The organism is Belliella marina, from assembly GCF_042682445.1.
Taxonomy (GTDB): Bacteria; Bacteroidota; Bacteroidia; order Cytophagales; family Cyclobacteriaceae; genus Belliella; species Belliella marina.
The window spans coordinates 157,279-214,949 of record NZ_JBHUHR010000012.1 but is presented as its reverse complement, the minus strand read 5'-3'; the positions used below and the strand labels follow the sequence as shown (position 1 = coordinate 214,949).

The 57,671-nt window shown below is 39.8% G+C and carries 41 protein-coding genes (2 of these 41 only partly in view); 13 read left to right on the top strand and 28 right to left on the bottom strand.

All coding sequences use genetic code 11. From position 1 onward, the window contains the following. The 8 genes from ACFSKL_RS04095 to ACFSKL_RS04060 form a co-directional block, all read right to left on the bottom strand. Positions 1 to 68, bottom strand: partial view of a sensor histidine kinase gene (locus ACFSKL_RS04095; RefSeq protein WP_376883731.1) — the start only. The gene continues 2,248 nt to the left of window position 1, outside the view; 68 of the gene's 2,316 nt are visible here — the first part of the coding sequence; it begins with the start codon at positions 66 to 68; its stop codon lies beyond the left edge, outside the window. Between the two features lie 11 nt (positions 69 to 79). After that, entirely contained in the window at positions 80 to 2,599 is a 2,520-nt protein-coding gene (gene priA, locus ACFSKL_RS04090) for a replication restart helicase PriA (RefSeq protein WP_376883729.1), read from the bottom strand. A gap of 651 nt (positions 2,600 to 3,250) precedes the next feature. Then, positions 3,251 to 4,234 carry a GSCFA domain-containing protein gene (locus tag ACFSKL_RS04085; protein WP_376883727.1) on the bottom strand — a complete coding sequence of 328 codons (984 nt, stop codon included), beginning with the start codon at positions 4,232 to 4,234 and terminating at the stop codon, positions 3,251 to 3,253. 580 nt (positions 4,235 to 4,814) lie between these two features. After that, the gene (gene tnpA, locus ACFSKL_RS04080; protein WP_376883725.1) at positions 4,815 to 5,261 is read right to left on the bottom strand and encodes an IS200/IS605 family transposase; all 447 of its coding nucleotides are present in this window, start codon (positions 5,259 to 5,261) and stop codon (positions 4,815 to 4,817) included. Positions 5,262 to 6,026: 765 nt separating this feature from the next. Then, entirely contained in the window at positions 6,027 to 9,710 is a 3,684-nt protein-coding gene (gene purL / locus ACFSKL_RS04075) for a phosphoribosylformylglycinamidine synthase (protein ID WP_376883723.1), read from the bottom strand. Between the two features lie 611 nt (positions 9,711 to 10,321). Next, positions 10,322 to 12,244 carry a DUF3857 domain-containing protein gene (locus ACFSKL_RS04070; RefSeq protein WP_376883721.1) on the bottom strand — a complete coding sequence of 641 codons (1,923 nt, stop codon included), beginning with the start codon at positions 12,242 to 12,244 and terminating at the stop codon, positions 10,322 to 10,324. Continuing rightward, a complete protein-coding gene (locus ACFSKL_RS04065; protein WP_376883719.1) occupies positions 12,244 to 14,289 on the bottom strand; it encodes a DUF3857 domain-containing protein in 2,046 nt (681 codons plus the stop codon). Before ACFSKL_RS04065 ends, ACFSKL_RS04070 begins: the two co-directional genes overlap by 1 nt. Positions 14,290 to 14,583: 294 nt before the next feature. Then, positions 14,584 to 17,001, bottom strand: a complete 2,418-nt coding sequence (locus ACFSKL_RS04060; protein ID WP_376883717.1) for an alpha-ketoacid dehydrogenase subunit alpha/beta — start codon at positions 16,999 to 17,001, stop codon at positions 14,584 to 14,586. Between the two features lie 440 nt (positions 17,002 to 17,441). Between ACFSKL_RS04060 and ald the strand changes: the two genes are divergently transcribed. Further along, entirely contained in the window at positions 17,442 to 18,560 is a 1,119-nt protein-coding gene (gene ald / locus ACFSKL_RS04055; RefSeq protein WP_376883715.1) for an alanine dehydrogenase, read from the top strand. A gap of 697 nt (positions 18,561 to 19,257) precedes the next feature. Here the strand turns inward: ald and ACFSKL_RS04050 are convergent. Beyond that, positions 19,258 to 19,902 (bottom strand): LysE family translocator, encoded by a 645-nt coding sequence (locus tag ACFSKL_RS04050; protein WP_376883713.1) that lies wholly within the window; start codon positions 19,900 to 19,902, stop codon positions 19,258 to 19,260. Further along, positions 19,899 to 21,449: a GH3 family acyl-acid amido synthetase gene (locus ACFSKL_RS04045; protein ID WP_376883711.1), complete on the bottom strand. Its 1,551-nt coding sequence runs from the start codon at positions 21,447 to 21,449 to the stop codon at positions 19,899 to 19,901. The genes ACFSKL_RS04050 and ACFSKL_RS04045 overlap by 4 nt, the downstream gene beginning before the upstream one ends. Positions 21,450 to 21,552: 103 nt before the next feature. On the opposite strand from ACFSKL_RS04045, the gene ACFSKL_RS04040 reads away from it, so the two are divergent. The 5 genes from ACFSKL_RS04040 to ACFSKL_RS04020 all read left to right on the top strand — a co-directional run bounded on the left by ACFSKL_RS04040 (position 21,553) and on the right by ACFSKL_RS04020 (position 26,135). Further along, complete coding sequence (locus ACFSKL_RS04040; RefSeq protein WP_376883710.1) at positions 21,553 to 22,221, top strand: YggS family pyridoxal phosphate-dependent enzyme; 669 nt, start codon at positions 21,553 to 21,555, stop codon at positions 22,219 to 22,221. 278 nt (positions 22,222 to 22,499) lie between these two features. Further along, positions 22,500 to 22,883 (top strand): DUF423 domain-containing protein, encoded by a 384-nt coding sequence (locus tag ACFSKL_RS04035; protein WP_376883708.1) that lies wholly within the window; start codon positions 22,500 to 22,502, stop codon positions 22,881 to 22,883. Between the two features lie 6 nt (positions 22,884 to 22,889). Continuing rightward, positions 22,890 to 24,203, top strand: a complete 1,314-nt coding sequence (locus ACFSKL_RS04030; protein ID WP_376883706.1) for a D-alanyl-D-alanine carboxypeptidase — start codon at positions 22,890 to 22,892, stop codon at positions 24,201 to 24,203. 179 nt (positions 24,204 to 24,382) lie between these two features. Next, positions 24,383 to 25,426, top strand: a complete 1,044-nt coding sequence (locus tag ACFSKL_RS04025; RefSeq protein ID WP_376883705.1) for a S66 peptidase family protein — start codon at positions 24,383 to 24,385, stop codon at positions 25,424 to 25,426. A 1-nt stretch (position 25,427) separates the two neighbouring features. Then, positions 25,428 to 26,135 carry an SGNH/GDSL hydrolase family protein gene (locus tag ACFSKL_RS04020; protein ID WP_376883703.1) on the top strand — a complete coding sequence of 236 codons (708 nt, stop codon included), beginning with the start codon at positions 25,428 to 25,430 and terminating at the stop codon, positions 26,133 to 26,135. A 330-nt stretch (positions 26,136 to 26,465) separates the two neighbouring features. On the opposite strand, the gene ACFSKL_RS04015 is transcribed toward ACFSKL_RS04020, so the two are convergent. The 4 genes from ACFSKL_RS04015 to ACFSKL_RS04000 form a co-directional block, all read right to left on the bottom strand. Beyond that, complete coding sequence (locus ACFSKL_RS04015) at positions 26,466 to 27,116, bottom strand: TPM domain-containing protein (protein ID WP_376883702.1); 651 nt, start codon at positions 27,114 to 27,116, stop codon at positions 26,466 to 26,468. A 182-nt stretch (positions 27,117 to 27,298) separates the two neighbouring features. Next, entirely contained in the window at positions 27,299 to 27,769 is a 471-nt protein-coding gene (locus tag ACFSKL_RS04010; protein WP_376883700.1) for a hypothetical protein, read from the bottom strand. A gap of 176 nt (positions 27,770 to 27,945) precedes the next feature. Further along, positions 27,946 to 28,335, bottom strand: a complete 390-nt coding sequence (locus tag ACFSKL_RS04005) for a DUF1573 domain-containing protein (protein WP_376883698.1) — start codon at positions 28,333 to 28,335, stop codon at positions 27,946 to 27,948. A 290-nt stretch (positions 28,336 to 28,625) separates the two neighbouring features. Beyond that, positions 28,626 to 30,074 (bottom strand): ATP-dependent DNA helicase, encoded by a 1,449-nt coding sequence (locus tag ACFSKL_RS04000; RefSeq protein ID WP_376883696.1) that lies wholly within the window; start codon positions 30,072 to 30,074, stop codon positions 28,626 to 28,628. A gap of 22 nt (positions 30,075 to 30,096) precedes the next feature. Here ACFSKL_RS04000 and ACFSKL_RS03995 point away from each other — a divergent pair, with 22 nt between their 5' ends. Genes ACFSKL_RS03995 through coaD form a run of 4 tightly spaced genes read left to right on the top strand, consistent with a single transcriptional unit; the run spans position 30,097 to position 32,538 of the window. Beyond that, complete coding sequence (locus ACFSKL_RS03995; protein ID WP_376883695.1) at positions 30,097 to 30,600, top strand: NUDIX domain-containing protein; 504 nt, start codon at positions 30,097 to 30,099, stop codon at positions 30,598 to 30,600. A gap of 56 nt (positions 30,601 to 30,656) precedes the next feature. Then, positions 30,657 to 31,238 (top strand): hypothetical protein, encoded by a 582-nt coding sequence (locus ACFSKL_RS03990; RefSeq protein WP_376883694.1) that lies wholly within the window; start codon positions 30,657 to 30,659, stop codon positions 31,236 to 31,238. Positions 31,239 to 31,240: 2 nt separating this feature from the next. Then, on the top strand, positions 31,241 to 32,071 hold the full coding sequence (locus ACFSKL_RS03985; RefSeq protein ID WP_376883693.1) for a DUF3822 family protein: 831 nt from the start codon (positions 31,241 to 31,243) through the stop codon (positions 32,069 to 32,071). An 11-nt stretch (positions 32,072 to 32,082) separates the two neighbouring features. Continuing rightward, complete coding sequence (coaD, locus tag ACFSKL_RS03980; protein ID WP_376883691.1) at positions 32,083 to 32,538, top strand: pantetheine-phosphate adenylyltransferase; 456 nt, start codon at positions 32,083 to 32,085, stop codon at positions 32,536 to 32,538. Here the strand turns inward: coaD and ACFSKL_RS03975 are convergent. Further along, positions 32,526 to 33,212, bottom strand: a complete 687-nt coding sequence (locus ACFSKL_RS03975; RefSeq protein WP_376883689.1) for an NUDIX hydrolase — start codon at positions 33,210 to 33,212, stop codon at positions 32,526 to 32,528. The genes coaD and ACFSKL_RS03975 overlap by 13 nt on opposite strands. A gap of 106 nt (positions 33,213 to 33,318) precedes the next feature. Between ACFSKL_RS03975 and pyrE the strand changes: the two genes are divergently transcribed. After that, positions 33,319 to 33,966: an orotate phosphoribosyltransferase gene (gene pyrE / locus ACFSKL_RS03970; protein ID WP_376883687.1), complete on the top strand. Its 648-nt coding sequence runs from the start codon at positions 33,319 to 33,321 to the stop codon at positions 33,964 to 33,966. Between the two features lie 1,041 nt (positions 33,967 to 35,007). On the opposite strand, the gene ACFSKL_RS03965 is transcribed toward pyrE, so the two are convergent. The 12 genes from ACFSKL_RS03965 to ACFSKL_RS03910 form a co-directional block, all read right to left on the bottom strand. Then, on the bottom strand, positions 35,008 to 35,805 hold the full coding sequence (locus tag ACFSKL_RS03965) for an endonuclease/exonuclease/phosphatase family protein (RefSeq protein WP_376883686.1): 798 nt from the start codon (positions 35,803 to 35,805) through the stop codon (positions 35,008 to 35,010). A gap of 62 nt (positions 35,806 to 35,867) precedes the next feature. Further along, positions 35,868 to 37,157, bottom strand: coding sequence for a glycoside hydrolase family 88 protein (locus ACFSKL_RS03960; protein WP_376883685.1), 1,290 nt, complete (start codon positions 37,155 to 37,157; stop codon positions 35,868 to 35,870). A gap of 36 nt (positions 37,158 to 37,193) precedes the next feature. Further along, positions 37,194 to 39,161, bottom strand: a complete 1,968-nt coding sequence (locus ACFSKL_RS03955) for a ligand-binding sensor domain-containing protein (RefSeq protein WP_376883683.1) — start codon at positions 39,159 to 39,161, stop codon at positions 37,194 to 37,196. Positions 39,162 to 39,165: 4 nt separating this feature from the next. Then, positions 39,166 to 40,230: a dihydrodipicolinate synthase family protein gene (locus tag ACFSKL_RS03950; protein ID WP_376883681.1), complete on the bottom strand. Its 1,065-nt coding sequence runs from the start codon at positions 40,228 to 40,230 to the stop codon at positions 39,166 to 39,168. Further along, positions 40,230 to 41,246: an NAD-dependent epimerase/dehydratase family protein gene (locus tag ACFSKL_RS03945; protein WP_376883679.1), complete on the bottom strand. Its 1,017-nt coding sequence runs from the start codon at positions 41,244 to 41,246 to the stop codon at positions 40,230 to 40,232. The genes ACFSKL_RS03950 and ACFSKL_RS03945 overlap by 1 nt, the downstream gene beginning before the upstream one ends. Before the next feature lie 148 nt (positions 41,247 to 41,394). After that, complete coding sequence (locus ACFSKL_RS03940) at positions 41,395 to 42,606, bottom strand: Nramp family divalent metal transporter (RefSeq protein ID WP_376883678.1); 1,212 nt, start codon at positions 42,604 to 42,606, stop codon at positions 41,395 to 41,397. Positions 42,607 to 42,608: 2 nt separating this feature from the next. Continuing rightward, the gene (locus tag ACFSKL_RS03935) at positions 42,609 to 44,096 is read right to left on the bottom strand and encodes a PQQ-dependent sugar dehydrogenase (protein ID WP_376883676.1); all 1,488 of its coding nucleotides are present in this window, start codon (positions 44,094 to 44,096) and stop codon (positions 42,609 to 42,611) included. A gap of 128 nt (positions 44,097 to 44,224) precedes the next feature. Next, a complete protein-coding gene (locus tag ACFSKL_RS03930; RefSeq protein ID WP_376883674.1) occupies positions 44,225 to 45,694 on the bottom strand; it encodes a BNR-4 repeat-containing protein in 1,470 nt (489 codons plus the stop codon). Positions 45,695 to 45,834: 140 nt separating this feature from the next. Next, a complete protein-coding gene (locus ACFSKL_RS03925; RefSeq protein ID WP_376883672.1) occupies positions 45,835 to 47,298 on the bottom strand; it encodes a RagB/SusD family nutrient uptake outer membrane protein in 1,464 nt (487 codons plus the stop codon). Positions 47,299 to 47,310: 12 nt separating this feature from the next. Beyond that, positions 47,311 to 50,802 (bottom strand): SusC/RagA family TonB-linked outer membrane protein, encoded by a 3,492-nt coding sequence (locus ACFSKL_RS03920; RefSeq protein ID WP_376883671.1) that lies wholly within the window; start codon positions 50,800 to 50,802, stop codon positions 47,311 to 47,313. Between the two features lie 152 nt (positions 50,803 to 50,954). After that, on the bottom strand, positions 50,955 to 51,974 hold the full coding sequence (locus tag ACFSKL_RS03915) for a FecR family protein (protein ID WP_376883669.1): 1,020 nt from the start codon (positions 51,972 to 51,974) through the stop codon (positions 50,955 to 50,957). 378 nt (positions 51,975 to 52,352) lie between these two features. Next, the gene (locus tag ACFSKL_RS03910; protein ID WP_376883667.1) at positions 52,353 to 52,955 is read right to left on the bottom strand and encodes an RNA polymerase sigma factor; all 603 of its coding nucleotides are present in this window, start codon (positions 52,953 to 52,955) and stop codon (positions 52,353 to 52,355) included. 186 nt (positions 52,956 to 53,141) lie between these two features. Between ACFSKL_RS03910 and ACFSKL_RS03905 the strand changes: the two genes are divergently transcribed. Next, a complete protein-coding gene (locus ACFSKL_RS03905; protein ID WP_376883666.1) occupies positions 53,142 to 54,341 on the top strand; it encodes a DUF6807 domain-containing protein in 1,200 nt (399 codons plus the stop codon). Between the two features lie 1,363 nt (positions 54,342 to 55,704). Here the strand turns inward: ACFSKL_RS03905 and ACFSKL_RS03900 are convergent. Further along, positions 55,705 to 56,421, bottom strand: coding sequence for an SIMPL domain-containing protein (locus ACFSKL_RS03900; RefSeq protein ID WP_376883664.1), 717 nt, complete (start codon positions 56,419 to 56,421; stop codon positions 55,705 to 55,707). A gap of 187 nt (positions 56,422 to 56,608) precedes the next feature. Here ACFSKL_RS03900 and ACFSKL_RS03895 point away from each other — a divergent pair, with 187 nt between their 5' ends. After that, a protein-coding gene (locus ACFSKL_RS03895) for a serine hydrolase domain-containing protein (protein WP_376883662.1) crosses the window boundary here: on the top strand, positions 56,609 to 57,671 show its 5' portion. 239 nt of this gene lie beyond the right edge of the window; 1,063 of the gene's 1,302 nt are visible here — the first part of the coding sequence; the start codon lies at positions 56,609 to 56,611; its stop codon lies off the right edge, out of view.

Below are 57,671 nucleotides of genomic sequence, written 5' to 3'. Positions count from 1 at the left end.
AGATTGCCTGTATCCATGTCAAAAATATAATCTTCATTCTTTATCGAACTAACAATTCCAGCATCCATTTCTTTTGGTTTTAATATGGGTCTACATCCACTACTACCCTTACACTCCTGAATTCTTTATTGGCATACATCTCTTCCAAAATCAACTGCAAACCATGTTTGAAAACTGCCTGTGCATTTCCAGACTTATCCAACTTCACAAGGCTTTCAAAGATAAACTGATTCTTGATTTTACCAATCAGACCTTTCTCCGGTCCCAACATTATTTTTTTGACATTGATATCATTTAGCAGGTTATGCAAATGCCTTGCAGCTTTTTCGGCAGTTTTGTAATCTTTGTGTCGGGAAGAAATCTTTATCAATTTGACAAATGGAGGATAGAAAAACTTCTGCCGTTCGGTCATGTCCTGCACATAGAAGTTCTTGTAATCTCCCTGAATCACTTTATCGAATATATAATGATCCGGTTTTCTGCTTTGGATCACTACTGTTCCCCTTTTCTCCCTTCTTCCTGCTCTTCCCGCTACTTGGGTGATCTGTTGAAAAGCCCTTTCACCAGCCCTAAAATCAGGGAAATACAAAATCCTATCAGCATCCAATATCCCAACCACTGTTACTTTTTCAAAATCCAAACCCTTGGTAATCATTTGGGTACCAACCAAAATATCAATATTCCCTGCACCAAAATCTTCCAATAAACGCTGATACCCGTATTTGCTTTTTGTAGTATCCATATCCATCCTTGCAACCCTGGCTTCGGGGAATAGCAAGGAAATACTTTCCTCAATCCGCTCTGTCCCCAGCCCCACGGCAGCCAATTTCCCACTGCCACAAGCCGGACAGGTTTTCGGGACTTTTTCCTTGAATCCACAGTAATGGCAGCGCATCTCCTCACCAAACTGGTGGTAGGTCAAACTCACATCACAATGCTCACACTCCGGAATCCAGCCGCAGTCCTCGCAGGAAATATAAGGTGCATATCCCCTCCTATTCTGGAAAATCAAAACCTGTTCTTGCTTGTTCAATGCCTCCTGGATCTTTTCCCGCATCAGTCTGGTGAAATCCAGTTTGAGAAGGTTTTTCTTTTTGTCCACCAAAATATCCGAAAGGAAATATTCGGGCAATTGCGCTTCCCCGTATCGGCGATCCAGCTGTACGTAGCCATATTTCTTCGTTCTGGCATTGTAATAACTCTCAAAAGAAGGCGTCGCTGAACCCAATATTGTTTTGGCCTGATGCAACCAAGCCAGCATGATGGCAGCATCTCTCGCCTGAAATCTCGGGGCAGGATCATATTGCTTGAATGATGCTTCGTGCTCCTCATCCACAATCACTAATCCCAAGCTATCAAATGGAAGAAAAATCGACGAACGCACACCTACAACAAAGGAAAACTTGCCACTGATGACTCCATTCCAAACCTCCACCCGTTCGTTGTCGGAATACTTGGAATGATACACACCCATTTTGCTCCCGAAGACCTTCCTCAACCTCCCTACCATGTGGGTAGTCAGGGCGATTTCTGGAAGGAGCAAAAGGATCTGGCTGCCGCTTTCAAGGGCTTCTTTGATCAGTTGGATGTATATCTCGGTCTTTCCACTTCCGGTGATTCCGTGAAGTAATGTCACCTGCTTTTCTTCAAATCCCTCCTTGATCTGCCCCATGGCAACACCTTGCTCTTCTGACAAAACGATCTCCTCATCGCTTTCAGCAATCTCTTCAAACCGACTGATTATCAACTTATATTCCTCCAAAACATTGTTTTTGATCAATGTTTTGATAGAACTCATGGATAATCCGGCATCTGAGAATACTTTTTTGTCCAAGCCTTTCACATTCAATTCCGGATTCTGATAGACTGGAATTTCCTGTAAATATTTGAGCAATATTTCCTCCTGCTTAGGTTTGGAATCAAGCTCTTGGAATAGGTTTTCCAATGCTTTTTTATCCTCGGCATATTCTTTTCTCAGACGGATTCTGGTCTCGACTTTTGGAGTATATTTATCTTTTACCTTTTCGAAAACGATAATTGCCTCTTTGATGACCAGACTTTTGATGATCCCATGGATGGTTTTGATACCGAGCAACTGCTCGCAGTCTTCATAACTCAACTCCTCCCTACTAGCCAAAGCCTGTAAGATTACCTCTTCCCTATCATCCAAAGGATACATGGATGTTTCAGAATCATAGGTTGGATTAAGTTGGATTTTACTCTCGCTGCTCAGCTTCAGTCCCGAAGGCAATGCTGAATTCATCACCTCACCAATATGGCAGCAGTAATACTCTGCCATCCAAGCCCAGAATTTGATTTGCAGTGGGTTGACCACGGCATAGGTATCCATAACATCCAAGATTGGTTTGGCGTCATATTCTTTGGGAGGCTTTTGATGTACTTTCCCAATGATGCCTGTGAGGACTTTTTTGGCACCAAATTGCACCATCACCCGGTATCCAATCCCAATCTCCCCAGCCAGACTCCTTGGAATCTTGTAAGTGAACATCTTGGGAATAGGAACAGGCAAAATCACATCAGCAAAAAGCCGTGACTTCTCATCTTGAGGTTCGTAAGCATCTCCAAATAAACTTTCCAAAAATATAGTCTTTAATCAAGTTTTCATTTTGGGCCAAAAGAAAAAGACCCTAAGGCAAATATAGGGAAATGGAGTTGGTGATTTTAGATTTTAGAGGGGAGATTTTTAGATTCAAGATCTAAGACACAAGAGGCAAGACAAAGTCTCGCTGAGAGCTCAAAGTTGCAAAGATACGCTAGGGATGGTAAATGTGGGATTACAATTTAGAGCATAGTGGGTTTTTGATTCATTATTCGGAGTTCAAAATTCATAATTTAAAATTGTCGAATTTTGAAATTTAAATCCCACTGTTTCAGTCCTCTGACTAACATTTTCCCTTACGAGAAAACAAAAAGCAACTTAACTTAGAATGTAACCTAATATATCTAGAATATATTCTATTTATCTCAACACCTAAAACAGCCATTTCCACCAAACGTACCTATTCCCAAAACAACAAAAAAATCCATCTGCCACGTCCTGAAAATACTTGACACTTTTTTTTCAATTGAAGAGATTCAACCACTTCGTGGTTGTTGGCATCATCATCGACTTTGATCCCCGGATAGTAATCCGGGGCTAATCGAAGTTTAACCCCATTCGGGGTTTAAATTCTTTTTTTTCTCTGACACTTTTCCTATTTCATCCTTCCTACTTCATCCTTTTCCTCTCCTACTTCCTATGATCCACCTGCTTTCTAAGCTGATCCATTTCTTTGGAAAAGTCGAAAGATCGGCTGAGGCGTTCGAGTTTCTTTTGGAGGTTTTCGAGGAACTTCATGTGGGCTGGGCTGTCCGGATTGAAGGGTCGGTGGGCTAGTTCCCTTCGGATGTTTTCTACTTCCATGATAGTCGGGTAGGTTTTGGGATCTATCCATGAGCTTTTGAAGCGCTCCCAGATATAATCCTCAGCCTGTTCTGTGGGGTGAATCATATCGGACTTGTAAAAACGATAATCGCGCAGCTCGTCCATCATAATTTCGTAACTAGGAAAATAATGTACACAGTCAAAGGACTCTGCTATGTCATTGCAAGCCAATCTCAAGAGGCTTTTGCTCAACTGATTCTCAGGAACACCATCTTTGGTATGACGTACTGGACTGACAGTCAATACAATGTTGACATTTGGATTAAACTCCCGGTACATATTGATAAAACCTATATACGTTTTGTGGATTTCGTCTAAGTTGAGGAGTCTTTTTTCAAACAAGCCCGAAGGTTGCTTATGGCAATTGGCGACAATCTGACCAGAGGAACCATATTCATAAACCCAAGCTGTACCAAAAGTGATGATCAAGTGACTGGCTTTTTCCAGTTGTGCTTTTGTCTGTTGCTGCTTTTTGTGGATCAATCTCGAAAGTGAATCCTGACTATATCCTGACACATCGGAATGCATTCCAAAATGGAGATAAACTCCATCCCGAACCAATACCATATCTGTATTGACTGGCATTTCGAGCAAAGCATCTTCCAAAACTTGGGTAATGGAGATCGGGTTGAAAAGTGTCCCGAAAGGATTGTTTAGCACATTGAACTTCCTCTCGTGAAGTTTATCACCAATCATGGTCGAAAAACACGAACCTACAGCGAACAGTGAAGATTGGTGGTTAATCTTTGGCTGAGCATCGGGGATATCAAAAGTAGTAGTCCATTGCATGTCCTAAAATTAAGGAGAATCATTTGATATAGACAATGGTTGGGGGAATTTTATGGAGTAAGGAGAGAAGATGTTGATTGGTTTTTTAGGGTTTGAAGGTTGAAAGGTTTTAAAGTTATAAGGTTATAAGGTTGAGGTTTAGTCAGTGAATTTTTGGATAAATTTAATTGTACAAACACCGACCACAAAGTGGTCAAAGTTCAAAATACTGTGGCCGTGACGGAACCGCAGGGGAAATCTGTGGAAAATTATATTCCGAACGGGTGGTAAGAGATTATTCAACTCCATTCGGAGTTGGTTGGGACGACTCAATTCATTCTTTTCACCCCGCATGGCAATGTGGGGCTAATCGAGGTTTAACTCCTTCGGAGTTGACTGGGACGAACCATTTGATTCCTTTTTCCCCGCATTGCAATGCGGGGCTAATCAAAATTTATTTCCTTCGGAAAAGGAAATTAACCTCGTAATTCACTCCTCACAAACGTTCCCGAATGGGAACGAATCTCGATTAGCCCCGAGTCGCCACTCGGGGTTAAAATGGGAGAAAATAGATATTCCCCAACTCCGAAGGGAGTTGAATTTAGAGAAGATATTTTTCATCATACGGGATTCCATTTTCAGTCAAAAGAAGTTTGAATTCATCTAAGGAATTAGTAGTCTTGTGATGTTCTTCTTGGTTTTTGATGTATTCAATCAAAGAGTTTTTTCGAGAATATTCCACTGTAAATGCTCCATAGCCCTCTTGCCAGCCCTCCCAACCCTCAAAAAGTTTTTCCTTCTTGATTAAAGTATTCGCAGAAAGTTTAATATCCTTCACTAAAGAGGCTATTGAGAGTGATTGATGTATGTGTGTGAAAATATGTACATGATCCTCGACAGCATTTATTCTATATAAATGACAACTTTTGTTTTTCAATAAGCTATTGATATATGAGAATAGGATTGTCTTTCTGTCTTTATGTATTGTTCTTTTTCTCCTATTGGTTGAAAAAACAATATGATATAATAAGTTCGTGTGTGTCCCCATAATACATTCAGTTTGTTCCAACCGAAAATAATATTTGTAATTGATGTTAATCGTTGTTTAAACGTATAAAACGAAAAATTTAACTCCATTCGGAGTTGGTTTGGACGATTCCCTTGATTCTTTTCACCCCGCATGGCAATGCGGGGCTAATCGAGGTTTAACTCCTTCGGAGTTCACGGGGGCATTTCCGTGATCGTTTTTGCCCCCGCATGGCAATGTGGGGCTAATTGAGATTCAACTTCCCGATAATCTCGAGACAGGCTCTTCGGAGTTGGTAATACCTCTTAGAATTCTATATTTTGATCTTCATATAGCAATATGGGGCTAATCGAGATTTATTTTCCCGCAATCCTGCGGGACAGGCTCTTTCGGAAATGGGAAAATAACTTTATATTCAATGTCAACAATTTGGTGTTCCTCACAAACGTTCCCGAATGGGAACGAATTTCGATTAACCCCAAGTCGCTACTCGGGGAAAGAATGAAAGAAAATAGATATCCCCCAACTCCTTCGGAGTTGAATTTAGACCAATATTAGCCAAGATTTGTCCCCTTGGATTATGCCTCCGTGGACTGTGTCCTCATAATCTACCCGTGAACTGTGTCCTCACAGTCCACATATTTAATGAAATACTTCAAGAAAAAACAAAGGTCTGTGAGGACACAAACCTTGGAAGAAAAAAAGGTCTGTGGGGACACAGACCTTGGGAATAAATCCTAATAACTATTTAACTATCACTAATCTACTGATCGCTCAATCGACTGATCAACCATTCTCTTTCGCCCAGTTAAATGCATTGACAAACGCCTCTACCCATGGAGTGATTTCGTCGTCCATTCTTTCTGTGGCATAATGTGGCCAGTTCCAAGGCTTTAGGGATCGTTCGATATGTGGCATGATCGCCAAATGTCTTCCATCCGCTGAAGCTATACCTGCTACCGCATGGTCGGATCCGTTTGGATTCCCCGGATAAGCCTCATATGAGTATTCCATACCTATATGGTAAGCTGACTTTTCTTTTGGCAATGAGAATTTACCTTCTCCATGTGCTACCCATACCCCCAGTCTTTGACCTGCTAAACTCTTGAACATCACCGTTTCGTTTTGTGGAATGGTCACATTCACAAATGATGACTCAAATTTATGGGATTCATTGTGAAGCATTTTTGGCTTGACATCATGCTCTGGCGTCACCAAGCCCAACTCTACCATTAGCTGGCAACCGTTACAAACACCCAAACTCAATGTATCTTTTCTGGCATAGAATTTATCCAATGCCTGCTTTGCTTTTTCATTATAAAGGAATGCACCTGCCCAGCCTTTGGCAGAACCCAACACATCGGAATTGGAGAATCCACCTACAAAGACGATCATCTGTACATCTTCCAAGGTCTCTCTTCCTGAGATCAAATCTGTCATGTGTACATCTTTGACATCAAATCCTGACAACCACAACGCATAAGCCATTTCCCTGTCTCCATTCACTCCTTTTTCACGAATAATTGCTGCTGTTTTCCCAGATTTTTCTTTTCTATAAGGGTTCAGGCTGAATGAATCAAATGTACCCTCACAATTGGAATTGAAATTATAAGAAAGAGTTTGCGATTTATAGTTTTCAAACCTCGCCAAGGCAAGCTTGTCCCCTGACTGCTTTTTGTCCAACAAATATGAAGACTTGAACCATGTATCCCGCATTTCTGAAACATCCAACTCCAAGTCCAATCCCGTGAGCTCTACTTTTCCTGTCATATTTACAGTCGCTAAAGCAACGTAATCTATGCCATGATTTGCCAAGACTGCTCTCGTTCTTTCTGGGTTTGCTACTTGAATCAAAACTCCAGGGTTTTCTGCAAACAAGGACTTTACAATATCATTTCCTGAAAGTCTATCAGTTTTTACTGTTAGCCCAACTTTCGAAGACGGGAAAGTCATTTCCAACAAAGCTGTAATCAAACCTCCCGAAGAAATGTCATGGCCAGCTAGAACCTCACCTTTTTCGATCAGCTTCTGCAAAGTCATAAAGGCTTGCCCAAAATAATGGTTATCCACTACATCAGGTGTCTCCGAACCTACTTTATTCAGTATTTGATGGAAACTGGAGCCTCCAAGCTTAGGTGTGTCTTTTGAGAAATCTATGTAAAACACCTTGCTGCCATCTATTGGCTTCAAGTCTGGGGACACTGTTTTGTTGATATCTGAGCATTCTCCAATGGAAGAAATAATGACCGTCCCAGGAGAATAAACAACTTTCCCATCAGGATATTTCTGTGTCATTGAAAGGGAATCTTTTCCAGTAGGAATGTTCACGCCCAAATCTATAGCAAACTCACTGACAGCTTCCACTGCTCTGTAAAGCCTGTCATTCTCGCCTTTGTTTTTGGCTGGCCACATCCAGTTGGCACTTAGGGAAATCCCTGCCAAACCATCCTCAATCGGCGCCCAAACCAAATTGGTCAATGCCTCGGCAATTGCCAATCTTGATCCTGCTTCCGGATTTGCCAAAGCAGCCACAGGAGCGTGTCCGATGGATGTTGCGATGCCTTTATGTCCAGTGAAATCAATCGCCATCACTGCGACATTGTTCAAAGGAACTTGAATCTCCCCTACTGTCTGCTGCTTGGCAACTCTACCAGTCACAGAACGATCGACCTTATTGGTCAACCAATCTTTACAAGCTACAGCTTCGAGTTGCAGTACTTCGGAAATATATTGTTTTAGATTTTGGACTTCATATTCGGACTCGGCAAATTTCGCATTGCCTGAATTGTCTTCCAGTATTGTCTTAGGTGAGCTGCCAAACATGTATGAAAGATTCCAATCCACTGGCTTCTCTCCTGTATTTTGATTCTCAAACTTGAAGTGCATATCTCCTGTCGTCTCACCGACAACATAAAACGGTGCTCTTTCTCTAGCGGAGATTTTCTGTAGCAGTTCCAAGTTTTTCTCTCCCACGACCAATCCCATTCTTTCTTGGGATTCGTTACCTATGATTTCTTTGGAAGAAAGTGTCGGATCACCCACTGGCAATTGGTCTATATGGATCGTTCCCCCTGTGGTCTCTACCAACTCGGAAAGACAATTTAAATGCCCTCCAGCTCCGTGGTCATGGATGGACACTATTGGATTGTCGTCAGACTCAGCCATGGCACGAATCACATTCATAACACGCTTCTGCATCTCAGGATTGGACCTTTGGATAGCGTTCAATTCGATGGCATTGGAAAACTCCCCAGTTGCCACAGAGGAAACAGCACTTCCGCCCATCCCAATTCTATAATTATCACCACCCATGATGACAATTTTATCTCCTTTTTCAGGATCATTTTTCTTGCTGTACTGACTTCTTGTGAAACCTACGCCACCAGCAAGCATGATTACTTTATCAAAACCATGCGCCTTGCCATCCTCTTCATGTTCAAATGTCAATACTGAACCCGAAATCAACGGCTGACCAAACTTGTTTCCAAAATCACTCGCTCCATTGGAAGCTTTGATAAGGATATCCATTGGGGTTTGATAAAGCCATTTTCTTTCAGACAAGTCCTTTTCCCAACTTCTACCTTTCTCAGATCGCGGATAAGAGGTCATGTAAACGGCCGTACCGGCCAATGGAATGGAAGCGGTACCTCCTGCCATCCTATCCCTGATTTCACCACCTGCTCCTGTAGCTGCGCCGTTGAATGGCTCGACTGTGGTTGGAAAATTATGTGTTTCAGCTTTGAGGGAAATGACTGTTTCTATCGTCTCAGGCTCAAAAAAATCTGGTTTGTCCTGTGTTTTTGGAGCAAACTGCTGGGCTTTTGGCCCTTGTACAAATGCCACATTGTCTTTATAAGCAGATACGATCCTATTTGGATGTCTCTTGGAAGTCTCTTTGATCATCTGAAAAAGTGTCCTCTCCTTTTCCTCACCATCAATGACAAAAGTACCATTGAAAATCTTGTGTCTACAATGTTCGGAGTTCACTTGGCTAAATCCAAAAACCTCGGAATCAGTCAATGCCCGCCCTAGTTGCTTGGCTACATTTTCAAGATAATCCACCTCTTCTTGGCTCAATGCCAAACCTTCAGATAGGTTATAAGCTTTGATATCTTTTACTTCAACTACTTTTTCAGGTTCAATATGAATATCAAAAATATCCTGATCCAATCCTTCATAAACTGCCTGCAACATTGGATCAATGCATTCATTCTCAGTCAGTGGAAAATATTCTTCGATCCTGACAATGCCTCGAATCCCCATATTGATGGTGATTTCCACGGCATTGGTTGACCATGGTGTGATCATTTCTTTTCGAGGTCCAGCAAATTTACCGGCAACTTTCTCTGACTTTATTTCTGAGGCATCTCCAAAGAGCCAGAGAAGCTTATCGATATCAGACTTTAAAATGGGATGTTTTGATTGTACTGCGTAAATAACCGCTTGTGGGGATTGGAAAAAGAGAATCATGTCCTGAGTTTTGGATGTCTTTTTTTAAGAAGTCCCAAAGGTACACAATTGCCTGAAAAGTATAAAGAAGAAATGAGGATTGGAAAATTGAAAGATTATAAAATTTTAAGATTTTTGAGAAAGACTGGCAGCCTATTGATTTAGGTTGATGCAATTGAATGTTTTTTATCTGGATTTGATTTTAAAACTGGAGGAATAGAAAGTCGATAGAGAAGAAAGTTTTAAAGTTGGAAGGTTTCAAGGTTTTAAGGTTGACTTGGACTGATAGATCAGTAAATTATGCAAATTGAGGTTGCATTAAAGAGGGGTCAAAAGTGAAGAACTTGTCCCGATTTATCTGGATTGGAATCTGGAAGGTTAGGAAAGCTTTGGAATCTGGAAGGTTAGGAAAGCTGTAAAATTTTGGAATTACTTGCTCCATGGATTTTAAATCAAAGTGGATTATCACTTTCCCACTTTCACCTAGTGACCTTTGTGTAAACCTTTGTGATCTCCTTTGTGGTGAAAAAACTTAACCACAAGGAACACTATGAATACACAAAGGACACAAAAATCTTCATCTAAAGGTAAGCCCCCCAGGGTTATACATGTGTCCATCTGTGGTAATGCCCCTATTTCTTCACCAAAACCACCTTGATTCTATCCGCTTTTTCTACTTGATCCAAAAAAGCCACATAATCGTTGAAAAGGGCCGCAGGAAATACCCCGTCTTTCAGCATGAGTTTTCTTTTGTACACAAACCTATTCTCTACATACTCAAAATCAACTTGATACATCCCAAATTGATTTTCTAGCTGTGCGCTTTCCGGGATGGTTTCAAGCTGGTATCCATCAGGAATCTGATATTCATATTCATCTACATCGATGAAACCCATTTTTCTTTCAAAATCAAATTTCCTCTCCTTTCGAGCTGATCTCAATCCTGATTTATAAGCATTCAGTTGGTTCACTTCCAAGAAGATCCTGCTTCCAGAGGCATTTGCAAAATTTCTGGAAGTTACTGTCGCCTGCGTTTCTATTTGGGGCAGATAACCGTTGGTTTTATAATCAAAATTCAAATCCCCAACCTCCATCGATGGAAGGGAAATGTTTTGGTTGAACCACTTTTTTTTCTGCTCATTTGATTGATTATAGATGGATAGTAAATTTGAATTTTCAGATTGAAGCCCTTCATTTGACATAAAAAGATTCAAATTTGCAGATCCATTTTCATGCAACAATACCTTGGCTTTGATGGTTTGTATATTTTCCTCAACCCCATATTTTGGTGTTTTTGCAAGCACTCCCCCCTCTTCAGAAATCAACAATGCATAACGATCTGATGTAAAATCACTCAGATAGCCAAAAGGATTGGTTTGGCTGGTACATTCCAACCAAATGGTTTCATTGTCAATCGGCACGGCTAAAATCACATGGTTAAAATAATCACTGGGAAAATCTTCATAGGTAGGTCTTTTTCTTACACCGCCATGAATCAAAGCATAATGGCTCTTGATCCCAGCTTCTTTCAGCAATGCCCCCATGTAATTTGACAATGCTTTACAATCCCCATAAGAAAGCTTCTCAACTGTCGATGCTTCAAAGGGCATCAATCCCCCTATCCCCAACTGAATGCTGACATATCGGGTTTGCTTTTGGAGATATTGATAAAGCACCTTTGTTTTTTCAATATCGGACTCCAAACCAGCTGTCAATTCCTGTACTTTTGCTTTTGTAGCAGCTGAAAGCACATCTTTCCCTTTGTTTAATTGATAAATCCACGCACCAAATGATTCCCACGAACTGAGATCACCTTCAAATCCATCATAATTGAATGAAGTAGGTGCAGCGTATAGAATTGGAATAAAATTTTCTCCATGCTGCATCATCGGTTCTGTCTCGATGGCATCCAAATCAGAAAGTGTCCATTCCGATTTCAGAAATTTGTTTTCAAGCTTCGGTTTCTTGTCAGGATCTATATTGGCTGATTTTGAGAAAAACCGAATCTTTTTATCTTCTGGATATAGGTAAGTGACATTTGCTGATTCCACTGGAACCATTGGCATGGTCTGCGGATACCAAGAAGCTATGTAATATAAATTTGGATATTGAACCTCATATTCAAATTCTACAGTGTATGGATATCTGTACTGTTTCATATCCAAAATCTTCTGTCTATTATCTTCGTAAATCGAATAGGAACTGAAGTTGCTAAAATCCTTGATATCTGATTTTTTAGATTTCGAAATGACCTTACCACTTGCATCATAGACGACACCAGACAGGTTTTTGAAAACTTTGGACTTACTGTAATCTACCTGAATCTCGGCTAAATCATTCGCTTCCGCTTTGAGGATTGTATAGGCGACTTTTACTTTTCTGGAAATCTTTCCATGATCATCTACCAAATTGTTTTCAACAGATGTTCTGATGACAGCTGGAGCTTCTTTGAGCCATTCCTGTTTTATTTTTGCTACGCTATAGTCTTGGCCAAAAGACATTGAGTACATGCACAAAAGACCAAGTACCAATATTATCGAATATTTGCCCATCATTATTCAGCTGTTTTCTTAAATACAATCATCTGTTTTTGTTTTGCCGAAATGACATTGTAAAATTCTCTCAGCTGCTCATATTTTTCAGGTGTATAAAAAGTCTGGTTCACTTGGTAAGTAAAATTGATTTGGATTTTTCCGTTGGGTTGGATACTTGAAACATATGAGAATACGATGTCCTTCTCATCAAAATGGGTAACTGAAGACTGGGGCAATTCTTCAACACTATAACCTTCAGGCACGTCGATAAACATGATTACATTGTTTCTTCTACCATACACAAAATCCACGGGGAAAAACCGTGTCTCTTGTTTAAATGGATTTTCTGATAAATAAAGGTCATCAAAAACACTCAAATAAATATAGTCTCCAGACTTTTCCAAACCTGAATTTCCCGACAGTTTATACTTTTCTATCAGGGGCAAGTGTCTGTTTTCAGAATTCTCAAAACTGGCTTCAATGACCTTCCATTCCTTAAATTGATCTTCAAATTCAGCCAGAAATTTTTCTTCCCCATTTTTCACAAAATTTCTCTTCAATTGTGCTGCTTTATACCCTACAAGTTTCTTACTCACATCCAACATCAGCATTTCGTCCACAAATGAGATGTTTATCAAAGAAGTTTCACTGATAGGATTTAAATTGTTGAAATCAATCCAATGTGAATTCCGGTCACTCACTACCCATCCTCTGAAGTTAATAGACTTGGTAGGCAATATCCCTATCGGCAATGAACCATCAGTGGCATCCAGAATCACTTCCCTATCCTTCAACTTTGCAGCAGCGGTGACATAGTTCAGCTTATACATCAATGGGTTTGAAGGATTCAAAAAACCAAGGTCTCTGGTACAGCTCACCACAGGATGTGCATCGATGCCAGCTTCCCTCAAAAATGCAATCAAGATAAAATTCACCTCAGCCACATTCCCATTTCCCTGTTCATATATTTTCTCAAGATATCTAGTTGTATAAATCCCCCTATTCCCATTCCAGGCAACTTTAGAACTGATGTGATCCATGATTACGGAGATTTTTTCCTCATCCGTAGCCAGGTTTTCGATAAGCCCTGAAACTACATCTCTGGCGAACTTCGTCCTATTCAGAACTTTCCCAAAACCTTCATCATTCAGCAATTCCACAGACATTTTGTCCCAGCTTGGCGCAATGTTTTGTCTTGAGCTATTCGGAAACTGTACCCATTGTAGTTGGAATTCAACTTTGGTAGAATAACTCCTGGGATTATCTATAAATGGTTCTGGCCTAAGCGCAGGTACATCGGCAGCTGCCCAGTGATATGTTTGGTTTGTAAAATCAACAGACTGGGAAGTCGTTTGGGAAGTGGTGGTATAGTTGCTATTGACTCTTTCCGTATTGACCCAATTGATTCTTCCTTGGGCTGTACTTTTTTCGTTGATTTTATAGGCAACCCCACCTTGGTTGATCTGGGAATAAGAAAAATACTCTGGATGTGCCAGTTTGTACTCACTCCACAAAGTCGGGATCTCATCCTGAAACTCCCATTCGCGCAAGTAGCTGTACAAGTCCGAATTGATTTCATAGGAAATTTCCATCACGGTACCTGCCTTGACATTGGGCATAGAGATTTTCATCAGCCGGAATGTCGTACTCACCTTTTCCTCAAAAATACTTTCCTTCCCTAATTTCTCTTTTATCACTTTACCATCTTCCGTGGCATTGTATACAAACCCCTTTATGTTAAAGACCTTGTCTGTACGTCCTGAGAAATCATAAAACGGAATGGAAATATCGGCAAATCCCACCCCTTCCTGACTGATCACTTTCACAACTTTGTGTACTTTGTAGTTGATCAAAAAACCAGTTGAGGTGTTAAAACTAAACCTTGTATCTCCAGTATGGGACAAAACCAAAGCTTCTGCCTCAGGATCCTTATCGTATGACTTCAAAGTCACCAGTTCTTCCGGGATTTTACCGAATGTCAACCTTTCATTTTGGGAAAAGACAAATTCTGATTTTAAAGAAAAAACAAATACCAAAAGAATAAGCGCTGTAAAATTTCTATCCATAAAATTTCATATTTTACGAAAAGTAGAAATCTAAAACTAAAAATCAAATAACAATTTAAAATAATCCAAAAAAACATTAGAACACCTACATTCTTACCAAGAACAAGTGAATATCCATCTGACGATATAATTGTACGCAAATAAGGTCAAAATAAAAAAGGTCAAAGGAGCAGCTCCTTTGACCTTTTTTATGCGTCCCATTTTCAATATCTTGGATGATTCGTCAAATCAATATTTGGTGAGACAATCTCAAAATTGACTTTTGGGACAACCAAAGTATATAAATTTACTTCATCAAATAATCGCAGGATATTTTGAAGGATCGACTTCCTGCATCATGGCATAAATTTTTTCCACAACATCATCAACCGACGGCTTGGAGAAATAGTCCCCATCCGATGAATATGCAGGTCTGTGGGCTTTTGCTGCAATGGTGGCAGGCTCTGAATCCAAATGATAATATGCTTTTTGGTCTTCAATCACTTGCTGCATCATAAATGCAGAGGCTCCCCCAGGCACATCTTCATCTGCAAACAAGACCCTGTTTGTCTTTTGGATAGATTTGCCCACGACACCTGTTGTATCGAATGGCAAAAGCGTCTGAACATCAATTACTTCGATATCGATTCCCATACTTTCCAGCTCTTGAGCTGCATCCAATACAATCCTACACATGGATCCATAAGTTACAACTGTCATATCAGTACCTTCTTTCAGGATTTCTGGAATCCCCAAAGGAACTTTGAACCCACCAATATTACTCGGCATCCGTTCTTTCAATCTATATCCATTCAGACACTCTATTACCAAAGCTGGCTCATCTGCTTCAAGAAGTGTATTGTACATTCCAGCAGCTTGTGTCATATCCCTCGGAACACATATCAACATCCCCCTCAGTGAATGGAGCAACATCCCTATTGGCGAACCTGCATGCCAAACACCTTCAAGCCTATGCCCTCTAGTCCTAACGATCAATGGCGCTTTTTGGCCTCCCTTGGTTCTGTATTGCAATGATGCCACATCATCTGCCAAAGTCATCAAAGCATAATAAATGTAGTCCAAATATTGAATCTCAGCCATAGGGCGCAAGCCTCTAAGCGCTGCTCCCAATCCCTGGCCAATGATGGAACATTCCCTGATACTGGTATCTGTCACCCGCAATTCTCCATGTTTGGCCTGCAACCCTGCAAAGGCCTGGTTGACATCACCAATTTTACCAACATCTTCCCCAAAAGCAAAAAACCTGGGATCCCTATCCAGAATCGCATCAAAACAGGCCTGCAAAATCTCCCTACCATCTACCAATGAAGCCTCTTCATCATATTGGGCTGGTACAGGTTTGATTTTCTCTACGCCAAACTCAGACTGGCTGTAAAGATGACTGTTGTATCTATCTTCGTTTAGTTTTTGCTGATCGGAATACCAAGATTTCAAATCAGTCTTGATCGACTCAGAATCCATTCTTGTAAGCCATAAAGTCCTTCTTACCGAACTGATGACATCTTTTCTGATCGGGTTTATCGTCTTGCCCAAATCGTCTGCAATCTGATTGATGGCAACTGAATTTGCAGACTTGGACGCCACTTCCTTGATCAATCTGACTGCTTCTCCCAACTCAGATTTAATACTTTCAGAGAATGATTTCCATGCACTTTCTTTTTCTGTTTTGACAAATTGCTTTGCTTCCAGATCTATATTATCCAAATCTTCTTCAGAGGCGATTTCCCTTTCAATCAGAAACTCCCTGAATTTCAAAAGACAGTCGTGGTTTTTTTCCCATTCAAGACGTTCTGCCGATTTATACCTTTCGTGCGATCCAGAAGTGGAATGTCCTTGGGGCTGTGTCATTTCAATCACATGAATCATCACAGGCACATGTTCTTCCCGGGCTATTCTTGCCGCATTTTCAAAAGCTCGATCTAAGCCCTCATAATCCCAACCCTTCACCACAAAGATTTCATACCCCTTCTGGTCATCATTTCTTTGAAGTCCTTTCAAAATTTCGGAAATACTTCCCTTGGTCGTATGGTATTCATTGGGTACAGATATACCATACCCATCATCCCAGATAGAAATCACCATGGGTACTTGGAGCACCCCAGCGGCATTGATGGTCTCGAAAAACATCCCCTCGGAAGTGGATGCATTTCCAATTGTACCCCAAGCTACTTCATTTCCCTTATCGGAAAATTCACTGAGTTCATGAAGGTCTTCATTTTCCTTAAACAACTTTGAAGCATAAGCCAAACCCAAAAGCTTTGGCATCTGGGCAGCAGTAGGTGATATATCGGCAGTTGAATTTTTTGTTTCGGCAAGATTCCTCCAGGTACCATCATCATTGAGCGATCTGGTTGCAAAATGCCCATTCATCAACCTTCCCGCTGATGCCGGTTCTGCCTCCACATCTGTATGGGCATAGAGCTGCGCAAAATACTCCTTTACGGACAATTGGTCTATGGCAAACATAAAAGTCTGATCCCTGTAATATCCAGACCGGAAATCACCTTTCTTAAAATACCTTGCCATGGCAATCTGTGCAAGCTCTTTTCCATCACCAAAGATCCCAAACTTTGCCTTACCCATAAAGACTTCTTTTCTTCCCATCAAAGAAGCTTGACGACTAATTTGGGCTATTCGGTAATCATTTAATAATTGCTCCTTGTTCAGAGCTTTGGGGTTTCTGTTTTTAGATAATGTCTCCACCTCTGTCATATTTTGTAATCATTAAAGCTATTTTGGGTCATTACACTTGCTGTCCAAGTATTTCAAAAATAAATATTTTTGTCATCTATACAAACTCACAGACAGAATAATTTTTGAGAATTTCAATAATTTATTTCGATTATATTTATTTAAAATCTTTCCAAAAAAATTAAATTTTGATTTAAATGATTTTACAAATTTTATCAATAACAATATAGCTTATATGCCAATGGAAATTACAGCGAGGACCGAACAAAAAAAATATCAAAATTATAAATCTAAATTATGTAAAAATTAAAATTAAATGAACTGTTTTTCAGTAAAAGGAAATTAAATTTCATTTTACTCCCAATTTCCTAATCGAATCAAAATAAGTATAATGAATTTGGATGAGAATCCTATTCCCTTATTATATTTGTCACAAATATTTCAACCCAAATTTACACAACATGATAATAGGTGTTCCAAAGGAGATTAAAAACAATGAAAACAGGGTCGCACTGACCCCGGCAGGTGCTAAAGAGCTTGTAAAGAGAGGCCATTCCGTATTCGTACAGCATACAGCCGGAGAAGGCAGTGGGTTTACCGACGATCAATACACAGAAGCTGGCGCTGCTATCCTTCCATCGATTGAGGAAGTATATGCGATCGCCGAGATGATCATGAAAGTCAAAGAACCTATAGAACCTGAATACAAACTGATCAAAGAAAACCAATTATTGTTCACATATTTCCACTTTGCTTCTTATGAGCCATTGACCAAAGCGATGATTGAAAACAAATCAATCTGTTTGGCATATGAGACCGTAGAAAAAGCGGATAGAAGCTTGCCACTTTTGGTACCTATGTCTGAGGTAGCTGGACGAATGGCTATCCAAAAAGGCGCCAATTACCTCGAAAAACCTTTGGGTGGAAGGGGGATTCTTCTTGGCGGGGTACCGGGAGTACTTCCTGCCAAAGTCATTATCTTGGGCGGTGGTATCGTTGGAACCCAAGCAGCTTGGATGGCTGCAGGACTTGGCGCTGATGTGACGATCATGGATGTATCCCTGCAAAGGATGAGATACCTCTCCGATGTGATGCCTGCCAATGTCAAGACGATGATGTCCAATGAATTCAACATCAGGGAAATGATCAAAGATGCAGACCTTATCGTAGGTGCCGTCTTGATCCCTGGAGCAAAAGCTCCGCATTTGATCACCCGTGACATGCTCACAGATATGAAAAAAGGCGCAGTACTCGTAGATGTAGCCGTAGATCAGGGTGGATGTATTGAGACATGCAAACCGACTACGCACGAGAATCCAACCTATGTGATCGATGATGTAGTCCATTATTGTGTTGCCAATATGCCTGGTGCAGTACCTTATACTTCTACTCTTGCCTTGACCAACGCAACACTTCCTTATGCTATCCAACTTGCGGATAAAGGCTGGAAAAAAGCTGCGCAAGAAAACCCGGAATTGGTACCGGGATTGAATGTAATCCATGGAGATATCGTATACAAAGCAGTTGCCGAAGCCTTCGGTTTGGCATATGTGCCTGTAGCAAAATATTTGGCAGACTGATAAAACCAACCTATTCATTTACAAAAAGCCTCCTTGATGAAAATCGGGAGGCTTTTTTTAGATGCGAGAGACTAGAGACGAGAACTAAGAGACAATGCAAGAGACGAGATGCGAGAAGCGAGATGCAAGAAACTAGACAAAAGTGTGCTTTCAATGACTACGTCACCTCGACGACAGGAGAAGTCTCGTCCCTATTTGAAACTGGAAAGTTAAAATTGAAGTTGGAGTGTGAAATTCAGTACGAGATTTCTCCCTCTAGTCGAAATGACTTGCCTCTAAAACGAGGGCGTAAGTATAAAAAAAGTGTCAACTATTTTCAGGACGTGACAAAGAGAACCAAGAGACGAGTGAAATAACTGATATATGCTTTGCGATATAAATTTGGAAATATGATTCCGCCATAATAGCTGACAAAGGTGACAATATATTTGCCCATCGTAATACAGCTAGAATAGGCGTCAAATACGAGAGGAAAAAATCAAGATTTGAGCTTAGTAGCCTTTTAAAGTGGAAGGAGATATCCCACTTCTATCTTCCTATCGTGAGATAAATTCGATATGACCCATTCAACCAAATTAAACAATATCACATAGAAACAACATTTATTATAAAGATAGTTTCATCTGTGTTCTTCAGCATTATCCACGTCATCCGTGTTCAAACACATTCAGATAACCCAGCATCATCTTTATCAAGTTCAACTCCCCAATAACATGTGTTTTTCATAGGCAAATAATATTAGCCTTGATCCAAAAACCACTAAGACAACTGCTACTACCCTATTCATATTCACCATGAATTTTTGTGTCACGAATGGTTTGAGCTGTTTGGCGACAAATCCTTTCAATAAATCTATCCCAAAAACCATGAACAAGATCCCGAAATAATAAAGAAAAATATCCCATTGGGAAAATGAATCTTTAAGATTGACCACACCGGCAATAGAGATCCAAAACAACAAGACAAAAGGATTGATCCCATTGATACTAAATCCTTTCAAAAAAGCTGTTCTTTTCTTTGGTTTCAACAACCCGATCCCTCCTGTATTTGGTCTTTGCGAATCTTTTTTAAAAAAAGTAACTATCCCAAAACCTATCAGTACCAAAGCACCACCATACCCAAGCACTACCTCAAAATAGGGATTTTCCGCAAATAGACTTATACTAAAATAAGTGGCCAGAACATAAATCAAATCGCTCAGCAAAATCCCCGACGCCAAAACAGCAGTATTTCTAAATCCATTTTGTATAGAATTTTGGATCAATGTAAAAAATACCGGACCAATCATAGCCGACAATAGCAATCCCATACTGACACCTTCCAGCAAAGCCTGATTGATCATAGATTGATATTCTGGTCTTTGAGAAAACGTAACCAAGATGTCATTTTATCGCCTTTGAGAACTCGGGGAAACTTATTCTGCCCACCCTCTTTTCCTTCTGACTTCATCCATTCATAAAAGAACCGAGAAGGAATAGCCGTCACAAAAACCTCCTTCAAAGCATGCTTTCTCTCCACTATGTAATCATCATTCAGCAATTTTAATTTCTCGTCCAGTTTGGATTTCAACTCTACCAGATCTACTTCATCCTCTGTACCGATAAACCAATGATGTGCAAACAGATTTTCATATGGAAGACCCAAAACAGTAAACTCCCTTATTGTCAGATTATTCTCCTCTTCGACCAAATTGATGGCTTTATTCATGTTGTCTACCGAAAGATGCTCACCGCACATACTCAAAAAATGCTTGGTTCTTCCTGTGATGACAATTTCACTTTCTTCTTTGGATACAAACCTGATCACATCCCCTATCAGATACCTCCAGGCTCCTGCACAGGTACTGATCAGCAGTGCATAGTCCTTCCCCTCTTCAATCTCATCAATATTCAGGGTTTTGGGACTGTCTATCAAATCCCCGTTTATATCAAAATTCTGATCATTGAATGGGATAAACTCATGGAAAATCCCTGTGTTCAAAACCAACCTCATAGAGTTTCTGTCCGGCAATGCCTGAAAAGCCAAAAAGCCTTCAGATGCCAAATATGTCTCCATGTAAATCAATGGCTTGGCCAATAGTTTTTCAAACCCTTTCCTGTAAGGCTGGAAAGAAACACCTCCATGCACAAAAATCTGTAAATTTGGCCAAATGTCGTGGATGGTTTTCAGCTCATACCTGGTGATGATTTTTTCCATAAGAATCTGAAGCCAAGCAGGTACGCCAACGATAATACCAATATCCCATTTTGGAGCATTCTGTACAATCTGATCTAATTTTTGCCCCCAATCTTTATTTCTGGAAATTAATTTCCCGGGTTTGTAGAATCTCTGAAACCAAATCGGCAGCCTACCTGTAGTAATCCCACTGAGATCCCCTGCAAAGTAAGTCCCATTAAACTCCAAATCGGTACTCCCCCCCAACATCAGGATGCCCTTGGTAAACAGGTCGTCAGGGAGATCATATTTGGAAAGTGTCAAAATTTGCCTCACCCCGGTTTTCCTAATGGCCTTGACCATATCCTTGGAAATTGGGATAAACTTGGAACTTGCTCCCGAAGTCCCTGAGCTCAGCGCAAAATACCGAATCAGGCCTGGCCAAGTCACATTCCTCTCTCCCTCCTTTAGTTTATGCCACCACTCATGGTAGATCTTTTCATAGTCATAGATGGGTACATTGCTGGAAAAGTTTGTATAAAAATCTTGGTTGTCATTTTTGAAACTCTTCAATATCTCCCCAAAACCATATTTTTTGCCAATTTCTGTTTTCGCTGATTTGATCAAAAGGTTTTGGAGGGTCTGCTTTTGGAGTTCGATCGGAGAGCTATACTCCTGCTCCAAAGATTCCCTTAATCTGATCCCTTTTTTTAGCAATGTACCTAATATAGCCATATATTTGTTTGGTGGTTAAAACTGGGTTTATAAATTGGAATTTCTCATTCTAACGCTAAAACCAAATTTGGGTTAAAAGTAAAGAATTGGCAAAATTAAAGTAATGAGCATAAAAGAAAACTTAATTGTAATAAAAAAAACATTTAAAAATCCAGAATGTCTCTTGATCGCTGTAAGCAAAACCAAACCTATTGGGGATTTGAAAGAAGCTTATGATGCCGGGATGAGGGATTTTGGGGAAAACAAAGTACAGGAACTTGTTGACAAACAGGCACAAATGCCAGAAGATATCCGTTGGCACATGATCGGTCACCTCCAACGCAACAAAGTCAAATACATCGCACCTTTTGTACACCTTATCCATGGGGTTGATTCCTTCAAACTCCTCAAAGAAATCAACAAACAAGCAAAAAAAGCAGAAAGGATTATCCCTTGCCTGATCCAAATGCATATTGCCAAAGAAGAAAGTAAGTTTGGCTTTGACGAAGTGGAATTGGAAGAAATGCTCACAAGTGAAGAAATCAAATCCCTTACCCATGTCAATATCATCGGCTTGATGGGCATGGCCACATTCACTGAAAACCAAGACCTGGTCAGAAGTGAATTCAAAGGATTAAAAGCATTATTTGATAATCTGAAAGGCAGAGAACTCCCGGATAATTTTGAGATGAAGGAAATATCAATGGGAATGAGCGGTGACTATCTTATCGCCCAAGAAGAAGGCAGCACTATGGTGAGGGTTGGATCGGCGATATTTGGAGGAAGAGGCTAGAGGTGAGAAGTGACATGTCTTTCTACGACTGTCACCTCGACGGCAGGAGAGGTCTCTTTACTTGGACTAAGAGCCATTTAAGAGGATTGAAAACAAAAGGAAAACACTGAAAAAAGTGTCAAATAATATCAGGAAATGACAGATGGGAACTTCTTGGTACTTGGCACATCGTTCTTTGTACAACCAATTCGAAAGCTTTAAACAAAAAATGCTTGAAGGACCCAAACTCTCTTATCCCGACAACTTCAAAACTTTCTAACATTACAACTTAATAGAAAATGAAAAACACAAAATACATACAAATAGCTGCGATACTGGGAATATTGGCGGTGGGAATAGGTGCTTTTGGGGCACATGGCCTGGAGGAAATCCTTACCAAAAATGGACGGATAGACACCTTCGAAACGGGGGTGAAATACCACTTTTACCACGCCCTTGCCATGGTGCTAGTCGGAATGCTCCTCTTTCAATTTCCCAAAGCAAAGCACTTAAGCACAGCTGCATTTTTGTTTTTGTTGGGAATTGTCATCTTTTCAGGTTCTCTTTATGTGTTATCCCTAACTGGAATCACTTGGCTTGGCGCCATAACACCACTGGGAGGTATCTCCTTTATTTTAGGATGGATTTTCTTATTTTTGGGAGCGAGGTCTTTAAAACAATAATTCAAGATGTTCAGAAACTCTTTTTTAACCATTCTTTTTCTTTATGTTTTAAATTTCGAAAGCTCTGCACAAAATGAGCATTTGGAAGATAGTATCAGCTATCGTTATGAAAGACTCCATCAACTGCTGGGACCGAACACTTTTTTTGACAATCACCATACTGGCTTTATGCTCTATGATTTGGATAGCCAATGGGTCCATTATGAAAAAAACAGCCACATGAATTTCATTCCAGCATCCACTACAAAGCTATTTACCTTTTATGCTTCGCTGATGGTACTGAAAAACAAAACCAATACTTTTCGATATGTCACCAATGGCAACGAAATCACGATTTGGGGTTCAGGTGATCCTTCTTGGAAATATGATGTGCTACCTCAGCCAAAGATCGAAGAATTCCTAAAACCATATAGCAAAATCCTATTCTCGGATGCCAATTGGAAAGAAACCCCCTATGGGTACGGTTGGGAATGGGACGATTATAATTATGCCTATTCGGCAGAAAGATCCTCCTTTCCGGTGTATGGAAATGTCGTTACTTTTAAAAACGTAAACAAATCACCTATTGGAAATATTGAGGATTTTTCGAAATTATTGACAAATGACAAATCTGGTTTAAATTCGGTAAGGAGAGATTATCACAGCAACACATTCTATTACAATCCAAACACTTTCACACACCCTGCCCCTACAGTGCCTTTTGTGACATCGCCGGAAGTAAGTGTTTCTATTTTGGCAAAGATCCTTCAAAAACCCGTAGAATTGGTAGACACTCCCCTTCCCCCCAACAGCAAGGTGTTCAATGGTGGATCTTTGAGGCCACTACAGAAAGAAATGCTCCAAGAAAGTGATAATTTTATTGCCGAGCAGATACTTTTGATGGTATCTGATGAGCTGTTTGGAGAACTCAACAATGAGAAAACCATAGATTACATCAAAAAGACTTATTTGGCAGACCTTCCTGACCAACCCCAGTGGGTGGATGGATCTGGCCTTTCCCGCCACAACCTTTTCACCCCAAGAAGTATGGTAAGGCTAGTTGAAAAAATAGACAAAGCCATGCCCAGGGATCAGTTACTCACCTTACTTCCCCAAGGTGGAATCAGCGGGACTTTGAAAAACAATTACAAAGCACCAAAACCATATGTATTTGCCAAAACCGGTACTTTGAGCAACAACCATGCTTTGGTCGGAATCATCAAATCAAAAACCAACAGATACTACGCTTTTGCTTTTTACAACAACAACTACCTCAACAAAGCCAGCGAAGTGAGGAGAGAAATGGAAAAAGTACTGGTCTTTATAAGGGATAATTATTAGTTTTTGACAACCGTCAACCGTTTAGGGAGTGGACAAATAAGTTATTAGGGGATTGAGTTATTAGATGATTGAGTTACTGGGTGATTAGTTTATTGGAGATTAGGTTATTAGGAGACTAGTTGAATAGTTAATTGAGTTATTAGGTGATTGAGTTATTGAGTTAAAATATATGCTTTTTTATGAACAAGAGAAATTTTATCAAATCGTTTGGTCTTGCGCTTGGAGCGTTTCCTTTTCTTTCATTAGACGGGAAGAAAGAAAGCTTGCTCCATGATAAATTGCTTCTTCCCAAACCAATCAAAAAAGGGGATACTGTAGGGTTAATCAGCCCGTCAGCTGCAACAGCTGAAAGGATCCAATTTATGTTTGCACAGGAGGCTCTGGAAGCCCTTGGATTTAAAGTAAAATTGGGAGAAAACCTTAAAAACAGAAGGGGTCATCTTGCCGGGACTGATGAAGAAAGAGCAAAAGATCTTAACGGCATGTTTGCTGATCCGGAAGTGAAAGCTATCATCTGTATCAGGGGTGGTTCTGGTGCAGCCAGGATTCTTCCTATGATCGATTACGAAATGATCAAACAAAACCCAAAACCACTATTGGGATATTCGGATATTACAGCCCTGCATCTTGCCATTCATTCCAAAACAGGATTGATCACATTCCATGGTCCCAATGGAACTGGGAGTTGGAATAATTTCAATGTACAGCAATTCGAAAATGTATTCTTCAAGCAAGAAAAAGTGATTTTCCAAAATGAAGTTGTCAAAGGGGACGACTTGGTAGTGAAAGCAAACAGGACGATTCCTATGACACCTGGAAAAGTAGAAGGTAGAATTTTGGGTGGAAATCTGACTGTTTTGACTGCACTCTCCGGAACTCCATACCTTCCCGATTTCAAAGACAGTATTTTGTTTTTAGAGGATATCAGTGAAGATCCATACAAGATTGACCGCATGTTTAGCACCTTGAAGCTCAATGGTACATTGGATCAAATCAAAGGTTTCGTCTTTGGTCAATGTACAGATTGTACCCCATCGGGTGGTTATGGATCACTTACCTTGGATGATGTTTTGGATGATTATATCCTACCCTTGGGAATTCCTGCCTACAAAGGAGCCATGATCGGCCATATCCCGAAGCAATTTATCGTACCTGTTGGTGCAAAAGTGTCACTTGATGCCGACCAAGGAACAATTTCACTCTTAGAACCAATATTCGGATAAGATGAAAAACATCTCTTGTTTCCTGATCACTACATTGATTTTCTTTCAATTTGGCTGTTCGGCTGTAAATACCCCAACAAAAAACACATCTATGGACAAACAACTTACTTACCTCGCACTAGGAGATTCTTATACTATTGGAGAGGGTGTCGATGCTGATGATCGCTATCCAAATCAAGCCATCAAAATCCTTGCTAGTGACAAACTTCTGTTTGACAATCCCCTAATCATAGCTAAAACAGGTTGGACCACAGATGAATTGGCCAATGGGATAAAAGATGCAAATATCGAAGGCAAAACGTTCGACTTGATCACACTCTTGATTGGTGTCAACAATCAATATAGAGGAAGGGCTGTAGACAATTATAGGGAAGAATTTACAGACTTACTTCAAAAAGCGATTCAGTTTGCCAAAGGAGATAAAAACCATGTAGTCGTAATTTCCATTCCTGATTGGGGCATCACACCTTTTGCAGTAGAAAAAGGGGCTGGCCTGGAAAAAGTAGCCCAAGAAATCGACCTTTACAACCAAGCAAAAAAAGCTATTTGTGATGAAATGGGAATTGCCTTTATTGACATCACCGAGCACTACAGAATCCATGGAATGAAACCCGAAGCAGTAGTCTCAGACAATCTCCATCCCAGCGGTATGATATATAAGCATTGGGCAGAAAGCCTTGCAGAAATCGTGAGAGGAATGGAGTTTTAGAATTTGTTGGGTTTTGATAGCCAAGTATGGTTGAGAAAGTTGAAATTTAAGATTTTCAGAGAGTAATCTTTTAAAAAGGCTTTTGGGGTAAGGATGCTTATTATTGAGATATGTTTTTTTTCAATGCCTCACTCTGGGGGGAAATCCCTCGCCTTTAGACGGAAACTTTAGTGTTTTTTTCTTTGTGAACTTGGTGTTTTCACTTTGTGATCCTTGTGGTAAAAATTATAACCACTAAGATCACCAAGTTCACAAAGTACATTAAGTCTCGGATGCACTTTAGTCGCCTTTAAGCGAAACCAAACCTATCGGTCTTTAGCCCATAGTAGTTTAATTCCATTTCTCCATTAGTTCAGCCAATCCTTTTTTTAGCCCAATGAAAAATTCTCCGTCTTTAAACTCGGGAATCATTACTCTTTCAATTACATCTTTACAGATCTCGTCAGTCAAAACTAGTTCGGTTCCAATTCCAGTTGCAATTCCGATTTCTCTACAAGAATTGCAAACTACCAATACAAGTCCATTGTTTTCTTCCGAAGTGCCAACTCCCCAATGTCCCCCTAAATCTGTTGTGTATTTTTGCACACTCTTGTATGGAGTTATGCTATTGATAGTCACCAATACTATGTGACGGGTTGTTTCAACCTCATAATCATGGAGAATTTTAGACAATTCATCTCTCTGTAAATCTGTAAGGATTTGTCCAAAATCATTTAAATTTCCAATTGGAAGGGGAAAACTGGTTATTTGATTTCCAGATAGTTCCAAAGGCGCAATTTCCGACTCCTTTTCTACTGTAGAACCTTTGCAGGAAAGCAAGTTTAAGGCCAGAAATAGGATTATTATTTTTGTTCCAATTTTCATTTTGACATTGAAATTCCGTTTTTTTATTAAAGCAACGTGGATTCCATCTGGATCTATAACAATTGGTTGAGCCACTGATGTTTTTAGGATTATAAAAAATGAAAGCAAATTCTTCACATTTAAATTATTTAAAACTTATGCCCAACTTTTCCATTAATATAATAAATACTTGTGCAAACTTAGCATCAACCCTTTTATCTTTAAAAAAAGACTTTGGTTGATCAATTTTTTTAATTCATAATGAAAAAGCCCGAATGATGAATACCTAAAAGGCAACCCATAAGATTCAATTTGGATTATTATATTCCCAACTCTCTTTTCTTTTTTTTGACCAAATTTCCCATCTCGCTCAAGTCATTGATTACACCTCCAAATTTCATAAACTGACTTTCTGTATTGAACCAATAGGTTTCTTCGCTTCCTTTAACTTTTATCTTATACAAAGGTGGATAGACAAACTGAATTAAGGAGATAGACTCTACTTCCATCCAATTTGTTTTCAATTCCCAATCACTCTTCTTTAAGGTCACTGTTTGACTACCTAATCTTGCCATAACGAATTTATCCTTAATAGTTAAAAATATTAGAATCATTGCAACCCCAATCAATCCAAAAAGAACAGTTACAAATAAATCCTGAGACAATTGCTCACCATTCATCCGTATCAATTGTGGAAAAAACCAAGAAACAAAAGATGTTTTCAACAGAATAAATCCTGCTCCAAGGAATGCATACTTAAAAAAATAATGGTAATTCTTATTGCTTTCCATGATATTTATTTAACTCTTGATTTTTAGATTTCCAATTTCACGACCTATCCCCTATGCTGGAGTTTCGTTAAAACTAAAAAATTTCGTTCAATATTAACCTGACTACCTTCTTATTTTTCTCACAAAAAAAGCAGACCCAATTGCGAGTCTGCTTTTTCAATGATTTTTTGGTCTGGTTATTTTCCTTTTGGAAGGACATTAGAGATCAGAGATACCTTTTCGATTGGCTCTGCTGCGTTGGAGTAGACCCTCACTACAGAATTTTGCTTGCCCATTTTCCCAGAAGAATTAAATACTACTTTCATTTCTCCTTTTTCTCCCGGTGCTATTGGAGCTTTGGGCCAGGCTGGAGCAGTACATCCGCATGTCACAGCCACATTGGAAATGACCAATGGAGCATCACCGGTGTTCTCAAAGACAAAGGTATGCTCTACCTTATCACCTTGGGTGATATCACCAAAGTCTATTGATTTTTCCTTGAAAATAATCTCAGCACCTTTTTTTTCTTGGGCTTGAACCGCTACTGCGAAAAAAGCCATCACCATAAACAATACTAACTTTTTCATTGATCTATGTTTTAATTTATTCACTTAGTTATTTTTTATATTTATTACTTTTGGATTTCATCAACTTTGAAAATCAAGGGGTTAAAAGATTAAGGGTTTAGAAGTTTATGAAGTTCAATTTGGTTGATTGATCAACATACTTAATCAGCTCGTTAAAGTATTCCCCAATTTACGATTCACTCAATCTACAAAGTTTAAGTGGTTAGAAATCTAGCAAATCACAACCCGTTAAACCAATCCACTATTCACCTAATCACTTATCAACTCATTAAAGCTAATCACTAATTCAACTATTCCCCCAATTCACTACTCCCTGAATTAAGGTAAAATCTCGGATGAAAGTTCACCATAAATACTTCTTTTGTCGCCCGGGTCACAGCTGTATAGAGCCACCGGATATATTCATGGTCCACTTGCTCCTCGGTAAGATAACCTTGGTCTACAAATACAGCCGACCACTGCCCCCCCTGAGATTTGTGACATGTCAATGCATATGCAAACTTTATTTGCAGGGCTGAAAGATAAGGATCTTTTTTGATCAAATCCATCCTTTCTGTTTTATTGGCTACATCTGCATAGTCTTCGGACACTTGCTGGTAGAGACTTTTATACTGCTCTGGACCCAGGGAAGGTGTCGGACTGTGCAATGTGTCCAATATCACTTTTGCCTCGAAATTAGGCTCTTCAGGATAATCTATCAACCTCAATTCCAATGTCGCAAATCTCAAGCCATATAATTCTTCAAATGAACGAATTTTTGCGACTTCCACAAAATCTCCGTTTGCCAAAAAATTCACCTTGTCCGAATCCGCCATATAGGTGTAGTTGTTTTTTACAATCATCAACATATCCCCTGCCGAAATCTCCTCTTCATAAAAATGTATCGTCCTTCTGATATATTCATTGTATTGTACTGCCATTTTGTTTGAACGGGTGATAATGATGGTATTTTCCACATCATATTTGCCGTATGCATACCGCAATCCATCTTCCAGCCTTTCACCAGTCATTTTGAAAAAATCCTTGAAACCCTTAGTAGAAAAACCTATCACTGGCTTTTCTTTCAATACTTCACCTCGAAGAAGTGTCGCATTATAAAGAATGCCTGAGTTCAGCTGCTGCCTCATCACTTCCCTCAGTTCTGTATCCTCCACAGCAAGCCGGAAATTCCGGATCATGTAACTCTTATCCAAAGCGGGACTTTGGGTACTGCCTACCGGTGGAAGCTGTGCGGTATCGCCAACAAGCAAAAGCCGATTTGTCGATTCCTGAAAAACATATCGTACCAAATCCCTCAACAAACTCCCTGCCCCATCATCAGCGAGCATGGAAGCCTCATCGACAATAAAGACCGTGTTTTTATAGTAATTTTTCATCAAATCAAAACCCATTGACAACTCTGGGGAATTCCCTTTGGGCCTATATATAATCTTGTGGATGGTAAATCCTGATTTTCCAGAATAATTGCTCATTACCTTGGCTGCCCTTCCTGTTGGCGCCAACAGCAATGATTTCATATTCAGCCTTGGCAATGATTTCACCAAAGCAGAGATCACAGAAGTCTTCCCTGTACCTGCATACCCACGCAAGATGAAAGTGAGCCCTTCCCTATTTTCCTGGTTTAAGAAGCCATCCATCTTCTGAAAAAAAGTGTATTGCCCAGAAGTGGGTTCATGAGGAAAATTTCTTTGGAGTAAAACGGAGGGCTTTGTATGGACTTGCTTATCTTTATTGTTCATTTGTCACGAATCTAAGTCTAAAATGACGAAATTGGAAAAAGAAATCGAGGAGAAATTTGGAGGTAGGCTCAGGACTAGGGTCAATGGTGTTTTGATCCAAGACGATAAGATTTTGTTGATCAAACATAAAATGGGAGGAAACAAGTACTTTTGGAATGTGCCAGGGGGAGGAATGAAATATGGGACTTCCTGTATAGAAAATCTGAAAAGGGAATTTCTGGAAGAAACAGGGCTGTTGGTGGACGTGAAAAGTTTCATCAGTACTTCAGAATTCCTAAGTCCCCCCCTCCATGCCGTAGAACTCTTTTTTGAAGTTGAAGTAGCCGGCGGCGAACTCAAAATGGGAAAAGACCCAGAACTTGAAGAAGAATCACAATTGATCACAGAAATGGGCTTTCTTGACATTGAAAATCTTGCGCTTATCAAAAAAGAAGAAAAACATCGCATATTTTGGGGAATAAAATCCCTCAATGATGTGAGAATATGGAAAGGATATTTTAATTTTGAAAATAATTGTCTAAAATAGCACTTTGAAAATTATTGCACCATCAACCTTATTTAGCAGATTAAATCAATCCGAAAATGACATTAACTAGAATTTTATCGATTGTGTTCTTACTAGGGGCACTTTACCTAGGTTACAGACTATACGACTCTGTGGACAGTGTAGTAGAAAAAGAGAAAGAAATAGCGAGAACAGAAGCAAGAATCATCGAAAAGCTACAAATGCTAAGAGATGCGCAACTTGCCTATGTCGCCAACAATAAAGAATATGCGGAAAATTGGGAGGAATTGAAAAAATTCATCCAAGAAGGTCAAATTTGGTTGATCCAAAGAAGTGAAACCACAAAATTGTTGGATTATGGTAAAGAAGAGACTACCGTTACTTTTGATACTCTTGGTTCAGTAAATGTGATCGACTCACTTTTCAATCCAAGAAAATATCCTGACTTCAACCTTGAGGCATTGAACGTGGTTCCAGGTTCAGGAGGTAAGACCTTTGAATTCTTCGCTGACAAAGTGGAAAGAAACCAAAGGGAAATCCCGGTATTTGAAATCAGGGATCCAGAGCCAATGAATCCAAAAAGACAAGCTAACAACAAGGAAAAAGCTTTGAGAGTGGGTTCAAGAACTGATTCATCTACTGCTGGTAACTGGGAGTAATCTTGGCTAACACTGTAGAAAATATTCAGGAAAACATTTATAGCGATAAATTTGACACTTCTTCGGTGTCAAGTTTATCGCTTTTCTTATTTGATGAAAAATACATCCTATTGTCAAAAGATGTAAACCATCAAATATCAGGCATACACCAAAAGTTCTTTTCGGATCTTAATTCCCTCAAATTTGTATTGGAAAGAGATAAGCTTTTCAATCTGGATGTGCCAGCAAAAATATTCCTGTACCATAAATCATTTTCGTTGATTCCAGGAGTGATATTCGATGCAAACCATATCGATACTTATCTGAATTTTTCAGATGGAAAAACCCTTGACATAAGCTATTTCTATTCAAGTATAGACAGCAACAACCTTTATGTAGCTTCTTTGATTGAAGACAAACTAAGTACTGTCTTTGAGTCCAAAAAAAGGAAGATCACATACCATCATGGGACAAGTTCCCTGCTGTCTTATGCCTTGGGAATCAAAAGTAACTTCCTCAACCAAGAGATATTGATCTCAGTATTTGGCCAAAATTTTCACATAGCTGCTTTTAAGAACCAAGAGCTGGCTTCATTCAATGTTTTTGAATGTGAAAACAAGGAGGGATTGATGAAATACCTGTATGGAATTACGCACCAATTGGAGTTTGACAGAAAGTATTGCAGAGTAACACTCATGGGAGAACATGCACAATTGGAAATTGATCAAGAGTTTGGAAATACCTATTTCAAGAATTTTATATTAAGCCAGCCGAAACCCAACCAACAATACCTTGCTGGAGCTGAAATATTCAAAAATTCAAACTTCTTTGAAAGTTACTGGGAATTTCAATAAGCCCCCTAATCATGAAAAAAACAGCTATTTTCCCCGGATCTTTCGATCCATTTACCAACGGTCACCATGACATTGTCTTAAGGGCATTGAACATATTTGACAAGGTAATCATAGCTATTGGATACAACTCTTCGAAGAAAAACAGGTATTTTGATATAGACATGATGGTAGACAAAATAAAAAGTGTCTATGAAAACAATCGCGGAGTTGAGGTGATTGTATACAATGAATTGACAGCCACTTTTGCAAAAAAGCATGGTGCTGATTTTTTGATCAGGGGACTGAGAAATACGACTGACTTTGAGTACGAAAACACCATCAGCCATATGAACAGAAACCTGAACCCAAGTCTGGAAACGGTATTTTTGATCACTTCACCGGAATTTGCGGCAATCAGTTCCACCATCATCAGGGAGGTTCATAGATATGAAGCCGATATCAACAAATATTTGCCTTACGATGTCTGAACCTTGGGCACCATCTTCAAAAACCTTTTGTACAAATAACGCATAGAAGGATAGGAATTCACCAATGCCACTTTGGCTTCATGGTGCAATAGCCACCTGATGTCTTCTATCCCTTCTTCCCTCTGAGGCTTCATCCCGGAATCATTCAAATTCTCCATGGCAAACCAATAGGTTTTCTTGAGGATACTTTTTCTGTTATGTGTGTAAGTATGCCAGGTTTTGCAGATTTCTTTGCCCATCTTCACTTGAATGGCACACTCTTCCTCTACTTCTCTGACGGCACATTCGGCAGGACTCTCCCCTTTCTCAAATTTCCCTTTTGGCAAATCCCATTTCCCCAATCGATGGATAAACAAGACTTTATCCCCCTTTGTTACAATCCCTCCTGCTGCTTTGATGATAGTAAACCTACTTTTGATAAATTCTTTTGTCTCCTCTTTATCTACAGCCACCAATACAACTGAATCAAGGTTCTTCAATTTCCTCGTACGCATCAGGTAGAGCAGTTTGATGATAATGTCTTTGGAAGGGTTCGTGATGAGAACATCATCATGGAAATCTATCGTGGGAGGCAGGTCTACTGGGTTCTCGTAGATGCACTCAAAAGTCCTGTCAACAGAAAGTTCATGCGGACTCAGAATGTCCAAAGGTTTGTCATTAATGAAAATCTTCATGGCTTTGGATTATTATTACCAATAGAGGTTACATAGAAATCCAAAAATGCATAAAAAAAACCATCCTGCACAGTTCCACTTGATATTTATCTACTATTTTTGAGACATGAAATTATTTGACAAAACTGTAGCTGCTGAAGTTGCCTCAAAACTTCTAGAAATTCAAGCCATCCGTCTTCAACCAGAGAAACCATTCACTTGGGCTTCTGGCTGGAAATCACCGATTTATTGTGACAATAGACTGTCTTTATCATTTCCTAAAGTCCGGGATTTGATCAAAGAAAACTTGATAAAAGCCATCCAACATGATTTTGCGGGTGTAGAAGCCATTGCTGGTGTTGCGACTGCAGGCATACCACAGGGAGCATTGCTTGCTGATGCTTTGGGTCTTCCGTTTGTCTATGTCCGCTCCAAACCAAAAGGCCATGGCATGGAAAATATGATTGAAGGAAAAATCACACCAGGCCAGAAAGTAGTGGTAGTTGAAGATTTGGTTTCTACTGGAGGTAGTTCACTCAAAGCAGTGGCGGATCTCAAAAATGCAGGATTTGAAGTTTTGGGAATGGTCGCCATCTTCACATACGGATTTGATGTTGCAACAGAAAATTTCAAAAATGCAGGAGTGGAATTGGTTTGCCTGAGTGATTATGCAGCCATGCTTCCTCAAGCGCTTGCCAAAGATTACATAGATGATGACGAGACCCTAGCCTCTTTGGTAGAATGGAGAAAAGACCCAAGTGTCTGGGGGAAATAATGTTAAGACAAATTTAAATTAAAGGGCTTTACTCCTAAAATTCGACATATTAGTAGGTGGTAATTATGTTAATTTAGGAATTGGTTAAGTTAGTCATTCATTGTTCTATATAAATATAACCACGGAGAACACAAAGGTGGCACTAAGGACACAAGGAACCTGCGTTTTGCCACCTTATTTCCCTATACACTTTGTGACCCTTGTGAAAACCTTGGTGTCCTTTGTGGTTAATTTTTGGTCTGTATTATAGAAACTCACCATGGCCGACCTATTCCAACACTCTCAGATCACAGGGCTACGCCCCTGACAGCGACTTTGACCTCCGTTTTTACTACCAAGAACTGTGGGCTACGCCCCCAAATAATATTCAAAGATAACTTTGGTTAATAAATAAGAAACTGGGGCGCTAGCCCTACTATCTTCGTAGAAAACTAGGCAATAAAGCACACCTTCGAGGGGCGTAGCCCTGATCTCTTATTATGTAGATGGTTATTAAATTAATTTAGGGATTAGTTAAATAGGTTGATTCGTTAAATTAGTCATTGATTGGTCTGATTTAGCCACGGAGAACGCAAAAAATACACAGAGGACACCAGGAGTCTGCGTTTTGTCACCTATTTTCTTATACGCTTTGTGACCCTTGTGAAAACCTTGGTGTTCCTTGTGGTTAATTTTCGGTTTGTATTTTAGAAACTCACCGTGGTCGACCTATTCCAACGCTCTCAGATCACAGGGCTATGCCCCCATAATAATATCAAATAAACTATTATTTAGGAACAGAAATTAGGGGCGTTAGCCCTACTATCTTCGTAGAAAAAAAGATTCTATCAAAGCCCAGAGGGGCGTAGCCCTGATCTCTTATTTTTCCGATTTTCGTTCTATTTTAACCACGGAGAACACAAAGGTGGCACTAAGGACTCAACGAGTTTGCGTTTTGCCACTTTATTTTCTTATACACTTTGTGACCCTTGTGAAAACCTTGGTGTTCCTTGTGGTTAATTTTTGGTTTGTATATTAGAGTCTCACCAAAATAGACCTGTCCTAATCCTTTAACCTCACTTTGATGACAACAGGCAAATGGTCTGAATAAGCCACCTCTAAGACCTCCACTGAAACAATTTCCCAATCAGACCCCTTATCCAACCAAAAGTAATCCAACCTTTTTTTAGGATCTTTGGAAGAATAGGTCAGTTGGGGATCACCAAAATCCAATGCTGCATCTGTATAGTGTTCCGAAATAACTTCGTACCCAACTTCTTCCGAAGTGAAATTAAAATCCCCTGCTATAACCGTAGGAAACCCAGACTCTTTCAAAATCCGAATACTTTCCTCTACTTGTGCCTTTCTGTTGCCTTCAAATTCATGGCACAGATGAGTTCCTGCAAACAAGAGTTTCGTATTGCCAATTTCCACTTCCGCTACACCTATACTTCTTCCTTCACCTCCATGTGGGGTTGGCAAGGAATAACTTTTGAACGATACAGGTAAGTTACTCAGCAAACCTTCTCCATATCCGCCCTCCGAGTAATCAATGGCTTTGGCGAAAAAAGATTGCATTCCAGTCATTTTCCCCAATTCATTTACCACATCCAACTTTTTGCCGGTATTGAAACCCTGAGTTCTGACTGTCATGCTATCCACTTCTTGAAAAGCCACCAAATCAGGTTGTATTTCAAGAATCAATTCAGCAATGTCCCTAAGATTACTTTGCCCTAAATTGTAAGGATCTTCACCATGATAAATATTATAGGTCATCAAAGTGAGTTCTTTAGCATTTTGGGCTTGGTTGCTAAGAGAGATAAGTAGAAATAAATTGAGAAAGATCAGTCTGTAATACATAGTTTTATAATTTGGCTTTGAAACTACCAAACTAATAAATTTTCGAATTCGAAATAATTTTATTATTCATTATCTTTCATTTTATTATATCTCAACAAGGCTTCCAAGAAATAGTAATCTGCATAAATCAAAGGCACATCCACTTCATTGCTACTTGGAAGATTCCCTGTGCTATGTTTGAGTAGAAAGTATGGGTTGGCATCACCTGCATTCAAATAGACGTCAGAGTTTAATGATTTCAGCATTTTTTCTGACGCATCGAAGTACTTTTTCTTTTGCTCACCATCTACATAAGTCGATAACTCCAACAAGGCCGAAGCAGTTATTGCAGCAGCAGAAGCATCTCTTGGCTGCACTTTAAATTTTGTAGGATCAAAATCCCAATCTGGTATAAACCCCTCTTCACCAACATTGAAATCCCAAATAGGAATCATGTCTTCAGGAAGCTTCGGATGGTCTAGGAAAAAATCAGCCAACCCAATCGCCGTTTCCAAAAACTGATTGTCTCGGGTAGCTCTGTACATGGTCGTAAATCCATAAATCCCCCAAGCTTGTCCCCTAGCCCAAGTGGAATTATCAGAAAAGCCCTGCAATGTTTGTTGATGAAGAACATCTCCATTTTTGGGATCATAATTGACCACATGGTAGGTACTGAAATCATCTCTGATGTGGTTTTTCATCGTCTGTGTGGCATGTTGGATTGCAACATCGTAATACGAGGAATCTCCAGTGATCTCAGTGACATAGAAAAGCAATTCCAGATTCATCATATTGTCCATGATGACAGGATATTCCCAGGTATTGATGTCTCCTTTTGATTTTCTTTTGTTCCAAGATTGGATACTTCCTACTATAGGAGAATATCTTTTCACCAAAGATTTTGCAGACTCAATCAGAATCTGATCATACTCATACTTTTTGTCAAATCTCAAAGCATTGCCATAGCTGCAAAACATCATGAAGCCTATGTCATGATGACTTGTATTGAACTGATTGGATTCTAGGGAATGTGTCCAATCCAAAGCCGCTTGCTTCCATTGCTCATCCTCGGTATATTCATACATATACCAAAGTATCCCGGGCCAAAACCCACCCGTCCATTCATCTATCTGTAGGTATTTGATGGTTCCATCGTGATTGATTGCATGTGGGTAGTCAGTGAAGTTACCACTAGTTTCTTCCAGCAAATTGCTGTACAAAGGCTTGGCAGCCTGAAAACTTTGATCCACGAAATCAACGTTCGGTTCTTCCGATTGTATTTCTTCTTTTTCCTTTTCCGAGCATCCAAAACCTAATTGGAATGCCAGCCCCAAAAGGAAGACACAAGAGATTCTATTTTTAAGAGCTTTCATATTTCTGTCAATTTTTCATTGTGAATTAAAGTCTGATCAATTAGGCTTTGGCTTGAAAGACCAAAGTTCTGTCCCTTTTCTAAAGAATAACGTCCCTTCATTATCCTTCACCAATAATCCTGTTCCTTCCGCAATTTTTGAGAATCCCTTGGTATTGGGATCAATTTTGAAGAGCATTTTATTGTCTGTCCCATAGATGTTCCCGTCAGGGTGTAGGACCAAGAAAGCACTTCTCCAAATATGGCTTTTGAACTCTGGGAAATCATAAAGTTTATGGGTGGAAATGATATTATTGTTCTCAACATCAAAGATAAATAGCGTTCCATCTGCCATTCCCCAAACATTGTCGTCAGGTCCTTCGATTAAACCTGTGATTGCGGAGGCTCCAGCTACAGGTGTCAATTCCGATTTCACTTCCGATTTTTCCATGTCCCAAACAAACAATTTTGCATCTTTGGTTTCTGGCATTTTCCCCAGACCTCCTGATATGGTCGTACCTCCTACCAAAAGCCCTTTGTTGTATATCAAACTTGAAATCCCCTGCTTTGGAATAGGTTGATAGAAAGTCTCCAATTCTTCTGAATCGATATCATAAATGACCAAAGCACCTCCAAGTTTCCCATACTCAGGAATCATCCCAAATGCCATCTTCTTCAAATCAGGAATAGCTGTAAGCGCAAAAGATCTACTTTGACCTTCTATCTGACCAAGAGGCTTCGGATTTTGACCCACCATGTCCCAGTCTTTTTCTGTATCCAAAACATAAAATTTCCCTTTGGGATATATACCGATATAAATTTCATTTTCAAAAACTGCCATTCCCTCGGTTTGATCCAATCCTTTGAATTCTTGGTGAATCCCGGTCGAAGGATCAAATGAAGCATGCCCTCCCGCCAAATATCCTCCCGTCCAGATTTTCCCATCAGGTCCGTAGGCAATCGCATTGATAGGAATCGCCAGTCCCTTTATTTCTAATTCTGTCTTTTCGACCGTTCTGCTTTTGACATTGTATTTGATGAGATTAGCTCCAGCACTAAGCATCAAAAGCTCTCCATTTTCTTTGTACAAAAAAGCATTGGCAGTGCCTGCCCCTTCCAAAAGTACCTTGTTTTTTTTGTATGCCTTTTTGGGATTAAAAGCTACAAGATTTGAATTGGAAGTATGAAAAACCTGTTTCCCACCACTATCTGAAGTGATTGCTTTCATATCCATACCAATTATTTCCTGCTCAAATTTTTTCGTCTTAAGGTTGTAAACCAATGTTTCGTGTCCAGCAGTCAATAATGCAAACAACCTGTCTTCCCCATTTTTCCCAGGAATAATTTCCAGTGAATAGACAAATTCCTTTTCTTGATATTTCTTAGGCAACAAGCTATTCATCTTCCCGGTCTTTGGATCAATTTCTATCAGGTGCGCATGTGAACCCACTCCAGCATACAATAGCCCCGTCTTGTGATGAAATGCCAAGCTTCTTACATAATTTTCTCCTTCTACGATTGGGCCATTTCCAACATCTGAAAATCCCTGATCTGGATGATACCTAAAAATCCTGCACCCTGGATAGGTCGCCCCAAAGACCTCTCCATCAAATCCTGCCGTCAGATTCCAAAGGTAAGTTTCCCCTTCCAGTACAATGCCTAAGTCTTCTATCTCTTGCGTTCCTGGAAAGTGCTTGAACAAACTTCCATTTGCTCCCGGTATGTACAGGCTTCCATCGCTAGCCTGTGCCAAATCCCAAACACCATCTGCTTTTGGCAATGGAATATCCAACAACAATTGTTTGGAATCCACATCAAATGCCAGCAAATGGGCAGGTTCCCCCCTCACAACTGTGTAGACCAAAGTCCTGCCTGAATTGTCCTCCACAAACAAACTACCTTGAATCATGGACGCTGTCAATTGAACTCCATGATTTGTGAATTGGGCTGATTCATCCTGTCCATGGACAGCTATGGAAAGAGAAAGTAGAAACGAAAGAATCAAAAATAACCTTATCTTTTTCATAAGCTTAGGTTTTATCATTCAATAAAAATGAACTTACAAAAGCATCGTCGTTCAGCTCAGGATAACTGGAATAGACTCTGTCAATTTCCTCATTTTGACCAGGTGATAGTTTTTCGTCTGGATTCAAACACCAAGTCCCCGATAACAATCCTTGTCTTCTCAAAATCTCGTGGATTCCAGGAATACAGCCGTGGAAGCTATTTGCAGGATCAAACAACGCCGCATTTACATCTGTGATGGCGATGCCTTTTGTCAGCAATTTGTGGAAGCTTTTTTCATCCTGATTCATTTTGCAAAACTTGATCTCAGCCATAAGTTCTACAGCTTTTTGGGTCCAAACAGCCCAATGACCCAGCAATCCCCCTACGAATTCCTTCTCATGAATCATACCATTGATATTGAAACTGTACTTGGTCAAAAGATCCGCTACAATATTATCATCATTGCCAGTGTACATGGCGATTTCATCTTTTCTACTGCTTCCAGCTACAGCTCGCATCACGTCCAATGTTTGATATCTATTGAAAGAAGCGCATTTGATGGCTTCCACATTGGGGATTTCGGCGAATTTTGACCAAAAATCAAAACTGAAAATTCTACCTCCAACCGAAGGCTGAAGGTAGAAACCAAAAACAGGGATGATTTCGGCAACTTTCACTACTCTTTCCAGAATTTGGGCTTCAGTCCAACCTTGCAGCCCTCCCATACTCAACAAACCCATATCATATCCATACTTCAAAGCCAATTTTGCTTCAGCCACAGCTTGCTCCGTAGAACCACAGATTCCAGCTATCTTCAAAAATGGCCGCTCCAGCTTTTGCTTTTCAACCTCTTCGGCAGCCATCTTAAGGACAGTTTCAAAAAGGTTGATTTCCGGATCTCTAATTTCAAATTGTGTAGAATGAACGCCAACAGCTACTCCACCAGCACCAGAAGCAATGTAGTAGCGTGTCAACTGCCTTTGCCTTGCTTCGTCCAAACTTCTATCAGCATTCAGCGCCAAAGGGTGTGCTGGAATGACTGTCCCATGCTGCAAATGTGTTTTTAAAATACTGCTTAATTGTGTCATTAGAATTTCCCTCCTCTTTCTTGAAAATGTGTTGATTTGCCAAACTCCTCGCCACCCTGCAAAATCCAAGCAGCGGTGATGTCGATTATCTCCCTTACGGAAACTTTAGGATATCCGAAAATGCGATGGCATTCGGAAGCATTGTTGAGTAAGGCTGTCCCGGTTGGTTCATGGATGAATTGTGGAGCTTTGTCAAACAACTCCCCAAACCGCTCTGCCACCCATTGGATCGAGAGAATTTCCGGTCCTGTGACATTCAGAATTTTTGCTGGAGACTCGCAATGCAACAAAGATCTCAAGGCAATCTCATTGGCATCATTTTGCCAAATGACATTGACATTGCTTGTTCTAAGATCAATTGGATTTCCTGACATCACAGATTTTGCGATTTCCATCAAGACCCCATACCTGAAATCCACAGCATAATTCAGTCTGTAAATCAAGGTTTTGGTTTGGTTCTTCTTTGCGAAATATTCAAAAACCCTTTCCCTTCCCAAACAAGATTGGGCATATTCACCTATTGGATCAGGGGCAGTTTCTTCGGAAGCACCACCGGAAGTCACAGGGACAAAAGGAAGGACATTACCTGAGGAAAAAACCACAATGTTTGAGTTTTTGAACTTCTCCGCAACCCTTCCTGGCAAATAGGCATTCATCGCCCAAGTAAATCCTTCATTTCCTGTTGTACCAAATTTATTCCCAGCCAAATAGATGACATTTTTCACATCAGGTAGACTTTGTAACTTTTCATCATCTAGAAGATCACATACGATCGTCTCTATCCCATCTTCTTCCAGTGCTTTTTTGGCTTTTTGGTCAGAAAACCTTGATGCACCAATAATTCTTTTCTCTATACCTGCTGCCTTGCATGCTTGGACAGCGAGTTTGCCCATACTAGGCCCCATTTTCCCACCAATACCAAGAAGTAGAATATCACCTTCGATCTTGGCAATATCCCGAATCAATGCCTCAGAAGGCACCAACATCTCTTGCTCCAAAGTTTTTAAATCTTTCATGTGTTTATAATTTGTTTTTCAGAGGTCACCCCGATTAGTCGGGGCAGGCCATGGAATCTCGCAACCTAAATGATTATTCCTTTATAAGTGAATTGAGTTAAACTCGATTTCATACTTTATCTTTCCGTTACTGCTTTATGAAAAGCATTTATTTTATGAATAATTGATAGAAATTCCATCCTGCGAGCCCCAAAAGCAAGAGCAAGCCAAGAGTTCCTATGGATTTTGTAAAACCATTGTTTATATTTTTCTTCATGATACTTCCGTCATTCGCAATCGCAAACATTGCCATACCAATGAATGGCACGAGAAAAATGGTGACACTCTGGGCGAAAATGATAAGTTCGAGAGGAAGCTTGCCAAAGATCAGAGAAATACTCGCCCCGCAAACCATCACCAAAGCGATAAAGCTTTTGACAATTTTGTCATTCAAACTTTTTCCGAAACCAAGTGAATCTGCCAACAAACTCCCCCCCACAGTCGCATTGCCGACCAATGATGAAAATGATGCTCCAAACAAACCTGCCAAAAACAAATGTGAAGCATAGGAACCAAATAGAGGTTGCAAGGCAATGGACATTTCGGATGCGCTGTTCACTTGGATTCCCTGTGGATGCAAAACTGCCGCTCCGCAAATGATCACCACCGCACTCATCACACCCAAAATCAAGATTCCTGTAGCACTTTTATTTTCTCCCACTTGACCAGGTTTTCTATTTTCCTGAACTAAATATGACTGGTAAAATGCCCCTACAATCGAAAAACAAGAAGCCATAAATGCGATCAACAAGCCTTCGGAACCACTCGGGACAGAAGGGATGAATCCATTCACTATTCCAGAAAAAGATGGCTTTGCCAAAAAGACGGTAGTCAGGAATGAAAAAAGCATGATCCCAACCAAGGTAATCATCAACCTTTCCAATGTCTTATAGAAACTTCTGAAAAACAGCAAGGCAATTCCAAGCGCATTGAAAACCAAAACCCAAATCCAAGGCTTTGTACCACTTGCCTCGGCTACAGCTATTCCCACTCCGATCGAATTTCCAGCTTGAAATGAAGTCGAAACAAGAAAAACCCCCAATCCTATCGTAATACCAGCAAACTTTCCCCACTTGGTTCTGATGAGTGTAAGCAAACTTTCTGTGCTGCTTATGCCGATTCTCGCTCCCATCCCAGTAAAAATCAACATAAAGAAAATCGCTACCACCACAATCCAAAGCATGTCGTAGGCATATTCAGCGCCCAACCTGGAAGTAATGGTCATCTTACTTGGCCCAAAAACCAAAGCGGCAGTGATGATGCCTGGCCCAAGTGCCATAAGTTTTAAGATGATTTTATTGCTATTATTCTGGTTAGACATGATTATCTCTTTTCTTTGATTGTGTTTGGGCTGATTGCGGAAGAAGCATTTCCCCATTCCTGTCTGATAAATGTCAGAATCGCAGCAAGTTCATCATCCTTCATAAATGAAAATGATGGCATCATCTGCCCACTTTCCTTATTTTCAATCCCATTCAGCATGATTTGGATCAATTGCTCTTGATTTCCCAATACTGTCTGATTATCAATTAATGTTGGGAAAATTTCCTTGACTCCAGTTCCATCCTCTTTGTGACAGGAAGCGCAATAGTTGCTGTAAAGTTGCTTTCCATCCAGTCCGATTTCCGTTTTTGGAGAGGCTCCTCTCAAAGGTTCGTGGGATGCTGATTTCGTCAAGCTGATTTTGAGAATTTTATCATCACCATCCAATGGAAATCCTGGCTGAGGATTCCAGTCATGATTGCTTGTTGCTATGTAAATATCTCCCGAAGCGGATACTGCTACATCCCGCAATCTTCCATAGTGATTTTCAAAAAACACAGTCTCATCTACAATTGATTTACCATCCTCACTCAGCTTCAAAATACGCAAACTCTTCCCTTTCAAAGTGGTCAACAAGAGACTGTTTTTCCATTCTTCTATAGATAAATCACCATAAAAATCAAGCCCTGCCGGTGCTACTACTGGCGTCCAAGAATAAACAGGCTCAATCGTATTGTTCTTTTCTGCAAATTCCTTTTCTTTTTCCAGATCATGAAAACCCTCAATAGCGGGCCATCCATAATTTCCGCTTTTTTCTATCAAATTGATTTCATCTTCTATCGCATCTCCATGCTCTGAAGTGAATATTCTGCCTTGGGAATCCAAAGTCAGTCCCTGTATATTTCTAAAACCCTTTGCCCAAACATAACTTTCTGGATTGGGATTGTCCTTAGGAATGCTGCCATCCAAATTGATTCTCAGGATTTTTCCATTCAGGCTAGTATCACTTTGAGCATTGTCAAATCCATAAGCATCTCCTGTAGCCCAAAGTATTTTTCCATCCTTGCCAAACTTGATCCTTGAGCCATTGTGTGCTGTATTCCCGGGAATTTCCAACAACACTTGTGGAGAAATCAGCGCTTCATTTTCAAAATTATATCTTACCAATTTATTGGAAATCACACTATCTGCCATGACCGTGTAGTTCACAAGAATGTAGGGATTAGTCTCAAAATCAGGATGAACAGCCAAGCCCAATAAGCCTGCAGTTCTTTTTTGCCAAACTTCATCGATGGTCAAAAGCTCCTGAATCTCTCCAGTTTCCAAATTGATTCTAGAAATCTTTCCTACTTGTTCGTTGAACCACAGAAAGCCATCGTCAGCATACTCCAAATCCCAAGGAACATCCAAGTTTTCCGCCAAAATCTCCACTTTCAACATGCTTTTTTCAAGCGCAATATTGTCAATAAGTGGAAGTTCCAGTTCCGTTTTGGACGAACAGGAAAAAAGAAAAGAAATAGCTAAAAGTGCTGTAATCTGAATTTTCATGATTTAGTTAAAGTATTTAAGCTTCTTTGCCAATTATCATATTAGACATTTTTATAATCAATAATAGGTACTGAAATTAACTAGCTCTACTTCTTCTGTTGACTATTGACCGTTGACTGTTGACTTGCTCATTTCTTTGAAATTTTCAATCGGATAGGCTTTTCAAAATCACTTTTCAAGTCTTCGGGAAGCTGATAGACCCTTCCTTTTTTGTCGGAAAAATAAAGTTTCGAGATATCATGTTTTCTGCCATGTCCATCTGCCCAAAAGGCAAAGAAATCGTTGTGAACATTGACAGGTCTTCTGGCGTAGGAATGATTGCGCTCACTTTGGCTTGTCATGGCTTTGCTTTTCCAATTTTCTCCTTGGTCAGAACTCGTCCAAAGGACCATTTCTCCACCAGTATTATAAGCTTGTGGACCAGAAGTCGTTGGACCTATCACAGTCCAATTTCCTTTGGAATCAACATAGAGAGAACCCATATCGTAGTTGTTGTCAGAGTCAGTCAAGTGCTTGATTTCCCAATCTGAACCGGTGAATCTGGCAGTAAACCAAGACCTTGGGCCATTATCCGGCCCTGATTGATAGCCTTTGCTTGTGAGGTACAGAATGATGGGATCCCCATTTTTGTCATAAGTCAAATCATTGATATAGACATTCTCGCCAAGTGCCTGATAGTCTTTTACCAAAGCTGGATTTTCTATTTCTGTCAATGGAATGGTAACTTCCTCACCAAAGACATTTTGCCAAGTTTTACCAAAATCCGCAGTTTGTAGATAGTATAGATTTGTCCTATAGTTCAACCCATTTTCTCCTTCTCTATAGGGGTGAAAATTGAAAGTTGTGCCGATGATATTTTCAAACTGTCCACTTGTCTGATAATGCCCCTCTTCGATGATAGCCAAATCCTTCCACTCAGAATATTCGACTCCATCTTTGCTAGTCATAAAACCAATAGTTCTTCGGGGTTTGGTGGCTTGATTTGGGATTACATTTCGGTCATAATGTGTGAACAAATTCAGAAATCCATTTTCCTTTTGATACCAAGTCTGTAGGTAAGAAAAATTGTCCATTGGGACATTTTCTCCCTCTACTTTTTTGGTGGCAAAAATTTGCTCAAACTTAGAAATATCATAAGGCTTGATGCTCTTATGGATGTATGCAGGCGTGTTGGTTCCATGTGCTGTGGAAAAAATCCAAATGTAACCTTCATCATCAATGTTCATGACAGGATTGTCGTGCGCATTGTTTGTTTTCTTATCCAAAACGATCGTAGGTTTTGGTACTTTTTTACTTTTATGGTCAAAAAATGAAACTGCATGAAGTAGGGTTTTACCTTCTTTATCCGAGCCTCCATAGCAGAAAAATGTCTTATTAACTTCCTTTACATAAATTGAAAAAGGATAATGGTTTGCAGGGTAAGTCCCCAATCCACCACTGTATTTGTATACATATTCGTCATTGGAAGGCTGATCACTATACCAAATCCCACGATACCCATCATCCTTGACATTTAAGGTCAACACTTCTTGGGCTGAGGTTTCTGAAATTTGAAAAAGCAACAAAGCCAAAGTGGATAATAGAAAGGTATATTTCATAATGAATTTAGATTCAAATTAGTCAATAGGGTTCCAGTCCCCTGAATCAAATGATGATTTTGCGGATGAAAATGTGATCATTCCAGCCGCTCCACCGAAATGGAGCAGCAGGGACAATCGTGTTCTATGTGGGGGTTTATTTAGTAATTCGGATTCTGGGAAATTTTCGTAGGATTGATGTCAATCTGACTTTGTGGAATAGGGAAAATTGACATATGAGGTTGCATACCTTTTGCACTTAACAAATCCAAGGCTCTATCTGTCCTGATCAAATCAAACCATCGGTGACCTTCGAATGCCAATTCAACTCGCCTCTCCTGCTCTACAGCAAGCCTGAATGCTGCCTGGTTTGGGACACTCAAGTTCGGATCAGCATTTGCGCTGGTTTTGCTTGGAAGTCCTGCCCTGTTTCTGATTTGGTTCAAATAATCAAAAGCGGGGCCATCAGCCACATAACCTTGTTCGTTGAGCGCTTCTGCATACATCAAAAGGACATCAGCATATCTCAATACTATCCAATTGTTGTCACTGTCAAGATTTGCCGCAGGAGTACCTGAGTATTTGACTACATAATTGTGGTTTACAGTATTCCCATTGAGCACATAGCTTGTTCTCATGGAAACGTCTTTTCTCAAATCATCCTCTTCGTAGGCATTGTTCATATCGGCAGTCGGGATATTTTGACCCAATGGATTTCCAACAGAAACTACCGCTCCACCAGAACCGATTGGTGCAAATTGGTTGGTGAACGGACTACCCTCTCCACTTGAGCTGCTTTTGAATTGTACTTCGAAAATAGACTCTGCATTATTTTGATTCGCCGCTCCGAAGATTGAAGCATACTGAGGCAAAATCTGATAATTCGTCTGTCCAGAAGCATCAATCAATTCTTTTAGTTTTTGCGCAGCCTCTGGATAATTTTTCAGGGTTAGATGTACTTTTCCCAAAAGCGCCATTGCAGCTCCTTTTGTTGCCCTTCCAATATCCGCAGCACCGTAAGTAAATGGCAGTGATTCTTCTGCCTCTGTCAAATCAGAAATAATTTGGCTATAGACATTGGCCACAGATTCTCTACCATATTCGTATCCTTGCAGAGGATTGTTGATCACTGTCACTACCAATGGAACATCTCCAAAGATTCTGACCAAATTGAAATACATCAAAGCCCTCAAGAATTTTGCCTCTCCGACATATCTTGCCTTCAGATTTTGATCCATGTTCACAGCTTGGATTTTCTCAATAACAATATTTGCAGCTTGGATGCCTTGATAGTTCGCATTCCAAGTGTTATTGCCAATGGAGTTTACCGCTACATTGGTAAAATTATCTACTGCCTGCAAGTCGGCACCAGCATTTGGATTTGTGATCTCGGTATTGTCCGAGCGCATATCTCCAATTACATGAATGGAAGAATAGTATTGTCCTCCATATTGAAGAGAACCATATACAGCCGTCAAGGCATTCTTCATATCTTCTGCTGTTTTGTAGAAATTATTGCTGTTTTGCTGCGAAATCGGAGCCCGATCCAAGAAATCCTCACTACAGCTTGTCACTGCCAATAAACCAGCTAATCCAATTATCAATAAATTTTTAATATTTTTCATCGCTATATCTATTTAGAAGCCAAAGTTTAAACCAAACATAAATGAACGTGCTAGTGGGTAACCACCTGCATCTACTCCCGGCACCAAAGGACTTCCTCCCTGTGCACTTACCTCAGGATTGAAACCTTCATACTTGGTGAATGTAAATGCGTTTTGAACCGTGAAGTTCACCCTTGCATTGGCTACTTTGAGTCTGTTTAATAAAGACGAAGGCAAGGTATAACCTAATGTGATGTTTCTGATTCTAAGGAAAGAACCATCTTCTACAAATAGTGAAGTGATGTTGTTGACGACATTACTTCCAGCATAGGCATTGAAATTCCTATCAATCATTGGCGAAACACCATCACCCTGATCTGTTTCAGACTTCCAGCCATTCGAAGCACTGCTCAATACATTATAAGATCCAGCATAGTTGCCATAATATCTTCTTGCAGCATTGAGTACTTCAAATCCCTGCACTCCTTGGAGTGTAAAAGAGAAATCAATGTTTTTATAGGCAAAAGTGTTTGTCATTCCATAAGTAAAGTCAGGAAAAGGACTTCCCAATACAGTCCTATCTGCCGCATTGATTACACCATCCCCATTCACATCTTCAAACTTCAACTGACCAGGTCTTGACTGTATTGTTCCATTTCCATTCATGATTACTGCACTGTTGTCTATGTCCTGCTGATTTTGATAGACGCCGATTACATTGTAGCCAAAGAAGCTTCCCGGAGCAGAGCCAATCTGTGTGATATGCGTCGGTGCCGATGCAGAAGTAGCTTGTCTAGAAATTATAGGTGAACCATCTGTTCCCAATGCCAATACTTTGATGTCATTGGTAGAGAAGTTGAAATCGGTAGTCCACTTGAAAGCTTTAACCAAATTTCTACTGGTCAATGTAAACTCAAACCCTTTGTTTTGGATTTCTCCAATATTCTGAAGTGCGGTGGAATAGCCTGTCAAAGTAGGCACTGGGACATTCAACAACAAGTCAGATGTCCTTTTGTTGTAATAGTCAAATGACAGATAGAATCTATCGTCCAACAACCCGAACTCCAGTCCAATATCCAGTTGTTTGTTTCTCTCCCAACCTAATCCACTATTCGGGATGTTTGTCAACCTGACACCGTTGTTAACTGTACCCGAACCTGATCCAAACGGGTAGTTTTCTGGGCCAGTCAAACCAATTGCACCATAGTTTGTGATAAAGTTGTTTCCAGTCAAACCATAACTTGTTCTCAATCTCAATTCAGAAATCCACCTTACATCCTTCATGAAGTTTTCTTCCGAAAGTCTCCAGCCCAAAGAAACTGATGGGAACACACCCCATCGGTTATCTTCACCAAACCTAGATGATCCATCCCTTCTCACTGTAGCTGTCAACAAATACCTGTTGTCAAAATTGTAATTTAGTCTAGCCAAATAGGAGATCAGTGACCATTCTTCTTTGGTAGATAATGCATTGGTTATCAAACCAGCTGCATTCATGGTTTTGATTTCGTCGTTGGGAAAGTTTGTTCCGTTGATTCTGTTGAAATCAAATTGTTCTTGCTGAATCGTGTAACCAGCTACCACATCAAAAGTATGTTTCTCTATGGTTTTTGCATAGCTCAAGGTAAATTCTGACAACCAGTTTCGTGTCTCCGAAGTCGTATTAGTGCCTGTTGCTGGCTTGGTTGGATTGACACTGTTGGGATTGATGATGGAAGAGCTAAAGATATCCTCTCTAAAACTCCTCATATCAGCACCTACAAGTGTTTTGAAATTTAGGTTGTCAATGATGTTGATCTCTGCGAAAGCAGTTCCGAGAAGTCTCAAAGTACTTTGTTGGTGAAAATATTCATTGGCAATTTTCACAGGATTGTCCACTTCACTTGTTCCTATCCCTTGACCTGTGATTTTGGTATAGTTTCCATTTTCATCATAAGGGGTCAAATGTGGTCCTGCTGTGATTGCTGATTGGATGATTCCACCTCCCTGCCAATTCCCCTCAGCCAAAGACTGGTTTGAGAAAGTATAGGAAGGAGTAATATTCGCACCTACTTTTACCCTCTCATTCATTTTGGACTCTACATTTACCCTGAAGGAGTAACGTTTCAGATCAGAATTGATGATAATCCCTTCTTGATCAAGATATCCACCGGAAATAAAATATTTGGTCTTGTCATTTCCACCTGAAAAATTCAACTGATAATTGCTCATCATGGCAGTTCTAAAAATGGCATCTTGCCAATTTGTCCCTTCACCCAAAGACTCCGGATTGCTGAATTGCTCGGGAAGCAAATACATGACGTTGTTCAATCTAGCCGAATTTGGATCTGATGCTGATCTTCCTGGTCCTGAATTTACCCAGGCATTGTTCCTGGCTTCGTTGATATATCTCGCAAACTCTGTTGCATTCAACACATCCAATTGCTTTTCTACTTGCTGTATCCCAGTACTTACACTGAAGTCGATTTTGGAGACACCTGATTTACCTGATTTGGTGGTAATCAACACCACTCCATTGGATCCTCTCGAACCATATATCGCAGTAGCAGAAGCATCTTTTAGCACCTGAATATCTGCGATATCATTAGGATTGATGGTATTTAAGGGATTGTTTCTTTGGTCAAAATCATTGGTTACTGGAAATCCATCCACTACATAAAGCGGTTCATTGCCAGCTGTCAACGATCCTGCACCTCTAATCCTTACCGAAGCACCACCTCCTGGAGCACCTGTAGCCTGTGTCACCTGTACACCTGCCATCTGGGCTATCATCGCCTGATCCAAACTGATGATCGGCTGATCTTCAATTTGTCTGGCTCCCATAGAACTTACAGATCCCGTGATATCTTTCTTTTGCTGCATTCCGTAGCCTACTACTACAAATTCATCAAGATCACTTTCTTCTTTTCTCAAAGTCAAATCAATGATACTTGCTGTTCCCACTACTCTTCTTTCCTTCTGAAAACCCAAAAAAGAGAAGACCAAAGTCTGTCCTTCATTGGCATCAATGGTATAAACCCCATCGATATCTGTTACCGTGCCAATGGAAGTACCTTCTACCATCACCGTCACACCAGGCAAAGGATCTCCCAAATCATCCCGTATTGTACCAGTGATGGTTATGGGGATAATTTCCAATGCTTTTACCCTAGCTTTTTGCTTGTCGGTATTCACTATCACACTGATCGTATTGTTGACCTGTTTGAAACTCAAATCTGTCTGTTTGGCAATCTGAAGAAGATAATCCTCCACACTGCCAGAGTTTGAAATCAATACAACATTTTCACTGGTCTTTATAGCTTGATCAGTATAGAAAAATTTGAAATCCGTTTTATTTTCTGTCTCTCTAAAAAATTGTGCAAGCGTATAATTGCTTTTTTCCAATTTCAAGAATACCTCATCGATACTCTTGACCTGCGCTTTCGATGTGCTTGCCAATAATGGCCCCAATGTCAAGCAGAGTAAAGCTACTCCTTTCAATAATAACTTGATTGACATAATTACCGCTAGTAATATTTTTTTCATATTTTTGGGAATTGTAAAATGAAACATTGAATTAATCTATGAAAAGCAGCTACCAACGACTATTCATAGGTTGTTTAAGATTTGATGTTCGCAGGAACGTATTCGCAGTACGTTCCTGTTTTTTTATCCTTTTTATATATTCATAAGCCTGCTTATTTGAATTTTATCAGTACTTCTTTTTCCTTTAAACTGTAATCAAAACCTATGGAAGCACTCAAGACCTGAAGGACATTTTTGAGTGTTTCGTTGTTTTCAAATGTACCTGTCGCCACAAATTTTTCCGGACTACCCTGGACTTTGATTTGGACACCGTACCATCTTTCGAGTACCGCCACCATTTCATCCATGGAAGTTTTTTCAAATCGCAAGACTCCATCTACCCAGAGAATTTTTTGACTTACATCAACTATCCTTTTATCAAATGACTCATCCTTCTCGGAAAGCACTGACTCCTCTCCGGGATTTAGGATCAAGGCATCCTCTTTCCCTACTTTGTTGAGTTTTACTATTCCCGTGACCAAAGTGACCACGACTTTTTCTGCTTTATTGAAGGTCGAAATATTGAATGATGTGCCAAGAGCAGTTGTAGTGATTCCATTTGATGTTACCGAAAATGGATTATTTTCGTCTTTTGCAACATTGAAGAAGGCTTCTCCTACCAAAGAGATTTGTCTATTTGTAAGAAAATCCTCGCTATAAGCAATCCTACTTTCCGAATTGAGGTATACGGTGGAGCCATCAGGCAAATGGATCTTAGTCTTCTGCCCAGGAGGATTGTATTTCTCTATTACTTTTGACGCAGATGTTACAAGCTCCGAATCGGTTTTAATGGAATTCACAACCGTAAAGACCAAAAGCGTACAAACTCCAATTATCAAAAACGAAGCTGCCACTTTTAGCCAAGTAGGAAGTATGCTCTTTCTGATTACCCTATCCCTGTGCAATTGTGGACTAGGATAATCCTCTTTATTTTTATTGATCTTTTCCCACAGGGATTTTGAGTCCCACTCTTTATATTTCCCTTCTATAGATTTTTCTGACCAAAGCTGTAGCACCTCAGCAGACATGAATTCCTCTCCTTCTACAGAGTCCAACCAAGCAAGTAAATCCTTCGCCTGCTCTTCAGACAAACTGCCTTTGAAAAAATCTTCTATTTGTTTTCTTCGATCCATTTTTCTCTTTACTTGATACATATAGCTCTAAGTACCCGGGTTTACTCACGCAACTTTGAAAAAAAGTAAAAAAAATAAATCGTCAACTACGCCACGGCCACGAGTGTCGACGGTTGACTTGTGCCGTGGCGTAGTCAACTTGTCCTAGAAACAATATGGATACATTATTTTAAAGGGCTACTGGTAAGAAAGCGGATATACATAATATCATAAAAAAACTTCCAATTACATTTTGATGCAAGACAGGATATTCGGGATAAACATTAAAGAACATCCGTTTATGGAATGGGTTTGAAGAGACTGTCAGAATACCTAAGTGATATTCTAGCACTTCTTCATTCTCCACAAAGATGCTTGGGTTGCAGGTCTAAATAAATATCAAGAAAAAATCGATTCGATCATCAGTAGAAAAATACTTGCTGAAATGATTTTAAGCTTTTGGAGTTTGTCTTTGATGCCTTTTGATGCACGGAAAATTTGATTTTCAACTGTTCTTTTGGATAGGTTTAATTTTTCGGCAATTTCGTCCGTACTCAGATTTTCAAAATTTCTCAAAATAAATACCTGCTTTTGTCCCGGCGGAAGCTGGTCTATGATGTCTGAGGAAATATGATGGAAATCGGCATAAATCAATTCCAGTTCAGGATCACTGGAGGCTTCAAAGGAAATCAATGGTATCTTGTATTTCTGGTAGGCAAAAAAGCGGGCTTCTTTCTTTGATTTTTTTATGACCAAAGACCGTACAATCGCAATCATATAGGCATTGATGGAAAGTTCAGGGTCAAGATTGGCTCTTTTTTTCCAGATTTTCAAAAACACCTCTTGTACAATTCCTTCCGCATCTTCATGGCTCAGATTCATTTTTCTGGCAATGTGATACACCTTCTCTCCAAATAGCTGATAAAGCTTTCCAAAGGCTTTTTCATCTCCTTTAGAAAGACCCTCTACCAATTGACGAAGTGCTTGTTCTTTCATTTCCATTGCCATGATATAGCCATACTATCTATTGAGTACATTCCAAAGAAACTAATTATATTTCATCAATCAAAAAAAATTCCATGCATGGTCAATATTGATTACTACAATTTTGCCCTTTTATAGATAGAATAAATTTTCTTTTTGATTCTAAAACTTCCTTGGTTAAGTTTGACGAATCACTTTATAAAAATGAAAAATACAACATTTATCATTCTACTCGCATTATGGCTTCAGAGCTGTGGAAAGCCAGATATTTTGATCACAATTGATCCTGGAAGCTATGACAGAATAGCTGTTCCTATAAGCATTTCGCTAAACGCAGCTATAGAACCTACAGGAAATTACCTCTTGGAAGAAACCAAATCCGGCAAAAAAATCCCGGTAGAAATTCTGGACAGTTTGACATTAATTGTTTTTGTAGATAGTTTGGAATCTGACATACCAAAAACATACCGATTGATAAAAAATACCAGTAACACCCCCAACAGTTCATTTATAAAAATACTTGAAGACCAGAAAGGAATCCGAGTACAAGTCGATGACAAAGAATTGTTTTATTATCAAAAAGAGATGGCATTTCCACCAAATGGAAAAAGTAAATTGTATGCCAAAAATGGTTTTATCCACCCACTCAAAAGCCCCAATGGTGCAATTGTAACGGATGATTTCCCAGCTGGGCATATGCACCAACATGCGCTATACAATGCTTGGGTAAACACCAAGTTCAAGGGAAAAAAGGTTGATTTTTGGAATCAGTTAGATAGCTTGGGGACAGTCGCTCATAAAGATGTTTTGTCTGTAAAAGAAGGACAAACAATTGGTCAAATCATCAGCTCACAAAGCCATATCAGTATGGAAAACGGGGAGATTTTGGAAGAAAAATGGGATATCCGAATCTATCCGGTGTCTGATTTCTTCATGTTCGACATCTACTCTGAACAAACAAATACGAGTAGTGACACCCTGTTTTTGGAAAAATACATCTATGGAGGGATGGCATTGAGGGGAAGTAGGGAATGGAACCCTGATGATAGCCTACACTTTCAAAATCCTTGGGAAGTCTTGAGTGACCAAGGATTTACACTGGAAAATGTAAACCATACCAAAGCGAAATGGATCAGTGTCAGTGGGAAAATATCAGGTTCAGATGCCGGTGTTACAGTATTTGGATTCCCGGATAATTTCCGTTACCCACAAACTGTGAGAGTACATCCCAGCATGCCCTATTGGGTTTTTTCACCAGTTGTGGACAATGGATTCACAATCGCCCCGGGAGAAACCTACATCAGCAAATTCAGGTATTTTGTGCATGATGGAAAACCAGATAAAAATATGATTGAAAACATTCAGAGAAACCTGGAAAACCCGGTGACAGTTACGGTAAATTGAGATTGTAAACCGCATGGTTTTCAGTGAATATAGCTTTGGGTCAATTAGTTATCAGTTGATTGGGTGATTAGTGTACGTTGTGGTTAAAATAGAACGGACAACAGGTGAAAATCTGGAAAATATGAAATCAGGGCTACGCCCCTCTAAGGTTTGATTTATTGCTTTTTTTTCTACGAAGATAGCAGGGCTAACGCCCCATTCTCTTATTTGTTTACAAGAGTTATCTTTGCATATGTTGGGGGCGTAGCCCACAGTTCTTCGTAGGAAAAACGGAGTCGTTGTCAGGGGCGTAGCCCTGTGATCTGAGAGCGTTAGAATAGGTCGACCATGGTGAGTTTCTAAAATACAAACCAAAGATTAACCACAAGGAACACTAAGTTTCTCACAAAGGTCACTAAGTGTATAAAAAACAAGGTAGCAAAACACAGACTCCTTGTGTCCTTAGTGCCTCCTTTGTGTTCCTCCGTGGTTAAAATAGAACTGACAACAGGTGAAAATCGGGAAAATATGAAATCAGGGCTACGCCCCTTTGGGGTTTGATCGATTCTTTTTTTCTACGAAGATTGCAGGGCTAACGCCCCTAATTTCTGTTCCTAAATAATAGTTTATTTGATATTATTTTGGGGGCGTAGCCCACAGTTCTTCGTAGGGAAATTTGGGACCAGCAGGATCCTAGGGGCGTAGCCCTGTGATCTGAGAGCGTTAGAATAGGTCGACCATGGTGAGTTTCTAAAATACAAACCGAAAATTAACCACAAGGAACACTAAGGTTTTCACTAGGGTCACAAAGTATATAAGAAAATAAGGTGGCAAAACACAGACTCGTTGTGTCCTTAGTGCCTCCTTTGTGTTCTCCGTGGTTAAAATAGAACGAAAATCGGGAAAATAAGAAATCAGGGCTACGCCCCTCGATGGTGTGCTTTATTGCCTTGTTTTCTACGAAGATAATAGGGCTAACGCCCCAGTTTCTTATTTATTAAAGAGTTATCTTTGAATATTATTTGGGGGAAGAGCCCACAGTTCTTCGTAGTAAAAACGGATGTCAAAGTCGTTGTCAGGGGCGTAGCCCTGTGATCTGAGAGCGTTGGAATAGGTCGACCATGGTGAGTTTCTAAAATACAAACCGAAAATTAACCACAAGGAACACTAAGGTTTTCACAAAGGTCATAACGTGTATAAAAAATAAGGTGGCAAAACACAGACTCGTTGTGTCCTTAGTGCCTCCTTTGTGTTCTCCGTGGTTAAAATAGAACGAGTGTAAAACAAAAGACCTGCAAAACATCTTTGTCTTGCAGGTCTTTTTGGTTTAAATACTGATATCAAAGTATGAAATCAGCTAATTGTACCTAAACTCTTTTTAAACTTATGATTCCTTCATAAATGCAAATGACACCGAAACGCGATCCGTTAATTTTTGTGCTTCCGGACTGAAAGTAGGTTCAACCCTGGCATCAGCTGACTTCATCATCATAGCTTCCATTCTAGGCTCATAAGGTTGAAAACTTACCCCCGAGCTGTAATTCACTTTGTGAACTTGGATTTTTTGGATTCCTAATGTTTTGGCAATAACATCTGCTTTTCTACGTGCATCTTCCAATGCCAATTCCAGCAATTTTTCCTGATGGACTTTTTTCTTGGCTTCTGATATCCCGAAGTTCATGCTATAGCTCAAATCAATATCTTTGCTACTGATAGATTCAAGCACTTTCACCAAATCTTTATCAATATTTTTCACCCGTACTTTGACATTCTGGGAAGCGACATAACCACTGTCTTTGGATGTTCCCTTGGTGTAGATTCTGTTGATGTTTACATAGTAATTGTCAACCACAAAATCATAGTCACTCACCCCAGTTTTCTTGATGGCATCCTGAATCGCCTTTGTTTTCTTGTTGAGTGCGTTGGTGACGTCAGAGACTTTCATCCCCAATTCCCTAAGGTTTATTTGAATCATTGCCTCGTCGGGCATCACTTCGATTTCGCTTGCTCCATCCACTTCGATGGTAGGAATTTGTTGTTGCTGTGTAAAACCCAGAAAAGGCAACATCATAACCGGTAACATAAAGAGTAACTTTTTCATAATTTTCGTTTTTAGATTTGGATTGTATATTTCAAAACTTGAGCCACAAAATCTTAACAATTGTTAATTGAGTTGTAGCATTTATTTTATTGTGGAATAATGTTAAATTTAGTGCTTTCACCCAAACCTTCCATCAACATGACGGCTGTTTGTCTTCAATTGTCCCAAACCAATACTACTAAATCCAATGAAAAATCTTATCCTTTTGTTCATTTTCACCTTAAGTATTTCTTACCCAAAGAGCTATGCCCAATCTATAGCTGCAGTAAATTTTGAAACTTCCGATTCTACAGCAAAAGATAAAATAAGCTTAGACTCTCTAGCCAATATTGACGAATTGCTCGACAATGCCATAAAAGAAAAATTGATCGCTGGTGCGGTAGCACTGGTTGCTTTGGATGGGGAGGTTGTGTACAAAAAGGCTTTTGGACACAAGAACATTGCTAAAGGAGATGAAATGGAAGTTGATGATATCTTTAGGATTGCCTCTATGAGCAAACCCATTACATCCGTTGCCATCATGCAGCTGCAAGAAGCCGGAAAACTCAATTATGACGATCCTGTATCTAAATACATTCCTGAATTTGCCAATCCCAAAATCTTGGTCAGTGTCAACCCTTCGGACTCCAGCTTTACAAGTAAGCCTGCAAAAAATGAAATCACCATCCACCACTTGCTTACGCATACATCTGGGATTTCATATGGATTCGCAGACACGACTATGAACAAACTGTATTCAAAAGCAGGAATCATCGATCTGACTACATTGAAACCTATTAAGATTGAGGAAAATGTATCCAAACTTGCCCAAATCCCACTAAAACACGAACCTGGTGAAAAATTCACCTATGGTTTGGGAATTGATGTCTTGGGTCGGGTAGTTGAAGTAGCATCGGGAATGTCATTTGATGCCTATTTAGAGCAATATATTTTTGATCCCTTGGAAATGAATGATACTCGCTTCTACTTTGATGATGATGCCCATGCCTCAAGGCTGACTACCATGTATGCCAATACCAGATCCGAACCATTGGTAGAATTCCCTGAAGACCCCAATCGGGACTTGTCTGGAAATTTCCCAATAAAAGGTGCAAAAACATACTTCTCCGGAGGTGCGGGGCTAAGTTCTACTGCCCAAGATTATTTCAAATTCTGTCAAATGGTGCTCAATGATGGTGAATTCAATGGTGTCAGAATCCTCAAAAAAGAGACCATTCAAAGTGCGAAGAAAAATATGATTGGAGATGTAC

Bases quoted from the DNA above. Each gene is read 5' to 3' on its own strand.
- ACFSKL_RS04085 (WP_376883727.1), bottom strand. From the start codon at position 4,234: ATGCAATGGACTACTACTTTTGATATCCCCGATGCTCAGCCAAAGATT.
- tnpA (WP_376883725.1), bottom strand. From the start codon at position 5,261: ATGGGGACACACACGAACTTATTATATCATATTGTTTTTTCAACCAAT.
- purL (WP_376883723.1), bottom strand. From the start codon at position 9,710: ATGATTCTCTTTTTCCAATCCCCACAAGCGGTTATTTACGCAGTACAA.
- ACFSKL_RS04070 (WP_376883721.1), bottom strand. From the start codon at position 12,244: ATGATGGGCAAATATTCGATAATATTGGTACTTGGTCTTTTGTGCATG.
- ACFSKL_RS04065 (WP_376883719.1), bottom strand. From the start codon at position 14,289: ATGGATAGAAATTTTACAGCGCTTATTCTTTTGGTATTTGTTTTTTCT.
- ACFSKL_RS04060 (WP_376883717.1), bottom strand. From the start codon at position 17,001: ATGACAGAGGTGGAGACATTATCTAAAAACAGAAACCCCAAAGCTCTG.
- ald (WP_376883715.1), top strand. From the start codon at position 17,442: ATGATAATAGGTGTTCCAAAGGAGATTAAAAACAATGAAAACAGGGTC.
- ACFSKL_RS04050 (WP_376883713.1), bottom strand. From the start codon at position 19,902: ATGATCAATCAGGCTTTGCTGGAAGGTGTCAGTATGGGATTGCTATTG.
- ACFSKL_RS04045 (WP_376883711.1), bottom strand. From the start codon at position 21,449: ATGGCTATATTAGGTACATTGCTAAAAAAAGGGATCAGATTAAGGGAA.
- ACFSKL_RS04040 (WP_376883710.1), top strand. From the start codon at position 21,553: ATGAGCATAAAAGAAAACTTAATTGTAATAAAAAAAACATTTAAAAAT.
- ACFSKL_RS04035 (WP_376883708.1), top strand. From the start codon at position 22,500: ATGAAAAACACAAAATACATACAAATAGCTGCGATACTGGGAATATTG.
- ACFSKL_RS04030 (WP_376883706.1), top strand. From the start codon at position 22,890: ATGTTCAGAAACTCTTTTTTAACCATTCTTTTTCTTTATGTTTTAAAT.
- ACFSKL_RS04025 (WP_376883705.1), top strand. From the start codon at position 24,383: ATGAACAAGAGAAATTTTATCAAATCGTTTGGTCTTGCGCTTGGAGCG.
- ACFSKL_RS04020 (WP_376883703.1), top strand. From the start codon at position 25,428: ATGAAAAACATCTCTTGTTTCCTGATCACTACATTGATTTTCTTTCAA.
- ACFSKL_RS04010 (WP_376883700.1), bottom strand. From the start codon at position 27,769: ATGGAAAGCAATAAGAATTACCATTATTTTTTTAAGTATGCATTCCTT.
- ACFSKL_RS04005 (WP_376883698.1), bottom strand. From the start codon at position 28,335: ATGAAAAAGTTAGTATTGTTTATGGTGATGGCTTTTTTCGCAGTAGCG.
- ACFSKL_RS04000 (WP_376883696.1), bottom strand. From the start codon at position 30,074: ATGAACAATAAAGATAAGCAAGTCCATACAAAGCCCTCCGTTTTACTC.
- ACFSKL_RS03995 (WP_376883695.1), top strand. From the start codon at position 30,097: ATGACGAAATTGGAAAAAGAAATCGAGGAGAAATTTGGAGGTAGGCTC.
- ACFSKL_RS03990 (WP_376883694.1), top strand. From the start codon at position 30,657: ATGACATTAACTAGAATTTTATCGATTGTGTTCTTACTAGGGGCACTT.
- coaD (WP_376883691.1), top strand. From the start codon at position 32,083: ATGAAAAAAACAGCTATTTTCCCCGGATCTTTCGATCCATTTACCAAC.
- ACFSKL_RS03975 (WP_376883689.1), bottom strand. From the start codon at position 33,212: ATGAAGATTTTCATTAATGACAAACCTTTGGACATTCTGAGTCCGCAT.
- pyrE (WP_376883687.1), top strand. From the start codon at position 33,319: ATGAAATTATTTGACAAAACTGTAGCTGCTGAAGTTGCCTCAAAACTT.
- ACFSKL_RS03965 (WP_376883686.1), bottom strand. From the start codon at position 35,805: ATGTATTACAGACTGATCTTTCTCAATTTATTTCTACTTATCTCTCTT.
- ACFSKL_RS03960 (WP_376883685.1), bottom strand. From the start codon at position 37,157: ATGAAAGCTCTTAAAAATAGAATCTCTTGTGTCTTCCTTTTGGGGCTG.
- ACFSKL_RS03955 (WP_376883683.1), bottom strand. From the start codon at position 39,161: ATGAAAAAGATAAGGTTATTTTTGATTCTTTCGTTTCTACTTTCTCTT.
- ACFSKL_RS03950 (WP_376883681.1), bottom strand. From the start codon at position 40,230: ATGACACAATTAAGCAGTATTTTAAAAACACATTTGCAGCATGGGACA.
- ACFSKL_RS03945 (WP_376883679.1), bottom strand. From the start codon at position 41,246: ATGAAAGATTTAAAAACTTTGGAGCAAGAGATGTTGGTGCCTTCTGAG.
- ACFSKL_RS03940 (WP_376883678.1), bottom strand. From the start codon at position 42,606: ATGTCTAACCAGAATAATAGCAATAAAATCATCTTAAAACTTATGGCA.
- ACFSKL_RS03935 (WP_376883676.1), bottom strand. From the start codon at position 44,096: ATGAAAATTCAGATTACAGCACTTTTAGCTATTTCTTTTCTTTTTTCC.
- ACFSKL_RS03930 (WP_376883674.1), bottom strand. From the start codon at position 45,694: ATGAAATATACCTTTCTATTATCCACTTTGGCTTTGTTGCTTTTTCAA.
- ACFSKL_RS03925 (WP_376883672.1), bottom strand. From the start codon at position 47,298: ATGAAAAATATTAAAAATTTATTGATAATTGGATTAGCTGGTTTATTG.
- ACFSKL_RS03920 (WP_376883671.1), bottom strand. From the start codon at position 50,802: ATGAAAAAAATATTACTAGCGGTAATTATGTCAATCAAGTTATTATTG.
- ACFSKL_RS03915 (WP_376883669.1), bottom strand. From the start codon at position 51,974: ATGGATCGAAGAAAACAAATAGAAGATTTTTTCAAAGGCAGTTTGTCT.
- ACFSKL_RS03910 (WP_376883667.1), bottom strand. From the start codon at position 52,955: ATGGAAATGAAAGAACAAGCACTTCGTCAATTGGTAGAGGGTCTTTCT.
- ACFSKL_RS03905 (WP_376883666.1), top strand. From the start codon at position 53,142: ATGAAAAATACAACATTTATCATTCTACTCGCATTATGGCTTCAGAGC.
- ACFSKL_RS03900 (WP_376883664.1), bottom strand. From the start codon at position 56,421: ATGAAAAAGTTACTCTTTATGTTACCGGTTATGATGTTGCCTTTTCTG.